We start from the raw sequence: 57,671 nt of genomic DNA, 5'->3' as shown, positions 1-57,671 counted from the left end.
ACATCAGTGCTGAGTGTGGGCTTTGAGGTTAACCTAATTAACGGTTACCGGACTGAGCGCCGCTGTTGTTTTGTGAGCGGTTTGGGTTGGGTTTGCGACGCCTATTGTTAGGTTTGTTTGCCCCGCTCTCCTGAGTACCACTGCGGCGACGTTGTGGCTTCTTGTGCCCAGAAGCATTGTCACCGGAACGTTGGCCGTCGCGATGATCTGTTTGCTGCTTGGGCTTTTTAGGCTTTTTGGGCTTAGCCGGCGGGCGCAGGCGAGATTCTGGCAAAGGGTTCACTGGCTTAAATTCGGCCAATTCTTGGCGATCAATCAGCTTTTGTGTCAGCTGTTCAATATCCGACAATTGCTTGTATTCGTCAGCACTTACCAACGACAGAGCTTTACCCGTTGCCCCCGCGCGGCCTGTTCTACCAATGCGATGAACATAATCTTCAGCAACATTGGGCAAGTCAAAGTTCACCACCTGCGGCAGTTGGTCGATATCCAAGCCTCGGGCTGCAATGTCGGTGGCCACTAAAGCACGCACAGCACCCGATTTAAAATCGGCTAGCGCTTTGGTCCGTGCACCTTGGCTTTTGTTGCCGTGAATTGCTGCGGCTGTGATGCCACGGCCTTCTAAGTGTTTGGTTAAGCGGTTTGCGCCGTGTTTGGTTCGCGTAAATACCAGTACTTGTTGCCAGTCGTGCTTTTTCACAAGGTGAGATAAAACCGCAGACTTCTTACTTTTATCAACGGGATAAACCCACTGTTCGACAGTTTTTGCTGTTGCATTGCGGGGGGTGACCGATATTTCAACTGGATCGTTGACCAGACCTTTGGCAAGGTTGCGAATATCTTCTGAGAAGGTCGCTGAAAACAATAAGTTTTGACGTTTGGCTGGTAATTTGGCCAGCACTTTTTTGATATCATGAATAAAGCCCATATCGAGCATTCGATCGGCTTCATCCAGCACCAGCACCTCAACTTGAGAAAACTTCACTGCACCTTGGTTGAATAAATCGAGCAAGCGGCCAGGGGTCGCAACTAATACATCAACACCGCGTCGCAAACGCATCATTTGCGGATTAATCCCAACACCGCCAAACACAACGGTAGAGCTCAATCGAAGATTTTTGCCATACAGCGCTACGCTTTCGCCGACTTGCGCGGCAAGTTCACGGGTGGGAGTTAGAACTAATGCGCGAATATGGTTGGGTTTTGCGCGTTGACCTTCACTGAGTCGTTGAAGAATCGGTAAGGTAAAACCGGCTGTTTTCCCTGTTCCGGTTTGGGCTGCTGCCATCACGTCTTTGCCTTCGAGTACCGCAGGAATGGCTTGTGCTTGGATGGGCGAAGGTGACTCGTAACCTTGTTCGGTTACAGCGTCTAAAATCGGTTTAGATAATCCGAGTTCGGTAAATAGCATCAACAGCTCTCTATCATGGAGGGATTGACCAGCGAAGCTGGTGGGCGGCGAAGTATAGCAGTATGCCTGCGGCGATAACAGCTAGGGTTATACTGCTCGCCCTGCATTGAGTTTAGCACTGCCTAAGAAGTTGTTAGTGTGAGAGCTGGAGTTGAGTGTATATGGGCGGCCTGTCAGCGCGCCCTGGTGCCCTGTTTCTTTTAAGCGCTGCAAAATAGCGTGCGGCGCAGTCCACTTTTGGCTACACCATTGCGGTGCGATAAGTGTTGGTGGGCGGGCATGAGCAGAAATGCGATGAAAGATCACATCACTTGGCGTCATCTGAATCATGGTGGTTGCGGTGTCTACATATTCATCTAATGAAAGCGTTTTGAGACGATTGGCATGCCATGCTTTGGCCATGATACTGCCGTCGACCACATGCAAAGGGTGAATTTTTAAGCCATCAACACCGCAATCTAAAACGTTCGCCAGTGTGGCCAATGATTCTTCCCGAAGCTCTCCGGGCAGCCCCACAATCAAGTGTGTGCAGACTTTAATACCGTAATGTTGCGCCCTTGTGATTGTTTTGCAGTAGTCAGCAAATGTATGACCCCGATTGATGCGCTTCAAAGTCTGGTCATGCGCCGTTTGAAGGCCCAGCTCCAACCATATTTCTTGCCCCTGGTGCTGATAATCAGCCAGTAGTTTAAGTACCTCGTCAGGCACGCAATCAGGCCGAGTGCCCACGGCAAGGCCTATGATCCCGGGTTGTTTTAGCGCATCGTCATACAGTGCTTTGAGCCGGCTAACTTCTGCATAGGTACTGGTATAGGCCTGAAAGTAAGCCAGGTAGCCATCGGTTTTTCGCGTGAGTTCATGGCGCCGTGTAACAATTTGCTCCGATATAGTTTGCCGCTTAGCCGTTGTGTCTACAAAGGAGCTCACATTGCAAAAGGTACAGCCCCCTTTGCCGATCGAACCATCACGGTTTGGGCAGGTGAAATCGCCGTGCAACGAAAGTTTGCGGATCTTGCGACCCCAATGTTGCTTTAGGTAGTTGCTAAATGTGTTGTAGTAAAGGTTCGATTGCATCCGGTGGATTGTAACTGCGTGTAAAAAGTGAACTTTGAGAGGGATCAAACACCGAGTCGATGATCGATATGAGGCTTGCCTGAATATTTGGTTGATCGCGGCAATAAAAGTATCGCTTTCGGCTGTTCTGCGCGTACCTAAACTTTTTATCTCCGACTGAGCAGAGCTAAAACCGTTCATGTATTTGAAGGGAATAGGTGAATCATGGGCTTGCTTCATGGCGCCAATATCCAACATAAGTAATCACCACAGCGGAATTAGTTCCAACCTCAGTTTGTGCCATATCAAAACTAAAATCGACCTTTGTTCGGACGAAGCATTCTTCTGTTCTGCATACCTTTCTATAGCTTGCTCCTATGAAGTAAAACGAATCGTCTCATTCGAAGGCGTGGCTGCGTTTAGAGCAAGTGAGGGCGAACATGGGGGGATTGAGGCTCACAGCAAGAGGCCCGCACTCTATGTGTCGTAAATTATTTTTAAAATAGATACGAATCCTCAAGGGTTCGGAGAATCAACATGGAACAGCGAAAACGAATTGGACTCTCAATCTTTCGTCCGAAAAAAACATGGTACTTGGCTTCTGCTATCTCTCTGGCTTTTATTCCTTTGTTAACCCATCAAGCTTTAGCTGATCCCGCTGAGTATCCGTCTCGGTTTGATGAGTTATGGGCAGAGATTCATGATGATGCGAATGGATATTTTAGTGCCGATGGTGGCCCCTACCACTCGATTGAAACCTTTGTAGTTGAGGCGCCTGATCATGGTCATGAATCAACGTCTGAAGCATATAGTTACTGGCTGTGGCTGGAAGCGGTGAAAGGCAAGCGTTCGGGGGATTGGTCGCACTTCCGGAATGCATGGCAAAAAATGGAAGAGCAAATTATTCCAACCGATCAGATGCAGCCTACCGGCTGTAGTTATGATCCATCAGCCCCTGCGACCTATGTGCCCGAAGGGCTTCTGCCGAGTGATTATCCTGGGCCTCTCAAGGCGAGCGTATCGGTGGGAGAAGATCCGATTTCAGCTGATCTCAGAGCACAATACGGCACATGTAGTATCTATGCTATGCATTGGTTGCTGGATATGGATAACGTTTATGGCTACGGCAATTTTGGCGATGGCACCAGCACGCCTTCATACATCAATACGTTTCAGCGCGGCCAAGAAGAGTCGGTTTGGGAAACTGTGCCGCATCCATCGTGGGAAGACTTTACATGGGGAGGGGAGTTCGGCTTCTTAGATTTATTTGTTAAAGAAAGTAATGATCCTTCACCCCAATGGCGTTATACCAACGCGCCTGATGCCGATGCGCGTGTATTGCAGGTTATGTACTGGGTTCTTGAATGGCTAGAAGAGCAAGGCAAAGATCCCAATGAAGAAATTCCGGGACTGGTTGAGAAAGCGACCAAAATGGGAGATTACCTTCGCCTCGCCATGTTCGATAAGTACTTTAAAACTATGGGAGCGCAAAGCGAATCAGCGCCAGCAGGGCAAGGGTTTGAAAGTGCTCACTACCTCATGAGTTGGTATTTTGCATGGGGTGGACCGATCGACGAATCTCAAGAGTGGGGCTTTCGGATTGGTTCGAGTCATGTTCATTTTGGTTACCAAAATTTAATGGCCGCACATGCTCTAACTCAGATAGATACATTGAAACCACAAACGCCGAATGCTGTTTCAAACTGGGAAACATCTTTGGAGCGCAAGTTAGAATTCTATCAATGGCTGCAATCTAAAGAAGGTGCCATTGCAGGTGGAGCAACGAATAGTTGGAACGGCAAATATGATGCATTTCCGGCAGATCGAGCCGATCGCACTTTCTACGGCATGGTGTATGACGAAGATCCTGTGTACCACGATCCCGGTTCAGGAACATGGTTTGGATGGCAAGCTTGGTCGATGGAGCGCGTGGCGGAATATTATTACGTCACAGGAAATACCACAGCCGAAGATATTATGGACAAGTGGATAGGCTGGGTGATGGCAAACATTCATTTGCTGCCCAATGGTGAAGTTGAGGTGCCGGTAGGGTTATCGTGGAGCGGTTTACCGGAAGCATGGGATCCGCAGAACCCAAAAAAGAATACCGAACTGTCGGTTGAAATCACCAGTTGGAATCAAGACATTGGTGTGATTGCTAGTATGACCAAAGCTCTGATGTACTACGCAGCGGCAAAACGTGAACATACAGGCTCTGTGGATGTTGCTGTCCGCGATATGTCAGTTGAAATCCTCAATCGCATCTGGGATAGCTTCCGAGATGACAAAGGGTTAGCAGCACCGGAAACGCGAGGAGACTTTGGTCGACTGACTGATCCTGTTTATATTCCGGACAATTGGAATGGCGTCATGCCAAATGGCGATCTTGTCAACAAAGACTCAACATTCAGTAGTATTCGCAGCTTCTATCAGGACGACCCGGGCTATGTGGCCACCATGGAAGCGGTGGAAAATGGAGATGACCCAACCTTCTATTACCATCGTTTCTGGGCGCAGGTGGATGCCGCCGTTGCTTATGGCTTGTTTGACGATTTGTTCCCCAATATTTGCAGTGAAAACTGCGTTCCAATCGCACAGGCAGTGACAGCAGGTGTATTGGTGGGAGAATCTGTTGTTGTGACCTTGAGCGGCAGTGATAGTAATGGCGATATTGTCAGTTATAGCGTGACACCGCCAGCAGCAACCGAAGGTTCGGTTTTACAAAATGGCACGCAGGTAACCTTTACTCCAGCCGCTAACTTTGCCGGTGACAGTCTCTTTAGCTACACAGTGACTGATGACGAGTCACTCACATCTGAGCCTGCAAGTATCACGATTAGCGTGGTAGACCCCGCTCAAAACCAGGCTCCAGTGCCTTGTTTTGTGGTGGATCCAACTTCTGGTATTGAAGGCAAACCCTTAAGTTTTGACGCGTCGTGTTCAACTGATGCTGAAGACGATTCATTGCTATATGAATGGGACTTCGGTGATGGTGTAACCGATGTGGGTAAACAAGCCAGTCATATCTTTGATGCGGTCGGCAATTACGCGGTCACGTTGACCGTTCGCGATTTATACGCTGGCACTGTACTTCATACGGAAACAACAACTGCATCTGTTGCGGTGGCACCGCAACCCGAAGGGACGTCCTGCGCAATTGGTGACGCCAATGTGTGGGGCAATGGCTTTGTGTTGAATGAGCTTTCTGTCGTGAATATTGGCACGCAACCATTAAATGGTTGGACTGCGACGCTTGAACTTGACCGTCCGGTTCAAGTGACGGGGTCATGGAATGTATCCATTGCTCAAGAAGGCAACGTACTCACTTTCACTAATCCTGTGCCAATTACGTTGCAGCCCGGAGATACCGCTCCGTTATTCGGATTGCAGGGCGCTTATACCGGATCGCAAATGACGATACCGGATTGTATGGGTTCCGCGGAAAGTGGCGGCGGTGATATCAATATCGTCCCACAAGGTGAATTCACCGCTATAGTCGGCGGGTTAGAGGTGTCTCTGGATGCGAGTGCTTCAACTGATGCCGATGGTGACTCAATGTCGTTTAGCTGGGATTTAGGTGACGGTCAGAGTGCTTCAGGCGTGTCACTTAATCATACCTATGCTGCGTCGGGTAGTTATGAGGTAGTACTTACCGTGACAGATGGTCAGGGTGGTTCCGATCTAGTGAGTCAAATTGTGAATGTTAGCGGTGGCCTCTCAAGCCCGCCGAATGCCATGTTCTCATCTGATGTAAATAACCTCAGTCTGTCGGTCGATGCGTCGTCCTCAACAGATGCAGACGGAGATATTGCGTCTTACCAATGGGACTTTGGCGATGGTACTACGGCTTCAGGTATGACGGCTTCTCACAGTTACAGCGTGGCTGGCTCTTATTCCGTGACGCTGGTGGTGACCGATGAGGAGGGGTTGTTCGACACCGAAATTGGTGAAGTGGTAGCGCAAGATCCGGTGCAGCCTAAGGGGAACTGCGAGTATTCGATTGATAACCAATGGGGCGGTGGGTTTGTGGCATCTATTCGTATCACCAATACCGGAACAACGGCGGTGAATGGCTGGCAAATCGGTTGGGAGTATTCCGACGGTAGTACGGTTTCGAGTTCGTGGAACACCAATCTCAGCGGCTCCAATCCATATATCATTACGCCTTTGTCGTGGAATTCCACCATTCAGCCGGGCCAAAGCATTGAGTTTGGTGTGCAAGGCAACAAAGGCATTCTAGACAGCTCTGCTCAAATCCCCGTTATTACCGGAGATGTGTGCGATTAATCGGTCAATCAAGACTGATACGGGTGTATTGGATTCACGTCAATAGTGTGGTCGCCCGAACTTTTCCCGACCATTCCGGCTGGTGGCTTATTTGGCCAGTCGGAATTTTTCATCCAAGCTTCAAGCGAAAGAGAAAGACAATGAAATATAAGTCGATTTACTCAATGAGTGGCCTCGCTCTGGCGTTATCTACACCGATGGCGGCAATGGCGGCGACTTCCGATTTTCAATGGCCTTACAACCAACCGACCAATGTGCAATTTAATCTTGCCGATGTTGAGTCCTCTTATCAAGTGTGGAAAGCAGCGCGTATTACTGCAACCAACGCTGGCGGCAATGGTCGCTATCGAGTCATGGGGGGTGTGAACGATTCGAGTTCGGTGTCTGAAGGCATAGCTTACGGCATGATTTTGACCTCTATCTTTGATGACCAAACCGAATTTGATGGTTTGTGGTCATTTGCCAAAGACCATTTTGACGACCAAAACTTGATGCACTGGTACATCGGCGCCCCGCAACAATATTTAGGCACAGGAGCTGCCACTGACGGTGATGTGGATATGGCCATTGCGTTAGTGAATGCCTGTGTGAAGTATCAACAAGGTGCTTGGACTCAAAGTGCTCTGAATATTGATTACTGCGCCGATGCGCAAGACATTATAAATAATATTTACGACTACGAAGTGGATTTGCCGGGGCAGGTACCGTTCTCCGGACTCGATGATAATCTGGGCAACGAGCTAATGCCCGGCGATCAGTGGTTACTTCAGCCTAATTATCCCGATGGAATCGTCAACCTTTCCTATTTCCCTCCTGGATTCTTTACCGTTTTTGGCAAGTTCACCGGCCAGTCGAACAAATGGGAAGCGGTGAATCAGCGTAATTATGACTTGGTGAATTTAGTGCAATCGAAGCCCGATAACTGCTCGGGGTTGGTGCCAAACTGGAATAAGTACAACGGTGATGTGCAGGTGGTGCCCTGGCAAACCCGCAATTCTGGCTGGTGGAGTTATGACGCGGCTCGCTTCGGTTGGCGCATTGCCGTGGATGCAAAATGGTATGGAAGCGACAATGCCATCGAAACGGTGAATGAACTCGGCAGCTTTTTTGCAACCATAGGTGTCGACAGAATTGCAGGCGAATATACCATGAGTGGTGCTCGTGCAGGCGATCCCGCATGGACCTTCTTTATGGCGAATGCCGTCGCTCCAATTGCTGCTGCAACCGCGCTCAGTTCTGTTGATTGCGGCGAGGCATCAGGCTCGGTGAAAAGTGATGCGCAAGATGCCTATAACAAATTGCTGAGTGTTGGCGATGGCTCAGATTATTATGGCTCATATTGGCGCATTGTGAGTTTACTGCTGATGTCGGGCAACTTTCCCAACTTATACGAAATGGCGAACGATGGTAGTCCGTCAGTCGTCATTACGTCACCCGCTGATGGCATGCGACTTGATTCCGGAAACGGCATCGAATTCATCGCATCTGCCGATGATGATCAGGGCATTGCAGCGGTCGAATTCTTTGTGAATGAGGCGTCAGCGGGTGCAGATACCAGTGCTCCGTATGGTGTGATTGTTGATTTAAATGATGGCCTAAGTGTTTTCACTGCGCTGGCAACAGATATCGATGGTAATCAGTCTCAATCGTCTTCGATTACGGTCAAAGTAGGCAATACGGCACCTATTGCAGTGGCCGAATTAGTCTCTGTCAATGGTCTTACCGTGAACGTGAGTGGGGTGAACTCATCCGATGCGGATGGTGACGACCTTGCGTACGCGTGGAACTTTGATGGCAGGCAAGACATCTATGATGCAACCGCGAGTTTCACCTTTGCTGACGCGGGTGAATATAATATTTCGCTACAAGTGAACGACGGTCTTGCCACCTCTGTGGCCGATGTTTTAACGGTGACGGTTGAAGAGCCTTTAAGTCAGAACTGCGAATATGTAGTGATGAATGAATGGGCTTCTGGATTTGTGGCAGAAATTCGCATTACCAATCCGAGCGCAACGACCGTGAACGATTGGCAGGTTGCTTGGTCGTATGCAGACGGGTCTACGGTTAGCTCTAGCTGGAATACAGTGTTAACGGGAAGTGGGCCATATAATGCTTCAGGTTTGTCGTGGAATGCCAATATTCAGCCGGGACAGACTATGAGCTTTGGCGTACAGGGTCAAAAAAGTATGCTGAATAAGCCTGCTGAAATTGTGCTCGTCAGTGGCGCGGTATGCCAATAACGCAGGGTTTTATGAGTCAATAAAGTCTTTTTATAAAGCGCGACCCGCTGTCACCAGTGGGGGTGCTTTTCATGAAGGCCAACGATTCAATATTGAGCCGTGAGTGGGGCAAAACACATCGGTGACTTTTAGAAATCGGTCATGCGTACTAATCTACAACAGGAGCCAAAACCGAACATAGAAGAAAAATCATGCGTTTAGTCATTATAAGCCTCTTACTTTTTTCCTGCTCGCTGAATGCCGAGCAGTATTTGATTCATGCAGGACATTTGATTGATGGAGTCAGCTCAAAAGCCCTCGCAAAGCGCTCCATACGCATTCACAACAATCAAATTGTGAGTGTTGAAAAGGGCTATAGCAGCGCGAAAAGTAATGAGCAGCTGATCGATCTGAAAGACAAAACTGTCATGCCCGGGCTGATGGATATGCATACGCATTTGTCAGGTGTGTTTACCAAAAATTCCTACCATGAAGGTTTTTATATGGACCCACCCGACTATGCTTTTCGTTCTACTATGTACGCCAAAGATACGCTCATGGCGGGCTTTACTACGGTACGAGATTTAGGAGAGTTTTCCCCTGGTTTAACCACGAGTTTGCGTGACTCAATTAACAAAGGTTGGGTGCTTGGCCCGCGGGTTTATACCGCGGGTAAAAGTATTGCTACCACCGGAGGGCATGCCGATCCCACTAACGGAATGAATCATGAACTCACTGGTGATCCGGGCCCCAAAGAAGGTGTCATTAATGGCCCAGAAGATGCCTACAAAGCGATTCGCCAGCACTACAAAGACGGTACAGACGTGATTAAACTTACGGTGACCGGCGGAGTGTTGAGCTTGGCCAAAAGTGGTGACAACCCGCAGTTTACCGATGCAGAGCTCAGCGCCATCATGAGCGCAGCCCGAGACTATAACTTTGTTGTTGCAGTACATGCGCACGGTGCAGAGGGCATGAAACGCGCGATTCGAGCGGGTGTTGATTCTGTGGAACACGGTACTTACATGGATGACGAAGCAATGGCCTTGATGATCAAGCATGACACTTGGTATGTGCCCACGATTACGGCTGGTAAGTGGGTTGCAGAGAAGTCTGCAATCGAAGGATATTACCCTGATGTCGTACGTCCGAAGGCAGCTGCAGTAGGGCCCCAGATTCAAGGAACTTTTGAAAAAGCCATTCAACGAGGCGTTAAAATTGCGTTTGGTACAGACGCGGGTGTGTTTCCTCATGGTTTAAACGGTCGAGAGTTTGGATACATGGTAGACGCGGGTATGTCACCGATTGATGCAATTAAAACTGCCACGATAAACGCAGCACAGTTATTGCGTATTGATGACACGCTAGGCTCCATTGAAAAGAACAAACTGGCCGACATTGTGGCTGTGAATGGCAACCCGCTAGAGGATATTAAGCTGATGGAAAATATTAGCTTTGTCATGAAAGATGGAGTTATTTACAAGCAGTGATGGGCACAATAGACCGTAAGTAACGTCCTTGGGTGGAATATGATCCGGATGTAGCAGGTGGATGTTCATCGCTAGCACTCGCTCTAAGTCGCCATTGAGAAGCAGAATGCATTATATCAATGGCGCTTACTTGAAAGTGCTAAGTCAGGTGAGCGGTGCGATCAAGCGCGGTTGCGAGTAAATCCAAGTTACGGCAGACATAATCTGAAGAGTTCACATATACAGGCAATTTTCCGGGGACATATAAGCAAGCCAGCATGGCAGCGCGATGCGCGGCATACACGTCATACAGATGGTCACCAACGTAAAGTATGTTGTGAGACGCCATTTTCCACTGAGCGGAAATACGAATTAATGAAGTTGGATCGGGCTTTGCCGGAGCGTCTTCACGCGTGATTATTTGCTCAATTGGAATGCGATTACGTTTTATTTTAATGCGTGTTGCTTGACGGCAATTTCGGGTCACGATTGCCATAGGAATGCTTTGTCGCTTAAGTTGCTGCACTAGTGCTTGGGCGCCAGGCATCCAGTTCGATTGCTCGGCATCATCTAATTCATGTTGGGCAACAATAGAGTGAGCGCTTGCTCTCGCTTCTTGTGATGGCAGCTTTTGAATGTAATCAATAATATCTTCGTCAGCAGGGCAACCTATTTGAGCTTTCATTGCTTGAAAGTCGAGAGATGAATCAACCAGAGTTCCGTCTAAATCAAAAATAACGCCTTCAACCCCTTCTAAGGAATGATTAAATTGCGGGGTGTTTTCAAGGTACTCAGGTCTAAAGTTCATTTAAATTTCTCCAGCGTTCAGCTTGTTTAGTATTGCTTGCTAGACAATGACTCCCAGTGTCAATGATCTGACCGCCTAAAAGTAGAATAAAAATGATTATTTTATAAATAGAATTTATACATGAGGATAGTGGTAGGAGGAGTATTTATTCAGGTTGTTAAATTATTGTTTAATTAAGGAAAAATATTGTTTGTTATGGGAGGTTTAATTGTGAACTTGGGTAGCTTTACGTCAAAAAAATAGCGCTCGCCCCAATTTTATCTTTAGGCTCTTTTAGAGGAATTATTCAGCTGTAAATGGGGCAAATGCATCACTAAAGATTTGCTCGGCGAGAGCTCCAGACTCAAGGCTCTGTTTTTTCAGCGCGTGCACCATATGTTTGGAGCCACATAAAAATATGGAAAATCTGGAATAATCTGAATAATGATTTTGGAAGTAGTGAAGAATATCAGATTCAGTGGCAAACGGGGCGCGCCCCTTTTGCGAGACAAAACTCAAAGACAACTGGCTATATTGAGCAGCAAGCATTTGTAATTCGTCGACTAAATAAAATTCATCAGCATTTGTGGTGGCAACAATTAAATCAATCGGGCCGGTATGACGATGTTGGAGTAAGGCGTCACGCACCACACCATATATGGGAGCCAAACCTGTACCCATACCGCACAGCAGCAAAGGTTGTTGAGCTTGCCCCGGAGTGTAGTAACAGTCACCTTTAGGTCCTTCCAATGCGACATGTGTACCAACAGCAAGGTCGTCATAGGCCCAACGGCTGAAAGCTCCGCCTTTAACGCGTTTAATATGAAATTCTAAGTAGCGATCAAGTGAAGGAACACTGGCCAGAGAGTAGGGACGAGACAAGGCTCCATTGCGATAAATTGCAACGAATTGACCTGCTTGGTAGTCCATTTGAGCGTCAAGTCGAACTCGAACAACGGTTGAATTAAGGTGCGTTTTTTCAACCACTGTAGCAATGACTAGCTCAGCAGGTCGAGGAGGCAATTGCACCGTCATACCTTGTGCTGGAAAACATTGGCAACTTAAAAAACAGCCTTGTTGTTTTTGTGCAAATGTTAAGCCTTGCTGAGATTTTGGGGTGGGCGTGCCTTGCGTTGTTTGCAACAGGCATGATTGACAAGCGCCCGCGCGGCAACCATATCGAATAGTATGACCGCGGCGTAATAAACCATCTAAAACAGATTCCTCGGAGTTTAATACGAGGTCTTGACCGGCAAAGCTAACCTTCGTCATTTCTCGATATTTCAACTCGTTAGATTCGATTGGACACGGAGATAGTAACAGAAATCGTATGTGAATCGAACGCTTCAGTGAATGTTGCTAGCAATGACGGTGATAATATCGCATTAGTGAAAATCTATGCAATGGGGTAGATTAGGTCGGGTCGATAACGAGCAAAACTGGAAATCAATATGACCGATCAATTTAGTGGCATTGATGTGATTGAAGTTGTTGAAAACCAACTTGACGATCAGGCGCCTAAAATTGTGAAAGAAACACTCATGCGACTGATGATGACAGGGCATTCTCGAGAAGATGCGCTTGAATTGATTGCCTGTGCATTGACCGAAGAATTGGTGGCCGTAGCAGAACGGCAAGAGGCGTTTAATCTAACGCGATATACCCAAAACCTTTCAGGTCTGCCGGAAATGCCGTGGATTAGCGAGGAATAGCTGATGAATTTACTCATGATCATTGCATTGCTGATGGTTGGTTTATTTGTTGTGATTAAACTCACCGAACGCACGAGCAAAGAGCGGTCAATGGAACAAATGCAATCCATGAGTCGCTGGTTGATTCCACTCGTGGCGATTTCTTTGGTTGCTCAACTGATTTACATGATGGTGAAGTAACGCATTTTTGTGAAATGGGCGGCTTTCCAACAATGGAGAGTCGCTCCGCATTATTTTCTGGCTTTCTCGCGCGGATTGAGTCATAGGGCTTCTATCAAGCGTTCTTTTCAATGCCACCTTCAAAAACTCGTCTAAAAGATTTACTTCCAACGATCTGATTTTATTCAAGATTGAAACGTATTGATCAACGTCTCGGTCCTGACCTCAAAATTAAAGGTTATTTGATTAAATTCATCTGATCTTTTAAATTAGCAATATGGAGCTTTTAGCTCAATATCAGAGAATTTCAGCTAGTCACATATGTCGGCAAGTTGACCCATTCCAAACAGCGTGAATTTCTTCATGATGCTTTGAAAAGCTCATGTCAGCGTAAGCATGTGAGGAATTTACTCGATGTATGTTTTAGGTACGAACAATCATGAATAAGCGATTCGGGTTGCTATCGCTGGTGTTGGTGCTCGCAGCATGCAGCAACACGACAAATCCTTCCCCCTCTACAGCTTTGCCTGAGGCTCATCAGGCCACCCCTAATCAATGGCGTCAGCTCCCTTTGATGAAGCAGAGCGCTGCCCAACAATTATTGGTATTGCCTCAAGAATTGTCTCGCACGATTGAACAAGAGCTAAGTAATAGCCCCGATCTAGAGGCTGATTTGGCGCGCTTCGCTATTGCTCAGGCCAATTACGAGACTGCCCAAGCTCAACGTTGGCCCGAACTCGATTTTAAAATGGATGGCGGAGAAAATCAGTTTCTTGATGAGGGAAACAAAAAAAGCAGACACAGCTATAGCGCTCAATTTAGAGTGAGTTGGGAAGCCGATGTGTGGGGTAAATTGTCGGACCTAGAAAAAGCCTCAGAAGCGGATATGGACGCTGTGCTGATGGATTATCAGTCGGCACAACAAGTGGCTGTGAGCCAGTTGTTGTTGAGTTATTTTGATATGTCGCAGGCAAACCGATTGATAGAACTGACATTGCACAACCAGCGCAGCCAACAACGTCGTGTGGCCATGACCGAGTCGCGCCTTGATGCAGGGTTGCTCTCCAGTCATGATTTGCGCTTGGCCAAAAATAGCCTGTACACGATTGAAGCCACGCTGGTGCAGCATCGTCTCAATTTTCATCGCGCAAAACAGCGCTTCAACGTTCTGTTGGGACGGCATTCAGAGGCCGATCTGAATTTGGCGCTAGAGGCGTTTGAATTACCCCCTTTAGAACTGACCATTTCCCCAAGCACAGTATTACAGCAGCGTCCTGACTTAGTGGCATCTGAATCGCGCGTAATGAGTGCGTTTTATCGTAAATCCAACGCTGACAAAGGTAATTTGCCCGACATTACGGTGAATGCAGGGCTGCGCGCAACATCCCAGAATTTTAGCGATTTGTTTGATTGGCAGTATTGGTTGGGCAGCGTCACTGCTGGTTTGGTGCAGCCGATTCTGGACGGGGGCGCAATTAAAGCCAATAAGTCTCTAAATACAGCGCGCCAATCCTTAGCGCTAGCGCAGTATAAGATGGCGCTGCTCAACAGTTGGCAAGAAATAGAGCGCGGCATCTACAGTGAAGCCGAACTTAGATCTAAGCACCAAGCCTTAGAGCAGGCTTACCAACAGATTTTTGCCGCTGAACAGCGTTTAAGTCGCCAATATGAAGCAGGGTTAGCCAATAGCTTTGAGTTGTTAACATTGCAAGTAAGGCGCATTAATACTGAAACCGAGCTCACACGAGCGTACTACGAAATTTTGGCCAATCGAACGCTGTTAGTTTTGGCTTTAGGTGAGCGTTTTCCTGTGCAACTAAACGCGCCTTGGGAGAAGAAAGTCAATGCGTCTTAATATCCAAGCCTGTTCCAATTTTGTCATTGAACATCAGGGCAGATTTAAAAAATGGGTACTTAGCCCTTTGTTATTGCTGCTGTTAGTTTGGTGTGGATATCACTGGTTAGAAAACAATAAACCCGAGCCAGAACAACGCCCCAGTAAAGCAAAAAACGTCAAAGTTTTTGTGTTGAAATCTACTCAGCAAGACACCCAGATCATTGGCTATAGCCAAGGCACTGTGACTCCGAAAGATCAGCTAGAGCTCAAAAGCGAGGTGGCCGGTAAAATCAGTTATATGTCACCCAACCTGGTGCCCGGTGGAGTGATAAAAAAAGGTGAATTGCTTATTTCTATTGCCGACGAAGATTACCAGTTGGCTGTGATTCAGCGTCGCTCAAGAGTTGCTCAAAGCCAACAGCAATTAGCCAAGGCAGAGGCTGAAGCGCGAGCTGCCCAACAAGAACTGATGGAGCTGAATCGAATCGGCGCTTCTGATTTGGCAAAGGGCTTACCACAACTTCGTTATGCACAAGCGACGTTGGCTTCAGCGGAAGCGGAATTGGCTCAGGCTGAGCTGGCATTGCAGCGCACTCAAATTCACGCTCCTTTTGATGGTCGAGTCGCTAATAAATCAGTCACCATGACGCAGTACGTCAACAAAGCCAGTGTGCTTGCCGAAGTGTTTTCAACGGAAGTGATGGAAATACGATTGTCGATGACTCCCGAACAGTTTGCGCAAGTTGGTTTGCCGCTGGCGTATTACGAGCATTATGACGATTCAACATTTGACGTTCAGCTCGACACTGAGTTTGGCAACCATACCGCCAATTGGTTAGGGCGTGTAGTGCGCACAGAAGCCGTAATGGACCAACGCACGCGTAGTATTTATGCCGTGGTTCAAGTGAAAAATGGTTATTCATCGTCAGACACGCCTCTGCTGTCTGGGCTGTTTGTTCGTGCCAGAATTTTAGGCCGCGTCGCTGAACAAACAACGGTGTTGCCCAAGCAAGTGCTGAGGAATAATCAAACATTATGGCTGGTAGATAAAGCCAATAAATTGCGAGTGATTCCAGCATCCATCGTGCAGCGCACTCCTACTTCTATCGTGGTCGAAAACCTACCTAATGCATCGAAGGTCATTACCTCGGCGTTGGCCATCCCTACGGAGGGGTTACCGGTACAGGCAATTTTTCAAAATGATCCACCTGTCCCCGCCCTTCAAAACGCGGAAGAGGTAGAGCTTACCGAACAAATATCGCCTACGCCGGAGATTTCTCATGCAGGATAAGTCGGTTTTAGCGTGGTGGATTAAAAATCCAATTGCTGCAAACTTAGCGATGATTTCGTTGATCATCGCCGGCATCATGAGCTATTTGTTTTCGGTTGAAAAAGAGCCATTTCCGAAAGTAAATCTATCCATAATGGACATTCAAGTCCGATGGGCCGGAGCTAGTCCGCGTGACATCGAAGATCAAATTATGATTCGCTTCGAAGAAGCGGTGAAGAATGTAGAGGGCGTAAAAAGCATTGTTTCAAATGCTGGAGAAGGTTGGACTCGTATCTCCATTACCGGAGAAGAACGGGTCGACCGACGTAAGTTTGCCGATGATATTCGTGAACGAATTAACTCGGTTAACGGTTTGCCCGCCGATGCTGATCGCCCCATAGTGACTGAACGTACCAATCGAGACCAAATGATTCGTGTGGCACTGTATGGCTATGTGGATGAGCTATTGTTGAATAAGGTTGCACGAGAAGTACGTCGAGAAGTCGCTGCGCTTCCCTTGATCTCAAGTGTGGGGATTACTGGCGATATTGGCGAAGAGATCTCCATTGAAATTTCCGAACAAAAGCTGCGCCAATATCATTTGAGTTTTGATGAAGTGTCTAACGCCATTAAAAACAACTCAGTGAACACTTCGGCTGGCACCGTCCGAAGCGATACCGAATCATATACATTGAGTGTTCGAAGTCGTGCTGAAAGGCAGGCAGATTTTGAAAACTTGGTGATCCGGCATGCCGAAGACGGTGCCACGCTTTACTTGGGAGATGTAGCTCAAGTGGTGGATGGTCTTATGGCCAACAAGCGTTTTTCGTCGTTCGATGGTGAGCCGGCGGTGTTAATTGATGTGCTCAATTCCGACTACATGAATATTCCTGAAATGTCGGCCACCGTTCGTGAATACATTGCCCAGAAGCAAAGCCAATTACCCGATGGTTTAAAACTAACGGTTTGGGAAGATTGGAATGACACGTACCAAAGCCGTATTGATACCATTTTAACCAATGCGGTTAGTGGTTTAATATTGGTATTTTGTTTGTTGATGTTATTCCTACAGCCCAAAGTGGCTTTGTGGGTCACCATAGGTATTGGAACTGCATTTGCCGCCGGGTTTTGGTTGCTACCAAGCTTTGATGTGTCGTTGAACATGATGTCATTGTTCGCATTCATGATGGTGATTGGCATCGTGGTGGACGATGCCATTGTGATTGGCGAGAGTATTCACCGCAAGCACGAAGAAGGTTTTCATGGTGCAGAAGCGGCCTATCAAGGGGTAAAGGAAGTCTCAAAGCCGGTTTTATTTGGTGTGATCACAACGATCGTGGTGTTCGCTCCTATGGCTTTTTTGCCGGGCAGTACTGCTGAATTTACCCGCGCTATATCAATTGTGGTGGTGCTGGCATTGGGCTTCTCGCTGTTCGAAGCGCTGTTTATCTTGCCTTCTCATTTACGGCATCTGCCCGACGATGATCCCCATCGCAAAGAGTCTAAATTGGAAACGCTCCGAAAGCGTTTTTCCAATATCATGTTGTGGCTGGCGAACGCGGTTTATAAACCGACAATGCATTATGTGCTGAACTACCGCTACATTGTGGTGGCAATTTTTATAGTGGCTTTTGGTTTGTCGGTCAAATTACTCAACGATGGCTATGTGCTGGAATCCTTTGAACCTAAAATTGAGGCCGACACCATTCGCTTGAATGTCACTCTGCCTGAAAATGCCGCATTTGAGCGCTTACAGCAAGTGTTGGAACAAATGAATCGAGGCCATGAAAAGCTTGATGCATATATTGCAGAACATCATGAAGATGACGGCAGTGGGCAGCACTATGCGTTTGTAGAGCATCACTACAGTCAAATTCGAGGTAGCCGCATTGCCAGTTATCTCAAGCTGGTACCATACCAAGAACGAGCCATTGATACAGAGACTGCAACGCGACTTCTCACTGAATTTATTGGTGATATTCCCGATGCCGAGGAAATAGAATTTAAGGCCACATTAAACCAAAGAGATCCAAAAGTTGCTTTGATGATTCAAGGTGAAGATGTGGATGCAATGGCGCGTGCAGTGGCTGACTTAAAAGCGCACATGGCAGAATACGAAAATGTGTACCTCATTCGAGACAATCTCGACAAGGGCAGCAAGGAACTCGTGTTTAGCCTAAAGCCAGGCGCTGAATCTCTGGGTATTTCTTTGCGGGATGTGGGAACGCAAGTTCGACAAGCCTTTTTTGGTCAAGAAGTACAGCGTCTTCCCCGTGAAGGAGGGGACTCGCGCGTCCGGGTTCGTTACTCACGGTTGGAGCGTGAATCCATCGACTCTATTTATCAATTTCAGATTCGTACCCGAGACAAACGAGAAGTGCCTTTACTGAGTGTGGTTGATGTTGAAATTAAGCCAGGAGTTAGCCGGATCCAGCGCAGAGATGGTAAAAAAACGGTTTGGATCTGGGCTGAATATGCCGGTAATGACGCATGGAGGGTGGTTAAGAAAATAAAAGAAGACTTTATTCCTGAATGGCGAAAGCGTCACCCACAGGTGAACTTGGGTAAGCGCGATGGCTCTCACAATAAACAACAGTTCATGGAAACTGTGTATCACTACGAAGGGCTTGCGCTGCTCGTGTGTTACATGTTGATGGCCATTGCATTTAAGTCGTATTTAAAACCTTTGCTCATTATGTCGGCTATTCCGTTTGCGTTTAGCGGTGCCATATTTGGTCATTTGGGCCACAACGTTCATTTTGGCGCATTTTCAATGCTTGGTATTTTAGCGGCGGCTGGGGTGGTGGTGAATGACAACTTGGTGCTGGTGGACTGCCTTAATAAACTTAGAGCCAAAGGCTTGGGAGTGTTTGAGGCAGTGCTGGAAGCTGGTACGCTGCGTTTTCGCCCGATCTTATTAACCTCGCTTACCACTTTTGTGGGGTTAGTGCCTATGTTGTCAGGGGATACGGAACAAGCTAAATTCTTGGTTCCCATGGTGGTATCTCTGTCATACGGAGTGGTGTTCGCTACTCTGACAACTTTGATTTTTACCCCTTGTCTGTACTTGGTAGGAACGGATATTGTCAAAGGTTCCATTCGTCTATTTCATTATTGGCGCGATCTCGACAAAGTGAAATCATAACCAGTGTTTACAGCATTGGATTGCCGTTTTAGGATGTGGCGTTTACGAACTTTATAAAGTGAATAGGCGTCGCTGTGATGAATAAAACATTGCTGTTAGAACACATCTTGATGGTACTTACCCAGCGCCAAAAATTAGCCGAAGCCGCAGCAATGAGAGCCTATAACACAGCAACCGATGGCGACAACGTGGCCGAGAATAAATACGATACATTTGCCTTAGAAGCATCTTATCTGGCGCATGGCCAATCTCAGCGAGTGCTTGAATACAAAGCTCAAGTTGCGGAATATAAAGCTCTAGAAGGGGGGATGAATAACATACCTTCAAAAATATCGATGGCTAGTTTGGTTGAGCTTGTGGGTGCTGAAGATGTCACGCATCGCTTTTTTGTGGGGCCCAGCGCAGGCGGCTTGAAAATTGAATTTGAGCGTCAACATATCACCATAGTGACACCTCAATCTCCTCTTGGAAATGCCTTGATGGGGCGGCAATTGGATGATGGTTTTCAGGTGGATATTGCTGGAAAAATCACCGACTACGAAGTTGTTTCTGTTCAATAAATGGTTACATTTGTGCACGCTGAAAGGCTCTAACTATCGCGTATATAGTGCTATGATCGTGCCCGACCTGAGCTGCTATCGATGGATGACAGCTTACAACTCAATTATATAATGAATAAGGATGTTCCATGAGTTCTAAATCTGTTGTCATTGCGTTTGGAGCAGGCGTGGCTATTGCTGCTGGTTTAACGTTTTATACCCATCATAAATACGAAGAGACTCTTCAAGTCGTAACGCAAGATACACAGCAGCAATTACCTGAAACCGCACAATTTAGCTTTGAGAATGTCGAAAATTCATTCTTTTATCGTTCAGACCGTTTTGATTTTTCAGCACAATTTCCAAACGATGACAACGAACCTCAAAGCTTTCAAGTGTCGACTGTGGCTGACTGTTTAGTTCTAGCGCTTTATGTTAGCTGTGATGTCGACAGTGACTTAGCAATAGAAGGCGAGCATAACCTCGCTGATATGTTGCAATCTAAACCAGAAACGGAAGCTGGTGTGGTGATTAACTTTTGGACCAACAGCCAAAAAGGCTGGTTCACGAGCGAACAGTTTACACTGATGGAAGACGGAAATTCAGTGGATATTTTACCTGCGTCAATGACCTATTCAGGCGATGTTCTGTCTGAGCATTTCGTGTTTGAACTGGCCTTTGATGGGATCAAAGCACACATCAACGAGGCTGAAAATCCGGGCACGTTTGAAATGGCTAATGTCAAACTAACAGGGCAATCGTTCAAACAAGATGGCGTTTATTTGTTAGGCGATGGTCGTTATACCATTGACGAATTTCTCATTAATACGGATGACGAAACGTTAGAAGTAGACGGTATAGCGATAGATATGCTGGTGGCCATGGCTAACGATACGCAAGTGACCATGAATTACAAAATGAGTATCGATCAGGTGATTCACAATTCCCCAATGCAGAGCGTAGACGTTAAAGCATTTAACTCAGACTTCACAGTTGAGCAATTGTCTTACGCGGCAATGGCAGCTATGCAAACTTTAGGTCAGGTGAGCGACCCTGATGAAATCGGATCAATTGTCGATTCCTTGGGAGCCAATGGCGTTCAGCTGGTGCTGAATGACTTGAGTGCGAACTACAACGGACTTGTGGTGAGTGCAAAAGGTCAGAGTCAGGTCAGTGCATTTACGGCAGCAGATACGGTTGAACCGATGGGTTTAATTGCTAAAACTACTGCTGAGATTGAGTTGAATGCTGGCCCTGAGATGGCTGAAATGTTTCCTCAGCTTGCGCCGCAGCTGCAACAGTTTGTGAAAATTGGTTTTGTCACGCGAACGGCCGACAATGGCTATACAACCAAGTTAGGCCTTGCTGACGGAGTCGTCACTGCTAACGGACAAGTATTGCAGAAATTTTACTAAATTTGCGGGTGTCGGTCATTCATTCGAGTGGCCGACGAGTCCTATTCTGATGTTGATTTTATTAAACCTTTAGCCATGTAAATGTTGGCATCTTGCATCTGTTTTTAGCGAAATGTTAAGTGCTGTTGCAGAGTCGTGCGAGCTCATCTCAAATTTGATTTTGGTCAGCTTTTATTCAGTTCCAATCGTTACACTCCCCTCACTTTTAACTCTGACTTGAGAGTTGAAACTATCGCAATTGCTTTCTTATTGAGGGCACCGAACGTCATTGCATCAGAGGTATTGAACTTGCAACGTACACTTTTAGCGCTCACAGCGAGCACTTTCATCCTTCCGACCACAGTGTCAGCCATTGAACTCTATAAAGACGATACATCTGAAGTTTCTATGGGGGGCTATTTGCAAGCGCATGCGTTCGCAAAAGATGGTGACTCAGACATGAGTGATGGCGCATCCCGAATTAATTTTAACTTTAACTATGATGCTGGGAATGGATGGACCGCTGTGGGGGGTATTGAATGGGGTTTAAACCTCATTAGCAACAATGATCAACTTGGCATTGCTGATGGCGGAAATTCATTATCAAGTGACCCATATGATGACAGTACATTGACGAACCGTTTAGGCTACATTGGCTTGAAGCATGATGTGTATGGCGAATTTACCGTGGGTAAGCAATGGAGTGCGTACTACGATGTGACGCATGTGACGGATTACCTGATGGTTTGGGGCGGCGAAGGTTCGGGTACGTTCAACTACCACTCTGACGGCGGATTTTCGGGCACAGGCCGAGCAGAAAAATCGTTTATTTATCGGAATTCGGTGAGTGATTTTGATTTTGCAGTGCAATTGCAAGCTAAGAGTGGTGACACCATTCAGCTGTGCAATGTTGACGAAGGCGAGTCGCAAGTTAACTGTACTGAGCGCTTTGAGCAAAATGCCGACGCTGAGTTAGCGTATGACTATGGTTATGGCGTATCTATGGTGTACCACGCGCCGTATGAAATTGATTTAGGTGTGGCATATAATCGCACTGAGCTGGATGTCGACGGAACCGTGAATGTGGCAGGCTTGAATGATGATTACACCGATGCATTGGCATTTAGTGCAAATTACGGCAAATATGCAGATGCCATTTATCTGGCTGCTGTGTACTACAAAGGTACTAATCACGAAATTGACGATAGCGGAGAGATCTTCGACTCGAAAGGTACGGAGATTTATGGCCATTACATGCCGAATGAAGACTGGCGGTTATATGCGGGTTACAACCGGTTAAAAACGGATGACTCTAATTACGACGGCTTGTATGATCTTGAGTACTATGCGGTAGGTGCAAGTTACATTATGTCTAAAAATGTTGAATTGTTCACTGAACATCGTTTCGATTCAACCGTGTATGCCAACGGCGATAAAGCCGATGACATTTACTCGGTTGGTATTCGTTTGTATCTATAAAGGTATAATCATTGTGCATGAGAAAGCCAGGGCCTTGCTCTGGCTTTTTTGTGTGTAGAAAGGAACCTTGAGGTTAATGAGACGCGTAATCGTCAGGCGTCATCTGTAACACTTGGTCCAACTGTTGGTTAAAGGTTTTGAGAGTCTCAGCATAGGCTGGGTTGCGTGCTAGATTGGTAAACTCATGTGGGTCTTCAATCATGTCATATAATTCTTGGTCGCCATTAGCGAAGCGAATGTATCGATACTGGTCGGTGCGCAACGCATGGTTGTCGCGTAGGTGCGTATTCAGTACCGGTGGCTCCCATTGAGCGTCAGGTGAATCCAAAATAGGCGTTAAATCATACCCGTAAATACCCTGAGGGCGAGGTAAGCCAGCCATCGATACGATCGTTGGATATAGGTCCTGTAAACTCACGGTAGCTTGAGTGCGCAGTCCCTTAGTGGTGTTGGCTTTGCGCGGGTCGAGTACAATCAAATTGGTGTGATTTGCGCCTTCCCACAATGTTGTTTTGGCTTCTCGGTTTTTATCTCCAATGTGATATCCGTGATCGGCCCATAACACGACGACTGTGTTGTCTTTCTCTGAATTTCGAGCAATTGCGTCCACTAGTTCACCAATATTCCTGTCGCTATAAGCAACCGTGGCTAGATAGGACTGAAACGCTTCTCGCCACGCGTTGAGCTCGCCTTCATCGCCTTCTAATTGTTTGCCATGGGCGATGATGTCGACAAATTTAGACTGACTGGCAATTTTCAAACCGGTGGGTGACAAGTCTTGAATACTCTCATGGACCCAATTTAACAGTTCGCGATCAATCGCCATTTCATTCGTTGGGAATAAATCATGATATTCCTGTTCAACAACCCAAGGGAGATGAGGGGCAAACAAACCGATGGCCACAAACCAAGGTTGCGTCTTGGGGAGTGTTACGGTTTCCACATCACCGCGAACATTGGTGAGTTTTGCCGTGCCTTGGGTGATGAGTTCTGCACCAAATCGAGCATTTACATAGTCGTTTGAACGAGTGCGAGGTACTGTCGTGACGCCAAAACGGGTGAATTGCTTGTTTGCAGCTTCAGGTGCGGGCCAATACTTGGATACGGTTTCTGAGGCTGGTGTATCGCTTTTGCCATTAATGCCGGTACCTGAATGAACTTCAACCCAATGGTTCCACGAATATATTTGGTCGGGCCAATCGCTGAAGTAGCCGCGATCGAGGTACGAGCGTCCCTTGTGAAAGACCTTTCCTGCACCCGTTGTGAAATATCCTTGAGACTTCAAATATTGAGGCAATGTGGTGGCATTGGTAAGTGATGGATGGCCTCTAAAATGCTTTTCATGCGCGTAGTAATGCGACTGATGAGGCGGTACGCCGGTCATCAGAGCCGTTCGTGACGGGCCGCACAAAGGCGCTGCGCTATATGCTCGATTAAAGGTTAACGATTGCTCTGCAAGCCGGTTCAAGTTGGGGGTTAGCCGTTCTAGCACTGAATCTCGCACTTCAGGATTAGGGTAAACCTTGCGCAAAAAACTATCGGTTTCATTGCCTAATACAGTGTTGTAAACATTTAGGTCATCAACGGCAATGAACACAATGTTGGGCTTGTCGCGCTGCACCATGGGCGCGTTTTCCGGAGCCGGTTTGGCCTCAGTTGGTGTAGCATTTGACGGCTCTGTGCATGATGCCGTGAGCAGTATGGCGGGAATAAGTGCACAGGCTTTCATCGTAGCCTGAAAAATAGATTGGGGCATGGTGCATACTCTTCAACAATAGAGGCGTTATTGTGAAAGAAAAGTGATACCACGATGAATAGAGTTTTTGGCTGGTTTCGCGTGCGATCATACAGTGTTGCCCAAGTTGTGAACGTTATGACATGGGTAACACGTGAAACCACACCGCAAAGAAATGACACATAGCACCAGCCACGACAAAAAGATGCCAAATACTGTGCGCATAACTCAGGCTTTTTCGAAGATAGAAAATTACCCCAACGCTATAACATGCTCCTCCAGCTGCCAGCCATATCAGTCCAGCTTGACCAATCGCGTCGGTTAATGGCTTGATGGCAACAACAATAAGCCAGCCCATGACCAAGTAACTTGCGACGCGGAGAATTTTAAATCGATTACCCCAGCCGATTTTCAAGGTGATGCCCAATGCCGCCATGGACCAGACGATGCCGAATAACCACCAACCCAAGGTGTCGCGCATGCTGATGAGTAGAAATGGTGTGTAGCTACCCGCAATTAAAAGATAAATAGCGCAATGATCAAAGAGTTTTAAGCGCGTTTTTAGTTTTGTCCATGGCACCGCGTGATATGCCACCGATGCTAAAAACAGCAGAATTAAACTGCCGCCATACACGCTGGTGGCCACCACACGCCATGTGTCTTGCAGCTCTACCGACACCACCACCATCATGACCAGTGCAACAACACTAAGAATAAGACCCAACGCGTGGGTCAAGCTGTTGGCCCATTCTTCAGCGGGAGAGTAAGCAGGAATTGAAGGCATGTTCGGTAGCTCTTGGTTGTTTCAGCTAACAAGTGTACGCTGAAAAAATAAAGAATGGAACCACTGGTCTGATAAGAATGTGCTTTGGTCAATTCACCTTAAACAATGGATATTTCGTGAATCGTTACAAAAATGTTGAAAGTCGGTTGCCAACTACCGTTATAATCTCCCCTCAGCCAAGGGGCGACTATTGTGCGGTATCAATAGTCTGAGACATCTTCGAGATGAACCCTTTGAACCTGATCCGGCTAATACCGGCGGAGGAATGGCTCATAACGCATAATAATCCCATCCCCTGTTTGCACATGCTGGATTTCAAAAATTATATTTTGAGTTCCTATGAAACACTTTTCAAAACGTTACAATTTGATCATGACTGCGTTACTTGCATTGCCAGTAACCAGCACTCATGCCCAGGAAATTATAAGCCCAGCGTCTGATACGACGAATGATGTAGAAATTGAACGCATTGTTGTGCACTCCGACTTTCGTGCATCATCAGTAGAAGAAATGCCCGGCAGCGTGAGTGTCATTGACGCTGTGCAGCTTGAAGATGAGGGTGCACAGCACTTTTCAGATGTGCTCAATAGCATTGCCAATTTAAATTGGTCGGGCGGCAGCTCTCGTCCACGCTATTTTCAAATTCGCGGTGTCGGAGAGCAGGCTGAATATCAAGGTGCGCCTAACTCTTCTGTTGGCTTTATCTATGACGACATCGACTTGTCGGGCATTGGTATGACTACAAGCATGTTCGACATTGAGCAAGTTGAAGTGTTACGAGGCCCACAAGGAACTCGTTACGGCGCGAATGCTTTGGCAGGTTTGATTTACGTAAAATCAAATGATCCAACCGATACCTTTGAGCATGGCGTGCAACTCAGCGCGGGCGACGATAATCTCAAAGAATTCAGCGGCTACAGCTCAGGCCCGATCAGCGATCAATTGCAATATCGCGTGGCATTGCAGCAACATTCACAAGACGGTTTTGTGGACAACAAATACCGCAACCAAGACGACACCAATGAGCGTGATGAATTCACCGCACGTGGCAAGTTACGCTTATTGGCCAATGAAGATACCACCATTGATGTGACTTACCTGCATGCCAATTTCGACAATGGCTACGACGTTTGGACATTAGACAACAATGGCTATGACACGCTCACAGATCGACCCGGAGAAGACACACAAAGAACCAATGCAGCATCGGTAAGAATGACATTCAGTCAAGCTCAATCTTTTGATGTAACGAGTTTAACCAGCTACGCCAAAAGTAATCATAGACACGCTTATGATGGTGATTGGGCAAGCCCTGAATATTGGGCGAGCAAAGCCTGCGAATCCTATGATGACGATTGGAACGTGATTGGTTCTGAACCATGTGTGTACGACTATTGGTGGGACAAAGATGGCGATCGAGAAACTTGGTCTCAGGAAGTTCGCTTCACCTCTACCGAGCAAGGACGTATTTTCAACGACACAACCGATTGGTTGGTGGGCGTATATGGTATGAAATTGGATGAGTCTAACGACTTAACCGTTGAGCAACGTTATAGCCTCGAGGATGAATCGCGTGAAACCTTGAACTCCGAATACGATGCCACCAATTTGGCAATATTTGGTCAGCTCGACAGCGACTTAGGCTACGGATATGGTTTGAGTGTAGGAGTTCGAATTGAAAACCGTGAATCAGATTACACGGACTCCGCAGGAGAGTCGTTCGACCCCTCTGAAACCATGTGGGGTGGACACATCTCTCTGGCGAAAGAGTTTACGGCCGAACATCAAGGTTATGTGAAAGTGGCTCGTGGTTATAAAGCAGGTGGCTTTAACATGTCATTGCCAGAAAGCCTTAGCGATAACAAAGAGTTTGATAAAGAAACTTTGTACAACTACGAGCTAGGACTCAAGAGTTTGCTACTGAATAACTCTTTGATCAGTAACCTCGCGGTGTTCTACATGGATCGTCAAGATCAACAGGTTGAAAGCTCAATACAAGAGCAAGGTTCGGGCGACTTTTGGTTGTTCACCACCAACGCAACCAGCTCAAGGAGCTATGGTTTGGAGTGGGATGTGAACTGGCAAGCAACAGAAAATTTAACGGTATACGGAAGCTTAGGTTTGCTTGACGCGCAATACGACGACTACCAGTACGAAGATGATGGTGACATCATTGATCTGACGGATCGTGATTTGGCCCATGCACCGCACTCAACTTACAGCTTAGGTGCAACCTATTTGTTTAATAGTGGTTGGTTTGCCAACTTAAATGGCAGTGGTAAAACTCCCTTTTATTATTCAGATAGCCATGAGTCTCGTAGCGACACTTACACCATCGTTAATGCGCGTGTGGGGTATGAAACCGAACTGTGGTCAGTGTACCTGTGGGGTAAAAACTTATCCGATGAAGAGTATGGTGTTCGTGGTTTTTACTTCGGTAATGAACCTGATCAAGGTTGGACAGACAAACAATATATTCGTTATGGCGACCCACGCCAGATCGGTGTAACGTTTGCGCTGGATCTGGATTAATCGCCCTATCTATTCAACGTTAAATTCGCACTTGTGAAAGTGCGGAGAATCGTTTCAAAAAGGGGCTTTATGCCCCTTTATTATTGACCCAGAACCATTGGAGAAATTTATGCAGCTCACCGTTGATATCTCAATGTATCCCCTCAAAGACGACTTCATTACGCCTATTACATGGTTTATTGAACGCGTTGCTACATACCCCACCATACAGCGTAAAACCAATGCGCTTGCGACCCAAATTGTTGGCCCATATGACGATGTGATGAAAATGTTGTCGAACGAGATGAAAGCTTCCCATGAAAAGTTTGGGCAAGCGGTCTTTGTGTGCAAATTTCTGTGTGGAGCACGCGAGTTAGACTTTGACGACACCTTTGGCCAGACCCAATCGGATGCATGAATAAATGAATGAATGGTTCCAAAGTATTGGTGTTGAAGCCACAGCTATGACAGGGTGGGAAGCGGTGGCTGTTGTGCTCGCTATGGCTTATCTATTGCTGGCGATGAAGCGGAGTTTGTGGTGCTGGCCTGCTGCATTTGTCAGTACCTTGATTTATACCGTGTTATTTTGGAATGTTGCTTTGCTGATGGAATCGGCTCTCAATGTGTTTTACATGGTTATGGCTATTTATGGGTATTGGCAATGGCGGTATGGCGATCCGGATGACTTATCTGGCGAATCACACGGAGCTCAGATCCATACTTGGACTATCAAACGCCATTTTCAAGTCATGATCGCAACGGCTTGTGTCGCTGCTTTGGCGGGCTATTTGATGAGCAAATATACTCATGCCGATATGCCCTATTTAGATGCGGCCACCACATGTTTTGCCGTTGTTGGCACATTTATGTTGGCCTACAAAGTGCTAGAGACTTGGCTGTACTGGGTTGTGATTGACCTAGCTTCAATCGTTTTATACGTGAATAAATCATTCATGCTTACCAGTGCGTTATTTGTAGGATATGTTGTGCTTGCCGCCGTGAGCTATTTTGTATGGCGTCGAGCCATGCACGAGGAATCACATGCTCACGCCTGAGCAATGCCTGAAAAAGTCAGGACTCCAGGGCGATTGGGTGATCCGCTCCATTGATCAAGGGCTGAGCCATAGTCACTACAAAGTCGTTGCTCATGAGGGCCGCGAGGTTCGTGCGGTATACGCAATGAGAATCTATCAAACCCATGATCGACCTTGGCTCGATCATTCACATGAACTCAATGTATTAACTCAGGCGTCTAACTTGGGCCTTGCGCCCCAGTTGATTTATCGCTCAGCCGATGACAATTTTTTTATCAGTGAATTCATTGAACATCGGCCGTTGAAAGTTTGCACCGAAGGCTCGGCCTTGTCGTTTGAACAGGGGAGGTTGTTATTGGCGCAATTACGCCAGATGACGATTGAGCGCAAAATGTCGATGGCGGAGCGATACACACAATACGTGTTGAAAGCTCGGCAGTTGCGCCCTTCGGTGATTCATGATCCCAAGTTTATCCATGTGTGTTCTGTAGCAGATCGCGCACTGTCTGTTCTAAATCTAAGCCAATGGCAATGGCAGCCAGTGTTTCTCGATTGGCATGAACAAAATTTACTGTACACGCCCCAGAATTTGTATCTAATCGATTATGAATACTGCTGTTTGAGTGCCTTGCCGCTGGAAATGGCGAGTTTATATGAGAGCCGATTATTTGATGATCATCAATGGCATCAACTTAAGCAGTGGATGGAAGTCACGTACAACGAAACTGTTTCCGAATTGCAACTCCATGCCGCTCGAATTTTATACCTTGCCATGTGTTATGTGTGGTATATCGCCAGTGATGTCAACGCAGAACAAGACTTCCCTGAGATATTAGCGCGCATCGCACGGCTCACAGAAGATAAATGATTCTCATCTCGCTGTTATGTTACAAACTATGTGTAGGCGCTTTACTCTTAACATACAGCCGCTACATTGGTGGGTAACGAGATAATTTTTCAAGGGAATGATTTTGAACATAAATTCGCGAACCATGATTCGGCTGTGCTCGCTTGTCGCTGTTGTGACTGCACTGATGCCTGTTGGGGCGGTGCAAGCTGCTGACGATAAGCTGTTTAATTCCCTCTCTGTGCAAACCCCATTTGATATTACGCACTCGATTCTAGCGGTTGACGTATTGCCGGATGCGGGCAAAGAATTGCTGGTGTTCGGCGTTGATGGTGATAATAAACGCTGGATGTCCATTTATAAAAAAGACCAACAGAGTTACAAAATTAACGACAAGATAGCACTGCCGGATGACGCCTATGCATTCGATATCGGTGAATACGTTGACGGTCAATTGCAGCAAATCTATGTGCTTACACAAGGGCAGCTCAATCGGTTTGAACCGTCTCAATCAGAACAGTTTGGTGCGTTTATTGCGGTGTCACCGGTCAACGCAATTGCGATTAAATCATCAGTTGATTTCATTTCTAAAAGTGAATTTGTACAAGACGTTAATGGTGATGGGCGGGTAGACATCTTTATCACTGACTTTGCCAAAACGAATCTGTTATTGGGGCAGCAAGATGGCTCTTTTTTGCGGCAGGAATTGCCGATTAAACCCAATGTTTTGTTGTTTGAGGGCGGTGCAACTTATTCGAAACCTACGATTTATGTGGCTGATATGAATCTCGATGGTGCCACCGATTTAGTTACGATTGGGGAAGGTGAGCTTCAATTTTTTGCACAGGCAGAACAAGGCTTGTTTACAGAAAACCCATCAACCATTGCTGTGGAACCATCCATTAGTGGTTTAAATTGGTGGGATAAGCGAGATGCGTTTGGTGAAAACCTCGACCAAAGTCAACTCGTATTCCGTAGTGTTGAAACGCTTGAGGACATCAACAATGATCAGCTTCCAGATTTGATTGTGCGTTACACCCAAAGCTCTGGAGTGCTTGATCGGGTGAATGACTACGAAATCTATTTAGGCCAAAAAACAGTGGATGGACTGAGCTTTTCAAACACACCTCATACCGTCATTCAATCCGAAGGTACGCTCGCAGGATTCAAGGTTCTCGATCTCAATGATGATGGCCGTTCAGAAGTAATGGTGTCAGGCTTTGATATTGGCGTGTCGCAAATTGTAGGCGCTTTACTCTCAGGTAGTATCGACCAAGATATTCATTTATTTCAGCTGGATGCGAATAATAAATTCGCTGAAAAACCGAACTTCAGTGAACAAGTTGAACTGAGTTTTAGCCTAACATCTGGCCAGAGCGGTGCGCCAGTGGTTGAAGCCGCTGACATTAATGGCGATGGCATCAAAGACTTGGTGCTATCCGACGATGAGTCGTTAAAAGTATTTAACGGTATGACTGGCACTCGGATGTTCAACTCTCGTGGGGTATCGCAGGAACTTCAGCTGCCCAATAGCGGGAATATGCTTACCATTGATGACCTCAATGGTGATAATAAAGACGACATCATGATGAAATTTGGCCGTCAAGATAACGCTGAATTGCGTAGTACATTTACGATTTTAATCGCTCGCTAACCTCTTTTTTTATCTCATTAGTTCACGGTGCATGGATGCTGCTGTGAGTTGATGAAATGTTTCTAAATCTCCTCCTTTGTGATGCCATAAAGTTCAATCGTATGGTGCTTAAATGCTGGATATACTCGTGTTTTCGGCTGTTTCCTGAATGTGTTAATTAGCACCTGTACATCAATCTATATTGAATCCATTCTGCGCAAAAAATTTTATAGCTTTTTAAGCGGTGCTGGCCCGAACAGAGCTCGTTGTAGCACTTCTATTACAACAAAAAGTGCAGTGAGGAAATGGAATGAAAATAACGATGTGGAGTGGACTCTGTTCGTTGCTATTTTTAGCAAGTGCTGGAGCAGAGGTTGTGACTTACCCTTGGCCTGAAACAGCGCCAGAATCAGCGCGTTATGAAGTGAATATCTATCAAGATTGTGAGCAATATCAGCCACGTACTTTGTATTCAGAACCACAGCTTGAACAAGGGCCTGATGGTGACGGTGTAACGGGCTTGATTGAAGATCGAAGCTTGTCCTACACCCCATTTTCAGTCACTGGTGAAGTGTTGGTTGAAGCCACCAAATTATATGGTTCGGAAGCTCAGCGAGTTGAAATTTCGCCGTTGTCATATGGCATCTTACCAGAGTATTTTGATGGTCGAACGGTGCGATTCACCCTACCTGATAATCTTGACCCGGCTTATATCAGCGTGAATTTTATCAGTGCTGACAACAAAGATGCGGGCAACCTCAATGCCGTCAACGTCAAGCATGGTTTAGTGATTTTTGCTGATGCTCCTGAATCCAATGTGCCTGACTTAAATCAAGCAGGTGTGGTTGATTTTTCGATAGGAACACGCCAGCAAATTGAAAATGCCGATGTGATCTATTTTCCTGCTGGCGATCATGATTTACGCCAAAAATTTGGTCGCATTGATAATGCAGTGGGCACCGATGCGCGATTATTCTTGCAACGCAACGGCCAGCAAATCTACTTCGCCCCCGGGGCTTATGTTCGAGGGTCTATTGATGCCAATCGATATAATAACATTCGAGTGACAGGGCGCGGTGTGATCAGTGGCGGTGACTTCTATTGGCACTATTTCCAAGATCCCAACACCAGCAAAGGTAAAACAGCATATCTAGACTTTACCGGCAGTAATGACTCCGAATTTGAAGGGTTTATTATTGAAAACCCAACGCATCACACCATGCCATCTGGACTCAATTCAACCATCCGCAATATTAAGATTATTGGCTGGGCATCCAACCATGACGGTGTTCGCCCCGGTGGTGGATCATTAGTTGAGAAGGTATTTATCAAAACCAGCGATGACTTGGACTACGCTCGTGATCCACATGTATTCAAAGACAGTGTGATTTGGCCGATGCGCAACGGCGCTTTTGGCATGTTGGGCTGGAACAACCTCGGCACTGGGTTTACTGAATACGACAACATTCGCTTTATTCACTCTGAATGGGATATTCCTGCTGACGAAAAACGCAATACCGGCATGATTGGCTCGGTATTGAATCAAGGAATTTTCTTAGAGCAAAACACGCTCGAAAATGTTTACGCCGAGTTTGGTGCAGGCATGATCGCCAACATTAGTATTGAATTTGAGCAGCAGTCTGACGCCGCTAAAAATCAGCCCGTAAATGGCAGTTGGGGTGAACTCAAAGACTTCACTTTTAAAAACATTTTAATGGAGCTGCCATTCCAAAATTCAGGTCGCGAACTGGTTAAAAATCAGCTGAAAGGTTTTGAAAAAGATGGCGCGAAAGCCACCATTCATGACTTTGACTTTATCAACATTATCGCTGGCGACACAGTTGTTACCAATGCCAACGCCAGTGATTACTTTGATATCGACCCGAACACGACATACAACATTAACTTCACAACAGAAGGCAACATCTACACTGTTTTCTCATCAGCGAATGCGGGTGGGATTTTAAGCCCAGCGGGCAATCTACCCACACCAGAAGGAATGGACCGTTATATCAATATTGTGCCTGATGCGGGGTATCGCATTGCCGATGTTCAGATCGATGGTCAAAGTGTGGGGGCTAAGCAACTAGTGCTGCTGAAGAATGTTCAACGCGATTATAACGTCACTGTTCACTTTGAGGCGGGTCAATCGTCGGATGGCGAACCTCTCGATTGCTCGGTACCCGACCAAAACTTAAAGCCTTCATTGACTCTCACTTATCCACAGGTAGGCACAGAGTTTGAAACAGGAGCTAGGGTACCCATTGTGGTCGATGGATTGGATGTAGACGGTTACATCACCCAAGTGGAATTTTTAATCAATGGTCAAAGCATTGGTGTTGATTATGCGCGCCCTTACATGGCTCAGCTCCAGTCGCTTGCCAGTGGTGGTGAGACTGTGGTGGCGGTTGCAACGGATGATGATGGTGCGCAGCAGAGCTTGTCCATCGTGATTAACACGCCAAGTGCGCCAGTTGAAGTGATTAATATTAATGATCTGGCTGTTGTTCAGCTCGGTTGTGATGATGCTGAATTGACATGGAGTGATGTGGCTGGTGCTGATAAATATCGAGTGCGTCGGCGCCTCACGGCGGATAGTACTTATAAAAATATTGGTGATGTAACCCCAGGAGTGGGTTATTTCCATGACACCTCCAATCGAGAGGATAATGCCAGCTATGTCTACATGGTGCGGCCCATGCTCGATGGCAAGGCGGTCAAGATTTCAAATACTCCTACGGTTATTAACCAATGCAATTAAGCCGTGATTGACACGTATCTTTAATCAGTGATGAAAGGTTGAATATGAGCATGATTAAAACATCTATAGTGGCAGTCGCATGTGTGCTGTCGGGGATTGCGCAGGCCTCTGTGTTGTATGATTCGGCTGATGTTGCGCCAAACCTATTTGATATCGGGACAAGTGATAATGTTGCGATTGTGCCTCAACAACTTGCCGGCCAATTTAATGTGGCCGAAACCATTGAGATGACTACAGTTTCAGTATTTGGTGCGTACGCCGATTGGAGCCATTTTATTCCGGGGATTGCTGGGAATACTAGCGTCGACAATTTTAATGTTTCAGTGTTATCGGGTGACAACGGGGATGCGGTCGTCAGCTCGAATATTGCCACTTCGGTTACTCGAACGCTTGCCGCTACTGCTGCAGATATTGGTTGGTTTTACGATATTTACCGCTACGAATTCAGTGTTAACTCAACGGTGCTCGAAGGCGGCAAAGATTATTGGTTGGCGGTATCGAATACGACTCCGAGCCTTGATATTGAGTGGGGATGGGCAACTAGCTCTAACCCGACGAGTAGCTCGTTAGTGTCGTTGGACCAAGGCAACTCATGGCGTTATAACGGCGGTAGCCTTGCCTTTAGTATTGAAGGTGATGTGGTGAGTGTAGATGTTCCAGAGCCCAATGTGTTGGTGGTATTCATGTTGGGACTATTGGCACTACTAGCAGTGACGAAGCGTCGTATTCACGATTAGATCATGTGTCTGTTTGAAATGAAAAGGCCTTCAATATCGAAGGCCTTTTTTTCTTTTTAACCGTTATTTTAAGTGTTGCTCGAACAGTTTAAATATACGTTTGTATTCGTCTAGCCAGCTCGACGGCTCTTTAAACCCGTGAGGCTCAACCGGGAATATGGCGGTTTCAAAATTATCTTTTTCAAGCTCGATTAAACGTTGAACAAGGCGAACAACGTCTTGAAAAAACACATTGTCGTCCAGCATTGGAGCATTAATCAGCAAAGGCTTACTCAGTCCTTCCGCATGATAAATAGGCGAGCTGACTCGGTAGGCTTGTGGGTCTAAGTCTGGGGTGTTCAGTATATTCGAGGTGTAGGGAGCATTGTAATGTGCCCAGTCTGTCACGGGGCGAAGCGCCGCTCCCGCAGCAAATAAATCAGGCTCGTTAAACAAAGCCATAAAGGTTAAGAAACCACCGTAAGAGCCGCCATATACCCCCACTTTATCTTGGGCTACATTGGCATTGGTGGCCATCCATTGTACGCCGGCAGCCATGTCTTCCACTTCAGGGTATCCCATGTTGCGGTAGATGGCGGTGCGCCAATCTCGGCCGTACCCAGCAGAAGCTCGGTAGTCAATATCCATCACCACATAGCCATGCTCGGTGAGAAAATTGTGAAACATATATTCGCGGAAATAGCCTGACCATCCGGCATGCACGTTTTGTAAGTAACCCGCCCCATGAACAAACATTACTGCAGGGTATTGTTCAGCGCGGGTTGCATCGTAATCAGTTGGGTAGAACACCTTTGCATACACAGGCAAAGTGCTGTGAGGGGTCTCGATCGCAATCGTCTCAGGCACTTGCCACTCCATACTTTTGAACGTGTCTGACGTGATGTGAGTCAATTGTTGAGGCTCTTGAGTCGGGGCGAGTTGACTGAAGAATAGCTCTGGCGGTTGGTCCATTTTTGAATGAGTTAATGCTAATGAGTCGTCCGCTGGACTGAGGATGAAATCGGTCATGCCGTTGAGATCTGTCATGGCCTCAATGCGACCACTTTCTATTGCCACTCGATATATTTCATAAATGCCGGGTGATTTCTTATTTGCTTTAAAATAGATATGTTCTTGGTTTGACGAGACTTTTGGAAACTGCACTTCAAAGGCACCCGACACTAACGTTGTCTCTGCACCATTGGGTGTTTTTAAATACAGAGCGCTATAGCCCGACTGCTCTGACAGGTAATAAATCGAGTCACCAACCCAACCAAAATTGTTAAAGCTATAATTGACCCACGCATCGTCATGCAATCGGTGTTGAGAGCGAATGTTCGCCTGTGTATCAACCGTTGCGATCCAGCGGTCTTTATTGTCGTTGGCTTCAACCATGATGGCCAGTTGATCGCGCGTAGGGTGCCACTGTAGAGATGGCGAACCATCGCCCCAATTGGCCATTAGCTGCAACGAGCGCGGTTGAGCTTCTGGGGCTTGGTACTGCTTGCCGTATGCTTTTTTATTGGCGTCTCGGACTGACTTAAAGACGTCATCTTTCATGCCCGGCAAAGCATCTAAATCAACAATATGCTGGCTGCCTTGCTGGGTATCAATTAGCAGCATTTTCAATGCTGCGGGTACATCATCGGCTACGCGAACTCGAACATCTCGTGCTTCGATGGTTCCGTTGGCTGTGATGTAGTTGGGCATAATATTGTCGTCTGACTTTGGTATTTGTTTGTTTTGGTATGCGACCACCAGCCAGCGCCCCGACGGTGACAGTGCCGAGTCGACCAACTCGTGATCTTCTCCCAAATATACCGGTGCTTTGGTGGCTGATGGATCGCTGCGTTTCCAGTTTTCATCGGCTTTGTATGCGCGAATGGCTTTGGTTTGATTGCTGGCGATCCATTGAATGAGTTCGGCTTGCTCCTGCTCTAAGTAACCTTGTGGTGAGGCTGGCGCCTGTGGTGTTTTCTCAAATCTAAAGTCAACAAGTTGATGTGATAAGCCTTTTACAGGGTCGATAGCAAAATATTGATTGCCTTGTCGGTAAGCAATACGTCCATCGGTTAAAAATCTTGGTTTTTTAACATGTTCACTGTTTTGGGTGAGTTGCGTAACGCTGCCGCTGGGCAACGATGCCACAAATAAATTACCACGGTGTACATAGGCCTTCAGTGTATTCTGAGGGTTGATAACGCCATTTTCATGGTCGGTTAAATGACGTTCCGCAATTGGAATAATGCGCTGCTGACCATCGAGCGTCACTTCAACACGCTGGGGATAGGTTTGCCCGTTGACCTTTTGATCGTAGTAAACCGCTTGCCCATCCAAACGCCAGTGCGATGCGTTTGGCGCAAATCCAATCCACTTGGGATTTGCCATGATTTGCTCAAGTGTTAACTGCTGCGATGTAGCTGGACGATGACTTTCAACCACAGGGAGTGGAAGTGAGTTAGACGATTGCTGAGGCGCACTCACGTGCTGGGCACAACCGGATAATACAAATGCAGCACCGATCAACAGAGCTGAAATGGAACGATTTGGCATACGAAAACCTATGTGACTTCGCGACTGACGGAGGTCGGAGTGGGAATAATTTTTCAGATATTATACAACACGCGATAAATCCGCAGGGGGCAGGATCAAAAGATCGTGGTTGAGTTATGGAAGGGGAAATGAACAGTTGCTGATTCATCCCTGAATCAGCTTTGCGCTTTAGAATTTGCCCTGCAATGCTGAAGGGGTTACATCAACCGTTGTGTCTTCATTTGAAATCATAAATTGGTTGTCTTGACGATTGACCGACAAATGCATGGTACGTTGTACAAGTTGCTCCAATGCATCGCAATCTTCATCACTGATTTGAATCACTGTGAGGTTGTCAAAAGCTGAAAATAAACGCTCATTTTGTTTCCACCAAACCGACACGGCATTGTCTCCGTAACAGAGCAATATTGCTTGTCGCGCTCGGCTACAGGCTTTTTTTATGCGCTTGGTATCGGGCGTTCCTAGCTCGATCCATATGTCGATGGTGTTGTCGGGTTGAACGTGCCAAAGTTCTGGTTCATCATCCGCGCACAAGCCCTTAGTAAAGCTTAAATCGTCGTGAGCATAAATGGCGTAAGCGAGCACGCGCACCATCATTCGGCGCAAGGTCTCGCTTGGGTGTTGAGCAAGCGTAAACGAGTGATCCTGATAGTGGTGGCGGTCCATGTCTGCTATTTGTAAACTGGCTTTGTAAATCGTCGATTTAAGCGTCATATCAGGCTCCTTTCATAAAGAAGGCGCTACTATACCTGAATGTTCGGCAGAGCGAACAAGTCATTTATACAGATTGGTTTGCGCTTAGGTTTGTAGCGCTCCTTGTTTGGCTTATTTCCCTGCAACCTTCACTTTATGGCGCTGCATCAATGCCAAAAATCCTTCAGCAGCAAACCCATGCATATGACGGCCAATATGCCGCTGAGTGATTTCCAGAACAAAACAGGGTCGCGCTTCATCAATGGCGCGGCCTCATGCTGGTCGAGCAATTCGGGATTGGGGTGATTTAAATCTTGTAGGAATTCTGAATAAGAATCCGGACGTATGTCAGCCACAGGAGAGCAAGCACGTTCGAGCGACAGGTCAATCCATTTTGGCAAGTCGGGACGCAATTGACGCAAGGGGCGGTAGTTCCATGCACCAATATCATTGGGGATTTGATAGCGGCTCGCGCCCGTTTTAAATGGCAAAGCACCAGCCAACATTTCGTACATGACCACGGCCAATGAGAACATGTCAGATTTAAATGTGGCGCTCTGATTGAGCAAGTATTCTGGCGCAATATAGTCGGCAGAGCCTTGCGGGGCCGCATGTTTTTCATGGCCCTCATGCTCTTCAAGACCCGATGCTTGCACAGTGCCAAAGTCGATGATTTTAACGTGGCCGTTGGTGTTGATGATGATATTTTCTGGCTTGAGATCGCGGTGCAACATATCGTTGCGCTGAAAAGCCCGAACCGCTTTGGTGGTTTCACGAATAATATCGCGCACTTGATTCAGGCTTGGTTTAGGGTTATCGACCATCCATTGGCGTAAATTCTGCCCCGGCAAGTATTCGCAAAGATGATAAATAAATGGACTTTTTTGCGGACGATCGAAAATTCGCATGATGTTGGGGTAGTTCAACATCTTGCCAATCCATTCTTCTTTGACGAAGCCTTCTAAGTAACTCATGTCCCCTGCAAAATGAGCCGAAGGGGCTTTTAGTACAAATTGCTCTTCATCCTTATTTTCAACCACGTACACATGGCTGCGAGTGCCTGAGAATAAAATATGTTTTACCGTAAGGCCGTCAATCTTTTGCCCCGGCTTCATCACCGGCGGGATGACACCCTCTTGTGCAGCTTGGCGGGCTTCGGTCATACCGGCTTCGGGGACTTCGTCCACGCGCAATATTAAACAGCTAATATTGTCATCAGAGCCATTTTTTTGAGCACGTTCACAGAGTGTTTGAGCAAATTCTTCAAGGTTATTGCCTTGTTCTAATAGCAGCTCAGATAGGTAATCTTGCGTGTCTAAATAGCGGTAAAACCCGTCAGTAACGAGCAAGTAGAAATCGCCCTCTTCAAGGCTGAATTGCTGCGTATCGAGTTCTAAGTGCGAATCAATACCTAACGCTCTTGAAAGCGCCTCATGGCCACCAAACGGTTGTATGTGATCACGCGTGAGGCATTGAGCTTTGCCTGCTCGAATGCGATAAAGACGGCTGTCGCCTGCGTGAAAAAACCAACCGTTTCTGCCTTTGGCAATAAATGAGGTGAATGTGGTGACATAGGCTTGGCTGCGTTCATGGCGCTGGTTGTGGCTAAAGAACCATTGATTGAGCGGAGACAATACGGCTGCTGCTGATTTTCCAACACTCCACGATGCTTTGGTATTCAAATAGTCTTGAATGAATTGAGTGACGGCAGTTTGAGACGCAACTTGAGACTGATCGCTGACGCTGACACCATCAGCTACCGCCGCGACAATGCCTTTACGCGACGAAATATGTTGTGCAGGAACCTTGGCTGCAAATGCGTCTTGGTTGATGGCTTTAACGCCTGCGGTGGAAAAACCACCGACGGTCATGCTCAGTTGTTTCATAAGTCTCTCAACTGTTTCTCAACTAAAAAGCGGACCGAGGTCCGCTTTATTTATTCTTATTGTTGTAGGGTATTCAAGCAATGGCCTATTTCAAGGCCACTGTATTAGTTCACTTGAATCAGTTCTACTGTGCCGTCTTCACGGATTTCAGTCATATGTCCTTCAGGCTCTTCCATCAGTAGCAGTGTAATGAAACCAAGCACTGCAGTTGCGGCAATTACCAAGAAGAAAGTAGACGCAGGTACGAGGCTGAAGATGGTTAAATAGACAACCGCCCCCACATTACCATAGGCACCTGTCATTCCCGCAATTTGTCCGGTTAAACGACGTTTAATCAGTGGCACTACAGCAAATACCGCACCTTCACCTGCTTGCACGAAGAATGAACATGCCATGGCGCATACAATGGCAATCCAAAGAGGCCATGTCGCATCAATCAAGCTCATTGCAAAGTAACCTGCTGCCAAACCAGCCGTCAAAATAAGTAGGGTCTTTTTACGGCCAAACTTATCTGAAATTAAACCGCCTCCTGGGCGAGACATTAAGTTCATGAATGCGTAAGCCGAAGCGACTAAACCTGCTACAACTGGGTCTAAACCAAAGGTGTCGGCGAAGAATAATGGCAACATTGAGACCACAGCAAGCTCAGAACCGAATGTTGCGAAGTACAAGACGTTCAATACTGCCACTTGCTTGAACTTGTATTGATGCATAGGCTCTACAGGCTTCACGAACAATTCTTTGTTCACGCTATACGCTTTGTAAGAATCGTAAATGAATAGCAATGCTAAGCCGACATAAATGCCAAGCGCTGCATTCTCGCCAATCAGTGAAACACCGTTGGGTGATAACTTCCAAGTTAACAGCGCAAGAGCTAAGTACATTGGCAGCTTCATGATGATAAGGAACAATAAGTCGCCTTTGCTCGTCACTTCCATTCCGCCAATTTGTTTTGGACGGAAGTAAGTTGAACCTTTTGGCGTATCTGATACGTTGAAGTAGTACACCACCCCCCAGATGATACTTAATACACCTGTAGTTGCGATGGCATAACGCCAGCCGTCATCCCCGCCGTACCAAAGCGCAATGAGTGGCAATAACATTGAACCCGCAGCTGAACCAAAGTTACCCCAACCACCATAAATACCTTCGGCAGTACCGAGTTCATTGTGTGGGAACCATTCACTGACCATGCGAATACCAATCACGAAACCTGCGCCAATAAAGCCCATGAGCAAACGTGAAATAGCCGCCATTTCAAATGTTTCGGCAAACGCGAACATGAAACAAGGAATTGAGCACAGCACTAATAATGCAGAGTAGGTTTTGCGCGGACCAAAGGCATCGGTGAGCATGCCAATAATGATCCGAGCAGGAATCGTCAACGCAACGTTTAAGATCAATAGAGTTTTGACTTGGCTCCCTGTTAAGCCTAGGGAGTCTCCAATTGCTTTGAGTAGTGGCGCGTGGTTAAACCAAACGAAGAATGTGATGAAGAACGCAATCCAACTCATATGCAAGATTTTCATCTTGCCTGTGACTGAGAAGATATTGAGTTTTGTTGAATTATCCATGTCTAAGGGCCTCAAAAATAACTACAAATTTACTTATTTTTATGATGGGCTGACGCTTATGCGCCAACCTCAATTTTTCCGTTTTCAACGCGAACAGGGTAAGTTGCTAGCGTGACAGATTCGTCGTCTAAACAAATCCCGTCTTTCAGTCGAAAGCGTTGTTTTAATAGTGGAGAAGCAACGTAAATTTCGCCGTTGGCATCTCCCAGCAGTCCTCGCGACAACACGCTCGCGTTGCCAAATGGACAAACATTAGAAACGGCATAGACTTCGCCATCTGCTGCGGCTTTAAAAACCGCAACGTGTTGGTCGCCAACTTTTGCACAGATGCCTGTATCAGGCACCAATACAGCTTCTTCGCAAACAGGGGTCCATTGTTGTGTCATTTGAATCACTCCTCTTAATCGACCAGTTCAACACTGGAGATAGACTCTCCGCCATGACGTTTTGATTGTTTTTCAACTTGACTCGCAGGACGACGTTGACCACGTTCTTCAACGAAAGCGAGGTTGTCATCGGTTGCGTCAGTGTTGATGAAGTGCGCAAAACGCTTAAGGCGCTCAGGGCTTTCGATGGTCTTTTTCCACTCACACTCGTATGTGTCAACAATGCGCTGCATGTCTTGCTCTAGGCTTTCGTTTAAGCCGAGTTTGTTGTTGATGACAACATCTTGAAGGTAACCTAAACCACCTTCCATATTCTCCATCCATACCGATGTGCGTTGTAAACGGTCGGCCGTGTGACAGTAGAACATCATGATGCGGTCAATGTACTTCAGTAATGTTTCGTCATCTAAGTCGGTTGCAAATAAGTCGCCATGACGTGGGCGCATACCGCCGTTACCACAGACGTATAGGTTCCAACCTTTGTCGGTTGCAATGACTCCAATATCTTTGCTTTGTGCTTCGGCACATTCGCGGGTACAGCCTGAAACAGCCATTTTCACTTTATGCGGTGAGCGCATGCCGCGGTAGCGCATTTCTAACAGTACTGCCATCGATACAGAATCGAGCATGCCGTAACGACACCACGAGCTACCCACGCATGATTTCACGGTACGTAGTGATTTCCCGTAGGCGTGACCTGTTTCGAAGCCCGCATCAACCAAGCGTTTCCAAATGTCTGGCAATTCGTGTAGCTGAGCTCCGAACATATCGATACGTTGACCGCCGGTGACTTTGGTATAGAGGTTATAGTCGCGCGCCACTTCACCAATGGTAATCAGACCTTCGGGTGTGACTTCACCGCCTAACATACGAGGTACAACGGAGTAAGTGCCGTCTTTTTGCATGTTGGCCAAGAATACATCGTTGGTGTCTTGAAGCGGTAAATGGTCGTCTTTTAAGACATACTCGTTCCACTGGGTGGCCAGCATAGAGCCAATGGCTGGTTTACAAATTTCACAACCATGACCTTGGCCGTGGTCGGCTAATAGATCTTGGAAGCTGGTGTATTTCTTCGCGCGGATAATGTCGAACAATTCTTGGCGGCTGTAGTCAAAGTGCGCACACAGGTTGTTATTGACCTCGACCCCCATTTTTTCCAATTCACAGTTCAATACTTGGCCGACCATGGCCACACAACCGCCACAACCTGTGCCTGCGCCCGTACAAGTTTTGAGGTCGCCAACGGTTTGGTTGCCGTCTTGAATGGCGGTGATCAAGTCGCCTTTGGTGACGTCTAAACACGAACAAATTTGTGCTGCGTCAGGCAGTGCTTCAACGCCCATGCCTCCGCCGGCTTCGCCGTCGATTGCAGGTAGAATTAGGGTTTCCGGATTTTCAGGCAAATCCATACCGGTGAGCATGATTGGCAGCAACGTACCGTAGTTGCTGGTGTCGCCCACCATCACTGCGCCGAGTAGTTTCTTGTTGTCAGAAGATACGATCAAGCGCTTGTACACTTGCTCAGCACCGTTGCTATACACGTAGCTTAAGCTGTCTGGTGTGTTGCCGTGAGCATCACCAATACTACCTACTTCAACACCTAGTAGTTTGAGCTTGGTGCTCATGTCAGCACCCTCAAAGGATTCGTCGCCACCGGTAATATGTGACACAGCTACTTTAGCCATGCTATAACCGGGAGCGACCAGACCAAAGATCCTACTTTTCCAGAGAGCACACTCGCCGATGGCGTAGATGTCAGGATCTGAGGTCTGGCACTCATTGTTGATGACGATGCCGCCGCGCTCACCTATTTCAAGGTCGAACTGACGTGCAAGCTCATCCTGTGGACGAATGCCGGCTGAGAACAGAATCATATCCGTTTCTAAGTGGCTTCCGTCCGCAAACTCCATGCGATAACGATGATCATCACCGTCCGAAATATTCTGTGTTGCTTTACCTGTGTGTACTTGTACACCCAGATCTTCGATTTTAGAGCGAAGTAATTGCCCACCCGCTTCGTCGAGTTGCACCGCCATTAAGCGTGGCGCAAATTCAACAACGTGAACTTCTAGCCCTAGATTTTTCAATGCATTGGCTGCTTCAAGGCCGAGCAAACCGCCCCCCACAACAACACCTCGACGACTTTGCTTTGCAGAGGCTGTCATTGCTTCTAAATCTTCAATGGTGCGATACACTAGACAATGAGGCTGATCGTTACCTGGAATCGGCGGCACGAACGGATAGGAGCCAGTGGCTAAAATGAGTTTGTCGTAAGACTCGACTTCACCATTTTCTGTGGTGATTGTTTTGTCGGTTTTGTTAATGCCTACGACTTTGTCGTTTAACAGATAACGTACACCGCGCTCGTCATAATACTCAGGTGTTGTCATCGCCAAATCATCAGCAGTGCTGCCTGAGAAATATGCGCTCAGTTGAACTCGGTCATAGGCTAAACGCGGTTCTTCTGAAAAAGTGACGATATCAAATTGGTCGCTAGCATCATCGCTTACTAAAGTATCGATGAATTTATGGCCGACCATGCCGTTTCCGACGACGATGATTTTTTGTTTGCTCATTTCTGGCCTCTAAAATTTGGTGTCTGAGGTATTAATTGTGTGCTGGCTCACTTAAGAATTTTGAATTTCACGTGCCGAAGCGAGGTGAGGGGTAAGCGGGTTGCATCATTGGAACCTGGGGGAGATAGAGGAGTAATCCCCATATCAATCGCACACTATTATTATGGTTAAAGCAAAAAGGAGGCCAAACTTATTTGGTGAGTCTGAATTAATATAAATGACATTAAAATTAGTCGTTTATATTGATTTCAAATGACTGGCAGCAAGCTGTCTGAGCGGACTTGCCTGCACAGTAAATTGTGATTTGTATTGTTTTGGTGCATGCGCTTTGCGTTGCGGTTGCACCAATGTGGGGATATTCCTTATCGGTGCAACCCTTGTTTATGGGGGAGTAGTATTGATTGAAGCTGTAAATAGCGCGAACTTCCCCTCACACAGAAGGTTATATTGAGTCGGCAGTGCAACCACAGCCTACAACGTCTTCGAGGCTTCCATTCACGTAATGTCCTTTTTGTGCACTATCAGCGCCATTGACCGAAAGCTTTCCTCCACCTGCATGCTGTGCTGACAGATTCAAATAAAATGGCGAGCTAGGTTCAATATTGAGTGTGACTTTTGAATCGGACTTGGAACGAATATAAACCCAAGGAATGGATAGGTTTTTACCTTGATGCGTGATCTTTGTGTCTGGCGTGTAGTCAGCTGCAAGGCCACTGATGAATATGGTTGGAGCCACTTTGCCGCGGGTATTGCTGAACAGTGCTAAATTGAAACCGCCCCGGTGCTTCTCGGTACCACGTTTTACCAATACGTTCTTGAGCGTAAATTTGGCAGGCTTTTTATTTGACCACCCTAATTGGAAAGGCGCGCCATTGCCGTTGTGTATGATGGTGACGTTTTCTACCTGCATGCCATCACGGTAGAGTTTGATGCTGTCGTCCCAAGTATTGATATAGCTATTGCTGATCCGACTATTGATACCGCCGCCAAAACCGTCGGAGTTACTGCGCAGATCCCGATCGCCACGCGTATGGATAATTTTAACGCGGTCTACATCTAAGGTGTGATTAATGGCTGTAATTGCGTAGGTTCGGGCATTTAAAATTTTCAGATTTTTAACTGTGTATATGGATTTCTTTGATGCTCTTGGCTGCACAGATATCGCCCCGTATTGCCATTTTTCGCAATCATGAACACGGTCGTCACCAGCCGGTCCTGATTTACAGCTAGTGGCTTTTTCGGGTTTTGCATTGGGGCCATGTGCCCAGCCAATCGTGCTGGTACCTTCAATAATGCTAGTATTCCAATCTTCACCTGCGATTACGCCTTCAGCGGTGAAGCGTAAGTGGCCATTCAGCGTGACGTTTTTCTTAATGAGTACTGTTTTTACCTGTGAGGGAATGTTCCAATAAAAATCGTCAATGATTGAATCGTCGCCGAATGAAACACTTTTGGTGATACTCAATGTTCCGGTGGCCTTATCCCAATGAGAATTACTGGCATTCAGTGCAGGGTGAACCCAACTGGGCGAAGCGAATGCCGATATCGAGACCAAGCTCATGATGACCAATAGGACTAATTTGTTCACAACTAAACTCCAAACAATACAAAGATGACAGTGAACGATCATCGGCGATCAGCGCGATGCTTGGCAGGGAACAATTGGGTGAATTAATGCTCTGAGAGCTTAGTTCTTTATAAATATAAGGTTCGGCCTACTTTTCCATCGCAGAATCGTAGCCCGAATGAAAGAAGCGGATATTAATGGCTACATATTTTGTCGGAATGAGTGGTAAAGCCGCCCTCTGTTTCGACAAACTTACCTTTGTGCGTCAAAAACTCAATGAGTGCATCGGCATCCATATTTTTCATTTTGCAGGTATGAAATACCGCATTGGCGCCAAAGCGTTCAACCATGGCTGATTTAAGGCTGTGTTGCGTATAGGTTGTGCTTGATTCCAACATCATTTGCATCACTTGATGGCCATGAATCGATTCGCTCATGTGCAGCTCCTAGTATTGTTCATAAATAACAGTCACCAGTGTGATGGACAATTACTAGCCGCGATATGATCTATCGCAACTCAAGTGTCGGTGCTGAGAGGGAATTGCACCCACAAAAAAGCCCCTGCGAGCAGAGGCTTTTGAATTCAGGTCACACCATGCGAAGTTTAGGCACCGATGTAATCCAAGATGCCTTCAGCAGCGTTACGACCTTCAGCAATTGCTGTGACTACAAGATCAGAGCCACGCACCATATCGCCGCCAGCAAACACTTTCTCGTTGCTGGTTTGATATGGGAAGGTTTGCTGTTCCGCAGCGACCACACGGTCCCATTTGTCGAGGTTAATACCAAAGTTGGCAAACCAAGGCGCAGGACTGGGTTGGAAACCGAATGCAATCAGAACCGCGTCAGCATCCAGAACGTGCTCAGATCCTTCAATTGGCTCTGGGCGACGACGACCGTTGGCATCTGGCTCACCTAATTGGGTTTTCACCATTTTAACGCCGATCACTTGGCCTGCGTCATTGCTGACGATCTCTAATGGCTGCAAGTTGAACATGAACTCCACACCTTCTTCGCGAGCGTTTTGTACTTCGCGGCGAGAGCCTGGCATGTTTTCTTCATCTCGGCGGTATGCACAAATGACTTGTTCTGCGTCTTGACGAACGGATGTACGAACACAATCCATTGCCGTATCACCCCCACCTAACACCACCACCTTTTTGTTGGTCATGTTGATGTAATCGCTCTCATCCTGTGGGTAGTCCATGACTTTGTTGGTGTTGGCAATGAGAAATGGCAGAGCGTCGTAAACGCCTTGCGAATCTTCACCAGGGAAACCACCTTTCATCGAGGTGTAAGTTCCCATGCCTAAGAACACTGCATCGTAGCCGTCGACCAAGTCTTGGAACTGAACGTCTTTGCCCACTTCTGTGTTCAAGCGAAATTCAATGCCCATGCCTTCAAAAATCTCGCGACGTAACTCCATCACAGATTTTTCCAGCTTGAATGACGGAATACCAAAAGTGAGGAGTCCACCAATTTCTGGGTACTTATCGAATACCACAGCTTGGACACCGTTACGCGCGAGAATATCCGCTGCTGCAAGACCCGCAGGCCCGGCACCAACAATGGCGACTTTCTTGTCTGTCTTGACGACCTTAGACATGTCCGGACGCCAGCCCATTTCGAATGCTTTATCGGTGATGTATTTTTCAACATTACCAATGGTCACCGCACCGAACTGTTCGTTTAGCGTACATGCACCTTCACACAAACGATCTTGTGGACATACTCGTCCACAGACTTCAGGCAAGCTATTGGTCTGGTGACATAACTCCGCCGCTTCCATGATGCGACCTTGCTTCGCCAGCTCTAGCCAGTTCGGAATATAGTTGTGAACTGGGCACTTCCACTCACAATACGGGTTACCACAATCCAAGCAGCGATCAGATTGATCGTTCACCTGCTCTTGGGAAAAGGGTTCGTAGATCTCCACGAACTCTACTTTGCGGGTATCGATGTCTTTCTTAGTCGGGTCAACTCGATTGACGTCGAGGAATTGAAAGTTATTACTCATTTCAATCTTCCTTCTTATTGAGCGACGACGCGCAGTTCAGGCTCTTGACGGCTGGATGTTCCCAGCAGATCTTCAAGCTTAGCTGCGATAGGTTTGACCAAGTAAACTTGGCTGACCACATTGTCAAAGTCAGCGAGTAATGTCGCTGCGCGCTCAGAACCTGTGAGTGCTAAATGCTGCTCTAAGGTTTCTTTCAAGTGTTCTTTATGAATTGCCAGTTCGCTGACACTCAGCGCTTCTACCAATTCAGGATTCAAACGTTCGTTAAAGCGACCGTCTTCGTCATACACGTACGCAAAACCGCCGGTCATACCTGCGCCAAAGTTGACGCCGGTTTTGCCGAGTACAGTGACAATACCGCCTGTCATGTATTCCAAACCGTTATCACCTACGCCTTCAACGACAGCAATAGAGCCTGAGTTACGAACACCAAAGCGTTCACCGCCGCGGCCAGCTGCATATAAACGCCCGCCGGTTGCACCGTATAAACAGGTGTTGCCCACGATGGTTGATTTGGCGCTAACAAACTCGCTGCCTTTGGGCGCTGCAATCACCAACTTACCACCGGTCATGCCTTTGCCTACGTAATCGTTGGCGTCGCCGGTTAAGAACATTTCGATGCCGCCAGCATTCCAAACACCGAAGCTTTGCCCTGCAGTACCGGTTAAGTTAATGCGGATGGGATCCGATGCCATGCCTTGGTTGCCCCAAAGCTTAGCAACTTCACCGCTAATGCGAGCGCCAACAGAACGGTCAGTATTGCGAACAGAGTAAGAGAAGGTTCCCCCTGACTTGTTTGCAATCGCTTCTTTCGCATCGGTGACGATTTGTTCGTTCAATTCCGCCTTATCGTAAGGGGTATTGACGTGCTGCCAGAAAACTTCTTTGCCTTCTGGAGACACTGGGGCTTCAAGCACATCGCTCAAATCAAGCTTAGCTTGTTTGGCGGTGGTACCTTCGAGCGCTTCGAGTAGATCGGTACGGCCAATCAAGTCGGTGAGTTTTGCCACGCCCAATGAAGCCATAATTTCACGCACTTCCTGAGCCACAAACTTAAAGTAGTTCATGACCATTTCAGGCAAGCCGATAAAGTGCTCGTCACGTAGTTTTTCGTTTTGAGTTGCAACACCTGTCGCGCAGTTATTGAGGTGACAAATACGCAGGTATTTACAACCTAATGCAACCATTGGACCTGTACCAAAGCCGAAGCTTTCAGCACCTAAAATGGCGCCTTTGATGACATCTAAACCTGTTTTCAAACCGCCGTCGACTTGTAATCGGATCTTGTCGCGAAGTCCATTTTCAACCAAGGCTTGCTGAGTCTCCACAAGACCCAATTCCCAAGGCGAACCTGCATATTTGACAGATGTGAGAGGACTTGCGCCAGTACCACCGTCATAACCTGAAACGGTTACTAAGTCGGCGTATGCTTTTGCAACACCCGTGGCAATAGTGCCAACACCGGGTTCAGACACAAGTTTCACAGAAACTAAAGCGTCTGGGTTTACTTGTTTCAAATCGAAAATAAGCTGAGCTAAATCTTCGATTGAATAGATGTCGTGGTGCGGTGGTGGGGAAATAAGTGTCACACCTGGAACAGAGAAGCGGAGCTTAGCAATACTTTGGCTCACTTTCTTGCCCGGTAATTGACCGCCTTCACCTGGTTTTGCACCTTGGGCCACTTTAATCTGAAGAACTTTGGCATTCACTAAATAGTGTGGTGTGACACCAAAGCGCCCTGATGCAATTTGTTTGATGTTAGAAACGCGCTCAGAATTGAAGCGAGCAGGATCTTCTCCGCCTTCACCTGAATTTGAGTTTCCGCCTAAGCGATTCATGGCAATGGCCAACGCTTCGTGCGCTTCAGGGCTCAATGCTCCAATGGACATCGCAGCGGTGTCAAATCGAGGATAAAGGGCTTCGACCGGCTCAACCTGATCAATGCTGATGGGCTCGATGTCTGATTTCAGCGCCAGTAAATCTCGGAGTGAGGAGATAGGTCGATTATTGACCAAATCAGCATACGCATCGTAATGCACACGGTCACCAGAGGTGACGGCTTTCTGGAGCGTATTCACCACATCGGGGTTGTAGGCATGGTATTCGCCGTTATGAACATACTTTAGCAAGCCGCCTTGTTCCAAGCTCTTACGTGGAATCCACGCTAAGCGTGCAAGATTCACTGTATCTTGCTGGAAGTCTTCAAAGTTGGCGCCTTGAATGCGAGCAGTCACGCCTTTAAAGCACATTTCTATCACGTCATCGTGAATACCAACGGCTTCGAATAATTGCGAGCAACGATAGCTGGCAATAGTGCTGATGCCCATTTTTGACATGATCTTGTAAAGGCCTTTATTGATACCTTTACGGAAGTTCATCAATGCTGTGTGCTTGTCGACAGACAATGTACCTGCTTCAGCGAGTGCTGCGAGTGTTTCGTAAGCCAAGTACGGATAAACCGCAGTGGCACCAAAACCAAGCAATACAGCAAACTGATGAGGGTCTCGTGCTGAACCTGTTTCAACCACAATGTTGGTATCGCAACGGAGGCTTTCGTCAACTAAACGTTTTTGTACTGCGCCGGTTGCCATTGCTGCTGGCACAGGCAGTTTGCCTTGTTCAAGGCCGCGGTCAGATAATATGACTAATACGGCATTGCTGCGAGCATGAGCTTCTGCTTCATCACATATGCGAACCACGGCTTGCTCTAATGACTCTTGTGCAGGGTCGTAGTTCAAGTCGATCACTTGATGATAATAATGCTCTTCGCCTAGCTGAGTGAGTTGAAGTAAATCGCTGTACAACAGAATAGGCGATTCGAACAATACACGGCGAGCGTGGCCGAGCGTTTCATTAAAAATATTTTGCTCAGAACCAATACAGGTGGCTAACGACATCACGTGGTTTTCACGCAATGGATCGATAGGAGGGTTGGTCACCTGTGCAAATTTCTGGCGGAAGTAGTCATAAATGCTTCGGTTCTTGGAACTGAGCACCGCCATAGGGGTGTCGTCACCCATAGAGCCTGTGGCTTCTTGGCCTTGTTCACCCAATACGCTAATGACCTGATCAACTTCTTCATTGCTGTAGCCGAACATTTTCTGATGCACTTTGAGGCCATCATCGTCCAAGCTACGGCGATCGGTTTCTTCAGCGTCAAATTGGTCTGCTGGAAGCAAGCGTTTTACGTGCTTCGACAGCCAATCTTTGTATGGCATACGGCTCTTAAGATCTTCGTCGATCTCGTAGCTGCGCCACAATTTACCGGTTTGGGTATCTATCACCAGAAGTTCGCCAGGGCCAACTCGGCCTTTTTCACGAACTTCATCAGGTTCATAGTCCCAAATACCTACTTCCGAAGCCAAGGTGATGAATCCATCACGGGTGATCACGTATCGAGCAGGGCGAAGACCGTTCCGATCGAGGTTACACGCTGCATGACGACCATTACTCATAACGATGCCCGCTGGACCATCCCATGGTTCCATGTGCATAGAGTTGAAGTCGTAGAATGCTTTGAGGTCATCATCCATGTTCGGATGCGCTTGCCACGCAGGTGGCACAAGTAAGCGCATGGCACGGAATAAGTCCATGCCGCCTGACAAGAACAGCTCGAGCATGTTGTCGAGGCTAGAAGAGTCAGAGCCAGATTCGTTCACAAATGGCGCAGCATCTTGCAAGTCAGGAATCAATGGCGATGTAAACTTGTAGCTACGTGCACGGGCCCACTGGCGGTTGCCTTCAATGGTGTTAATTTCACCATTGTGCGCAAGGTAGCGGAACGGCTGAGCTAATGGCCATTGAGGAGACGTATTTGTTGAGAAACGCTGATGGAACAAACAAATCGATGTTTGCATGCGTAAATCAGCTAAATCCAAATAAAAGTTCGGCAAGTCCACCGGCATCATCAAACCTTTGTAAATTGTTACAAGGTTAGAGAGGCTACAAATGTAGAACTGCTTATCTTCAGCGAGGCGCTTTTCGATACGACGACGTGCCATATACAAGCGGCGCTCAACGTCTTCTTTACGCCAACCTGGATTAGCGTTGACGAACACGTGCTCAATGGCAGGCATGGTCGATAATGCAATTTCGCCCAATATGTCGGTATTGGTTGGTACTTCGCGCCAACCTGCGACTTCAAAGGTTTCTTTTTGCAATTCTTCGGCAACGACTTCGCGAGAATATGCTGCTTTAATTGGATCGGTGCTCAGGAACATCATACCGACGCCAAAACGACGGCTTAAATTCCAGCCATTTTCTTCGGCAACGGCTTTGAAAAATGTTTCGGGTTTGGACATTAACAGTCCGCAACCGTCTCCTGTTTTACCATCTGCTGCAATCGCGCCGCGATGCTGCATACGATCCAGCGCAGAGATGGCCGTTCGGACCAAGCGGTGGCTTGGTTTACCTTCCATCTGCGCAATCAAACCAAAGCCGCAATTGTCTTTGGTAAGTGTTGGGTCGTATAGACTCATGTAACTACTCCTCGCTGGCTAAGCAAGCTTACTGATAAATCTCTGTTGAAAGTCTTTGAGGCTGTCAAATTTCAGACGCGCGGAAAGACCCATCAAGGAACCCGCTAAATTAATCCTAAAGTTATCTCAGGTCAATAAAAATGTGATCAATAACCACATTTTGTATTGACTAAAATTTCATTACTTATAACTAAATATGCACATTTGTAACTTTGGGGTGCATAAAAATACGGTTCAGAGGGGTGGGAAGTTAGCGTAATGTAGGATTTGGCATACGACGAATCGCCAGACAACAAATGCTTTGCTGTTGCGGTTCACCAATGTTTGACGTTTTTTAAGAAGAAATAAGAAAGAAGGATGAGGAGATCCTCATCCTAAAAATTAGGCTTGGTAACCGTTCTCAAGCCCCTTCACTGTGACGGCGCTCGCGTCATGCGCATGGAGGCTTTCTAAGTGATCCACGCGAAGCCAAAAATCGCTGACGAAGGAAATTTGGTTCATGGCAAATTTGAGTCTGCGGGCAGCATCTTCACAGAACATAAGGTTTTGGCCGTTCAGGCGAGCAAACTCTTGCTCATCTTCTCGTTTCACGGCGGCTTGAACAGGAGTTTTAAGCGCGTCCTCTACACTATCGATGATGGCGCAGACTGGAATTTGTTCGGACTCAGAGTAGAGCTTGACCTTTATAGTGGCAAGGCTACGCTGACTATGAGGCGTAGCAATGATACCTTGCGTTGTACCAAGCCACTGATGCACTTCAGTACTGTCTAGTGCATCGGTTGTACCAAATTTGTCAGAAAACGCTTGTTGAATTAACTGTCGGGCAAGCGCCGCTGAACAAGGGCACGTTGAGGAATACGGCACTGTGATCTGTAATTCAGTGGAGAATTGACCTTTGTTAATGCGGCCTTCAAGTACTACGGGGTATGCTTTCCACCCTTTTTTACCACTAATAAGGCTGGCACGCTGAAGATGATAATCAAAAGAAAAACGAACTTTTGCTGCATCACTGAGGTCATCATGACTAGTAATGAAGTCAGCCAACAACTGATTCAACGTTTTTAACGTGAGCGTAGATTCGTTCGATAATTGCTCGAGAAGCAAGTAGAGCCGAGACATATGAATGCCTTTTGCTTTGGGTTGGATCAAGTTGACCATGGCTTCTACTTTTGCGGACACCTGTCGAGGTGCGGCCTCATCGGCTTGTACCATCATAGGTACTTCGATCTGGCTCATGCCAACCCAGTCCAGCGTCCCTTCTTGACTGGCGCTTGTTTGATGGGCTACATCCGGCATTACTTTTGGCATTGATTGCTCCGATTGTGTTTCGGTCTTCAAACGGGTTGGATAAAAAGGACGCACTTTATAACACAAATGTGTGAGCAACTTCATGTGTTTTGGCGCATGTCTGAAGATTTACAGGTTTTTATACGGTCATTAGTAGTGCTACGTATACTGATGGCCATCAACAGAAGTCAGGTGATTATTTATGCCAGTATTGGCGAATCGAGTATTTGAGTTAACCACACGGCTAGGTGTTGTGCGTTTTGCGCTGCTCATTGCTGCATTTGAGATTTTGCTTTCAATGGTGGTGACCGTGGTGCTACGGGGCATTGTGGTGGGCGAACTCCATTGGGTGGATTATCTAAGGCCCGTTTTATTTGGTTTAATCATTGCGCCATGGCTTGCGATGTTTTTCACATACCTGATTAAGCAATTGGGTGAGTCGCGTGCAAAACTTGAAAGCGCCCACCGTAAACAGCAAATGCTTAACACCGAGCTGAAGCGAAAAGTTGATGAACTTAACCGCGAGATTGAAGAGCGCGAGCAAGCTGAAGAACAAAAGCATCAAGCCATTCGTTATCTGCAACGTGAGGTCGCGGATCGTCGCGAAACTCAGTTACGTTTTAAAAATCAAGCGGTGCAGCTGAGAAGCCTTATCGATAGCTCTCCAGACCTCATCTATTACCGTAACAAAGACAGCGTGTTTTCCGGCTGCAATGCTGCATACGAGCGTTTGGTCAACCGTACCGAAGCTGAAGTCATAGGACTGACCCCTAAAGATCTTTATGCCGAAGATATTGCGATAAAAACGATGGAAACTGACCGATACGTGTTGGACCGACAAGAACCGATCAATTATGAGCAATGGATGACATTTTCGGACGGCTCGAAAGCCTTATTTGAATTCAGCAAAGTGCCCTTCTTTGATGCTAGAGGCGCTCTATTGGGGTTAATCGGGTTTGGCCGTGATGTGACGGAGCGTAAGCAAGCTGCAGATGCCATCGAAAAAGCTGCACGCGACAAAACTACATTTATCTCCACTATTTCTCATGAGCTGAGAACCCCATTGAATGGCATTGTCGGATTAAGCCGAATGCTGCGTGATATGGAGCTTCCGGAAGAGCCTCATCGTTACATCAACACTATATTCTTAAGTGCGGTGACGTTAGGAAATATTTTCAATGACATTATTGATTTGGATAAGTTAGAACGTCGTCGACTCGAAGTGGCTCCCTCTGGGCTTAAGATGCCTGAATTGATTGCCGATATTAAGGCACTTTCAAGCCTTATGTGTAACGAAAAAAACTTGAGCTTTCGATATCAGCAAGAAGGCGAGCTGCCTTCTGTGGTTGAAGCTGATGGAACTCGCTTACGCCAGGTACTTTGGAACCTACTAGGCAATGCAGTTAAATTTACCAAAGATGGCTTTGTTGGGCTCGCAGTTAACATACAACCGATTCAAGATGATTGTGTCACCATCAGCTTTTGCATTCAAGATACAGGGCTAGGGATTGCTGACAGTGAACTGAATAGAATTTTCGAGATGTATTTCCAAGGTTCAGAGCAGGGTAAATCAAAAGGAGTTGGTACAGGAATTGGATTGTCGGTATCGCAGCAATTGGTTGAAGCAATGGGTGGTGATATTCAAGTGCAAAGTACTGTTGGCGAAGGTAGCGAGTTTAAGGTTCATTTGAGTTTTCCTGTCCTTGAAAGCGTCGAACAGTTGGATCTCGATAATATTGAGTTACCAGCGCTTTACGTACTGTTGGTGGAAGATATTGAGCTCAATGTTGTGGTTGCTAAGGCGGTTTTGGAAAAGCTCGGGTTCACGATTGATGTGGCTATGACCGGACAAGAAGCGTTGACCATGGCTCAGCAAGAAGAATACGATCTGTTTTTTTTAGATATTCAATTGCCTGATATGACCGGTTTTGACATAGCGGCTGAACTTGCAGTGGATCCCCAGTTAAGTGGCATCCCTCGAATTGCATTAACAGCTAACGTGGTTAGTGATCGTCAAGAGTACATCGATAAAGGCATGACTGATGTGGTGAGCAAGCCAATTGATACCAATATATTAATCCAAAGTTTAAGTGAGCTGTTTGATGTACAAACCGTCTACAAAGACGATGATGCTCCTGCTGAAATTGAGCCTGCACTCGTTCAAACAGAGTACTTAGACGATGATTTTGTACAGCAGATGATTGAAACTTTGGGCACGGAGTTGTTTGCCAAAAGCATTGCGCTGTTTGAAGCCACGATGCCGGAATATCTCGACGATCTTCACGCCAGTATGACGCGCAACGATGATAAGGAAACGGGTGAAATTGCGCATAAGATCAAAGGTGCCGCGGGCTCCATTGGACTTCAGCGAATCCAAGGTATTGCAGGAAAAGCACAGTATTCAGAGAACAAAGGTTGGAAAGAGAATATCGAAGCTTGGGTTGACGAGATTGAGAACTGCTACTCATCTGATATTGATCTCATTAAAGAGCAGTTGAAGGGCTGAGGCTGCGCAGCAACCTCAGCTAAAGTCCTAAGCGACCTCGAGTTCACCTGTGAAGCGGTATCCTTCACCATGAATGGTCGAAATAATTTCTGCCGTTGAAGGCACTGATTCAAAGTGCTTGCGAATGCGACGGATGGTGACGTCTACAGTACGGTCGTTTGGACGCAAGTCGCGGCCTGTCATTCGTCGCAGTAAATCTCCGCGAGTTAAGATCTTACCAGGGTTTTGAATGAACATTTCAAGCGCGCGATATTCGCTGCGTGGAAGCTTAAAGGATTCGCCACTCGGTGAATTAAGTGAGCGACTGTTCACATCGAGCTGCCAACCGTTGAATTTGTACTCTGCGACTTCTTCATCCAATTGATGACTATGACTAGTCATGGTGCGTGTGAGCAAGTTGCGTGCTCGAATCGTTAATTCGCGCGGGTTGAATGGCTTAGTGATGTAGTCATCTGCCCCAATTTCCAATCCAAGAATTTTATCCACTTCGTTGTCGCGTCCTGTTAAGAACATTAAGGCGACGTCTTTTTGCTCACGCAATTCGCGAGCCAGCAACAAACCATTTTTACCGGGTAGGTTGATGTCCATAATGACCAAGTGAATGTCTTTATTTTTTAGCAACTGCTGGTGCATCTCTTCGCCATCGGTTGCTTCAAGCACGCTGTAGCCTTCGGCTTCAAATAAATGTTGAAGGGTAGTGCGTGTAACTGTTTCGTCTTCAACAATAAGAATGTGTGGCGTATCCATAACTAATCCTATTCAAATAAAATTCAATTCAATTGACCAATTCAAAGTGGTCCTATTGTTACTTTTGAGTCACATCAATGCGCAAAGGTTCCATCTACTGCCGCTCGATGTGAAATAACGTCGATAATTGAGGGGGGCTTTAGATTCATTTCACTTCAAGATTAGACAACAAATGTTGATTTGCATTGGTGAAAGTTAAAAAAATGTTTTTAAGTGGTAAATTAGTCGTTCTTTTTGGTCGAAAAGCCACCAAAAGTGTTTATTTTTCTTTGCACTTACAACGTCCCATTAATGACTCTTTTTTTTCATGAAAAATTGAAACATGTTGTTTATGCTTCAGTATCTTAGTGTTAAAAGTTCATTTCAGGTGATGTTGAGCCTCGCTCATTTCGCGGATAACCAAGCTCAAATACCGACTTAAATATTGTGTTTTTTGTAAGTTTAGAGCATAAAAAAGGAGCGCTTGTACGCTCCTTTTTTATTCAGCAATATGATTGGCTCAATGCGAGTGAGTTAAAACATCGTTATACATGTCGATGTATTCCGCAGAGCTTTTCTCCCATAAAAATCGGGTTGCCATCGCGCGCTGTTGAATTTGAAGGTAGATCTCAGGGGATTC

38 protein-coding genes and 1 riboswitch (1 of these 39 cut by a window edge) are annotated in these 57,671 nt (G+C 46.7%); of the genes, 19 read left to right on the top strand and 19 right to left on the bottom strand.

Annotated features, from left to right (window positions below):
• Positions 1–37: 37 nt before the first annotated feature.
• Both NAF29_RS17270 and mnmL read right to left on the bottom strand, forming a co-directional pair.
• A complete protein-coding gene (locus NAF29_RS17270) occupies positions 38–1,411 on the bottom strand; it encodes a DEAD/DEAH box helicase (RefSeq protein ID WP_251262881.1) in 1,374 nt (457 codons plus the stop codon).
• 87 nt (positions 1,412–1,498) lie between these two features.
• Entirely contained in the window at positions 1,499–2,722 is a 1,224-nt protein-coding gene (gene mnmL, locus NAF29_RS17265) for a tRNA modification radical SAM protein MnmL/YtqA (RefSeq protein ID WP_349665596.1), read from the bottom strand.
• A gap of 279 nt (positions 2,723–3,001) precedes the next feature.
• Between mnmL and NAF29_RS17260 the strand changes: the two genes are divergently transcribed.
• From NAF29_RS17260 to NAF29_RS17250, 3 genes are all read left to right on the top strand, one after another.
• Positions 3,002–6,751 carry a glycoside hydrolase family 48 protein gene (locus NAF29_RS17260; RefSeq protein ID WP_251262880.1) on the top strand — a complete coding sequence of 1,250 codons (3,750 nt, stop codon included), beginning with the start codon at positions 3,002–3,004 and terminating at the stop codon, positions 6,749–6,751.
• A gap of 140 nt (positions 6,752–6,891) precedes the next feature.
• A complete protein-coding gene (locus tag NAF29_RS17255; RefSeq protein ID WP_251262879.1) occupies positions 6,892–8,991 on the top strand; it encodes a glycosyl hydrolase family 8 in 2,100 nt (699 codons plus the stop codon).
• Positions 8,992–9,182: 191 nt separating this feature from the next.
• Positions 9,183–10,460 (top strand): metal-dependent hydrolase family protein, encoded by a 1,278-nt coding sequence (locus NAF29_RS17250; RefSeq protein WP_251262878.1) that lies wholly within the window; start codon positions 9,183–9,185, stop codon positions 10,458–10,460.
• 139 nt (positions 10,461–10,599) lie between these two features.
• Here NAF29_RS17250 and NAF29_RS17245 read toward each other — a convergent pair whose 3' ends face one another.
• Together NAF29_RS17245 and NAF29_RS17240 are read right to left on the bottom strand one after the other, a co-directional pair.
• Positions 10,600–11,247: an HAD family hydrolase gene (locus NAF29_RS17245; protein WP_251262877.1), complete on the bottom strand. Its 648-nt coding sequence runs from the start codon at positions 11,245–11,247 to the stop codon at positions 10,600–10,602.
• Positions 11,248–11,529: 282 nt separating this feature from the next.
• Complete coding sequence (locus NAF29_RS17240; RefSeq protein WP_251262876.1) at positions 11,530–12,498, bottom strand: FAD-binding oxidoreductase; 969 nt, start codon at positions 12,496–12,498, stop codon at positions 11,530–11,532.
• Between the two features lie 179 nt (positions 12,499–12,677).
• On the opposite strand from NAF29_RS17240, the gene NAF29_RS17235 reads away from it, so the two are divergent.
• The 8 genes from NAF29_RS17235 (at position 12,678) to NAF29_RS17200 (ending at position 22,761) form a co-directional block, all read left to right on the top strand.
• Complete coding sequence (locus tag NAF29_RS17235; protein ID WP_251262875.1) at positions 12,678–12,938, top strand: hypothetical protein; 261 nt, start codon at positions 12,678–12,680, stop codon at positions 12,936–12,938.
• Between the two features lie 3 nt (positions 12,939–12,941).
• Positions 12,942–13,118 carry a hypothetical protein gene (locus NAF29_RS17230; protein ID WP_251262874.1) on the top strand — a complete coding sequence of 59 codons (177 nt, stop codon included), beginning with the start codon at positions 12,942–12,944 and terminating at the stop codon, positions 13,116–13,118.
• A gap of 418 nt (positions 13,119–13,536) precedes the next feature.
• The gene (locus NAF29_RS17225) at positions 13,537–14,952 is read left to right on the top strand and encodes a TolC family protein (protein ID WP_251262873.1); all 1,416 of its coding nucleotides are present in this window, start codon (positions 13,537–13,539) and stop codon (positions 14,950–14,952) included.
• On the top strand, positions 14,942–16,225 hold the full coding sequence (locus NAF29_RS17220) for an efflux RND transporter periplasmic adaptor subunit (RefSeq protein WP_251262872.1): 1,284 nt from the start codon (positions 14,942–14,944) through the stop codon (positions 16,223–16,225). The genes NAF29_RS17225 and NAF29_RS17220 overlap by 11 nt, the downstream gene beginning before the upstream one ends.
• Positions 16,215–19,349, top strand: coding sequence for an efflux RND transporter permease subunit (locus tag NAF29_RS17215; RefSeq protein ID WP_251262871.1), 3,135 nt, complete (start codon positions 16,215–16,217; stop codon positions 19,347–19,349). Before NAF29_RS17220 ends, NAF29_RS17215 begins: the two co-directional genes overlap by 11 nt.
• Before the next feature lie 77 nt (positions 19,350–19,426).
• Positions 19,427–19,909 (top strand): GreA/GreB family elongation factor, encoded by a 483-nt coding sequence (locus NAF29_RS17210; protein WP_251262870.1) that lies wholly within the window; start codon positions 19,427–19,429, stop codon positions 19,907–19,909.
• 128 nt (positions 19,910–20,037) lie between these two features.
• On the top strand, positions 20,038–21,303 hold the full coding sequence (locus NAF29_RS17205) for a DUF945 family protein (protein ID WP_251262869.1): 1,266 nt from the start codon (positions 20,038–20,040) through the stop codon (positions 21,301–21,303).
• Between the two features lie 288 nt (positions 21,304–21,591).
• Entirely contained in the window at positions 21,592–22,761 is a 1,170-nt protein-coding gene (locus NAF29_RS17200) for a porin (RefSeq protein ID WP_251262868.1), read from the top strand.
• 73 nt (positions 22,762–22,834) lie between these two features.
• Here NAF29_RS17200 and NAF29_RS17195 read toward each other — a convergent pair whose 3' ends face one another.
• Entirely contained in the window at positions 22,835–24,517 is a 1,683-nt protein-coding gene (locus tag NAF29_RS17195) for a sulfatase (protein WP_251262867.1), read from the bottom strand.
• Between the two features lie 115 nt (positions 24,518–24,632).
• Positions 24,633–25,280 (bottom strand): PAQR family membrane homeostasis protein TrhA, encoded by a 648-nt coding sequence (gene trhA, locus NAF29_RS17190; RefSeq protein ID WP_251262866.1) that lies wholly within the window; start codon positions 25,278–25,280, stop codon positions 24,633–24,635.
• Between the two features lie 169 nt (positions 25,281–25,449).
• Positions 25,450–25,563, top strand: a riboswitch (TPP riboswitch).
• 56 nt (positions 25,564–25,619) lie between these two features.
• Between trhA and NAF29_RS17185 the strand changes: the two genes are divergently transcribed.
• The 7 genes from NAF29_RS17185 (at position 25,620) to NAF29_RS17155 (ending at position 34,803) form a co-directional block, all read left to right on the top strand.
• On the top strand, positions 25,620–27,812 hold the full coding sequence (locus NAF29_RS17185) for a TonB-dependent receptor (protein WP_251262865.1): 2,193 nt from the start codon (positions 25,620–25,622) through the stop codon (positions 27,810–27,812).
• 109 nt (positions 27,813–27,921) lie between these two features.
• Positions 27,922–28,209, top strand: a complete 288-nt coding sequence (locus NAF29_RS17180) for a YkoF family thiamine/hydroxymethylpyrimidine-binding protein (protein ID WP_251262864.1) — start codon at positions 27,922–27,924, stop codon at positions 28,207–28,209.
• A 4-nt stretch (positions 28,210–28,213) separates the two neighbouring features.
• Entirely contained in the window at positions 28,214–28,846 is a 633-nt protein-coding gene (pnuC, locus tag NAF29_RS17175) for a nicotinamide riboside transporter PnuC (RefSeq protein WP_251262863.1), read from the top strand.
• Entirely contained in the window at positions 28,833–29,693 is an 861-nt protein-coding gene (locus NAF29_RS17170) for a protein kinase family protein (protein WP_251262862.1), read from the top strand. Before pnuC ends, NAF29_RS17170 begins: the two co-directional genes overlap by 14 nt.
• A 103-nt stretch (positions 29,694–29,796) precedes the next feature.
• The gene (locus tag NAF29_RS17165) at positions 29,797–31,326 is read left to right on the top strand and encodes an FG-GAP repeat domain-containing protein (protein WP_251262861.1); all 1,530 of its coding nucleotides are present in this window, start codon (positions 29,797–29,799) and stop codon (positions 31,324–31,326) included.
• A 289-nt stretch (positions 31,327–31,615) separates the two neighbouring features.
• Positions 31,616–34,066, top strand: a complete 2,451-nt coding sequence (locus tag NAF29_RS17160; protein WP_251262860.1) for an Ig-like domain-containing protein — start codon at positions 31,616–31,618, stop codon at positions 34,064–34,066.
• Between the two features lie 50 nt (positions 34,067–34,116).
• The gene (locus NAF29_RS17155; RefSeq protein ID WP_251262859.1) at positions 34,117–34,803 is read left to right on the top strand and encodes a PEP-CTERM sorting domain-containing protein; all 687 of its coding nucleotides are present in this window, start codon (positions 34,117–34,119) and stop codon (positions 34,801–34,803) included.
• A gap of 63 nt (positions 34,804–34,866) precedes the next feature.
• On the opposite strand, the gene NAF29_RS17150 is transcribed toward NAF29_RS17155, so the two are convergent.
• From NAF29_RS17150 to folE2, 11 genes are all read right to left on the bottom strand, one after another.
• Positions 34,867–37,335 carry a S9 family peptidase gene (locus NAF29_RS17150; protein ID WP_251262858.1) on the bottom strand — a complete coding sequence of 823 codons (2,469 nt, stop codon included), beginning with the start codon at positions 37,333–37,335 and terminating at the stop codon, positions 34,867–34,869.
• A 168-nt stretch (positions 37,336–37,503) separates the two neighbouring features.
• Entirely contained in the window at positions 37,504–38,049 is a 546-nt protein-coding gene (locus tag NAF29_RS17145; RefSeq protein ID WP_251262857.1) for a YaeQ family protein, read from the bottom strand.
• A 146-nt stretch (positions 38,050–38,195) separates the two neighbouring features.
• Positions 38,196–39,914, bottom strand: coding sequence for a bifunctional protein-serine/threonine kinase/phosphatase (locus tag NAF29_RS17140; RefSeq protein WP_251262856.1), 1,719 nt, complete (start codon positions 39,912–39,914; stop codon positions 38,196–38,198).
• 104 nt (positions 39,915–40,018) lie between these two features.
• A complete protein-coding gene (locus tag NAF29_RS17135; RefSeq protein WP_251262855.1) occupies positions 40,019–41,488 on the bottom strand; it encodes a NarK family nitrate/nitrite MFS transporter in 1,470 nt (489 codons plus the stop codon).
• Between the two features lie 56 nt (positions 41,489–41,544).
• Positions 41,545–41,874 (bottom strand): nitrite reductase small subunit NirD, encoded by a 330-nt coding sequence (gene nirD, locus NAF29_RS17130; RefSeq protein WP_251262854.1) that lies wholly within the window; start codon positions 41,872–41,874, stop codon positions 41,545–41,547.
• A 14-nt stretch (positions 41,875–41,888) separates the two neighbouring features.
• On the bottom strand, positions 41,889–44,450 hold the full coding sequence (gene nirB, locus NAF29_RS17125; protein ID WP_251262853.1) for a nitrite reductase large subunit NirB: 2,562 nt from the start codon (positions 44,448–44,450) through the stop codon (positions 41,889–41,891).
• A 442-nt stretch (positions 44,451–44,892) separates the two neighbouring features.
• Complete coding sequence (locus NAF29_RS17120; protein ID WP_251262852.1) at positions 44,893–46,038, bottom strand: glycoside hydrolase family protein; 1,146 nt, start codon at positions 46,036–46,038, stop codon at positions 44,893–44,895.
• 173 nt (positions 46,039–46,211) lie between these two features.
• Positions 46,212–46,454 (bottom strand): YecH family metal-binding protein, encoded by a 243-nt coding sequence (locus NAF29_RS17115; RefSeq protein WP_251262851.1) that lies wholly within the window; start codon positions 46,452–46,454, stop codon positions 46,212–46,214.
• Positions 46,455–46,621: 167 nt separating this feature from the next.
• Entirely contained in the window at positions 46,622–48,034 is a 1,413-nt protein-coding gene (locus tag NAF29_RS17110) for an FAD-dependent oxidoreductase (RefSeq protein WP_251262850.1), read from the bottom strand.
• A 14-nt stretch (positions 48,035–48,048) separates the two neighbouring features.
• On the bottom strand, positions 48,049–52,512 hold the full coding sequence (gene gltB / locus NAF29_RS17105; RefSeq protein ID WP_251262849.1) for a glutamate synthase large subunit: 4,464 nt from the start codon (positions 52,510–52,512) through the stop codon (positions 48,049–48,051).
• A gap of 381 nt (positions 52,513–52,893) precedes the next feature.
• Complete coding sequence (gene folE2, locus NAF29_RS17100; RefSeq protein ID WP_251262848.1) at positions 52,894–53,820, bottom strand: GTP cyclohydrolase FolE2; 927 nt, start codon at positions 53,818–53,820, stop codon at positions 52,894–52,896.
• A 181-nt stretch (positions 53,821–54,001) separates the two neighbouring features.
• Here folE2 and arcB point away from each other — a divergent pair, with 181 nt between their 5' ends.
• Positions 54,002–56,305, top strand: a complete 2,304-nt coding sequence (gene arcB, locus NAF29_RS17095) for an aerobic respiration two-component sensor histidine kinase ArcB (protein ID WP_251262847.1) — start codon at positions 54,002–54,004, stop codon at positions 56,303–56,305.
• A 27-nt stretch (positions 56,306–56,332) separates the two neighbouring features.
• Here the strand turns inward: arcB and arcA are convergent, their stop codons facing one another.
• Together arcA and NAF29_RS17085 are read right to left on the bottom strand one after the other, a co-directional pair.
• Positions 56,333–57,052: a two-component system response regulator ArcA gene (gene arcA, locus NAF29_RS17090; protein ID WP_251262846.1), complete on the bottom strand. Its 720-nt coding sequence runs from the start codon at positions 57,050–57,052 to the stop codon at positions 56,333–56,335.
• A gap of 499 nt (positions 57,053–57,551) precedes the next feature.
• Positions 57,552–57,671: the final stretch of a glycogen synthase gene (locus NAF29_RS17085; RefSeq protein WP_251262845.1), read on the bottom strand. The gene runs 1,338 nt beyond the window's last position; 120 of the gene's 1,458 nt are visible here — the last part of the coding sequence; its start codon lies beyond the right edge, outside the window; its stop codon occupies positions 57,552–57,554.

The sequence above is a fragment of the Echinimonas agarilytica genome, from assembly GCF_023703465.1.
Lineage (GTDB): Bacteria > Pseudomonadota > Gammaproteobacteria > Enterobacterales > Neiellaceae > Echinimonas > Echinimonas agarilytica.
This window is presented reverse-complemented; position numbering and strand designations above follow the sequence as displayed.

Bases quoted from the DNA above. Each gene is read 5' to 3' on its own strand.
- NAF29_RS17210 (WP_251262870.1), top strand. From the start codon at position 19,427: ATGAATAAAACATTGCTGTTAGAACACATCTTGATGGTACTTACCCAG.
- NAF29_RS17140 (WP_251262856.1), bottom strand. From the start codon at position 39,914: ATGAAACAACTGAGCATGACCGTCGGTGGTTTTTCCACCGCAGGCGTT.
- NAF29_RS17145 (WP_251262857.1), bottom strand. From the start codon at position 38,049: ATGACGCTTAAATCGACGATTTACAAAGCCAGTTTACAAATAGCAGAC.
- NAF29_RS17260 (WP_251262880.1), top strand. From the start codon at position 3,002: ATGGAACAGCGAAAACGAATTGGACTCTCAATCTTTCGTCCGAAAAAA.
- NAF29_RS17115 (WP_251262851.1), bottom strand. From the start codon at position 46,454: ATGAGCGAATCGATTCATGGCCATCAAGTGATGCAAATGATGTTGGAA.
- NAF29_RS17270 (WP_251262881.1), bottom strand. From the start codon at position 1,411: ATGCTATTTACCGAACTCGGATTATCTAAACCGATTTTAGACGCTGTA.
- nirD (WP_251262854.1), bottom strand. From the start codon at position 41,874: ATGACACAACAATGGACCCCTGTTTGCGAAGAAGCTGTATTGGTGCCT.
- NAF29_RS17215 (WP_251262871.1), top strand. From the start codon at position 16,215: ATGCAGGATAAGTCGGTTTTAGCGTGGTGGATTAAAAATCCAATTGCT.
- NAF29_RS17225 (WP_251262873.1), top strand. From the start codon at position 13,537: ATGAATAAGCGATTCGGGTTGCTATCGCTGGTGTTGGTGCTCGCAGCA.
- nirB (WP_251262853.1), bottom strand. From the start codon at position 44,450: ATGAGCAAACAAAAAATCATCGTCGTCGGAAACGGCATGGTCGGCCAT.
- NAF29_RS17240 (WP_251262876.1), bottom strand. From the start codon at position 12,498: ATGACGAAGGTTAGCTTTGCCGGTCAAGACCTCGTATTAAACTCCGAG.
- folE2 (WP_251262848.1), bottom strand. From the start codon at position 53,820: ATGCCAAAAGTAATGCCGGATGTAGCCCATCAAACAAGCGCCAGTCAA.
- NAF29_RS17205 (WP_251262869.1), top strand. From the start codon at position 20,038: ATGAGTTCTAAATCTGTTGTCATTGCGTTTGGAGCAGGCGTGGCTATT.
- arcB (WP_251262847.1), top strand. From the start codon at position 54,002: ATGCCAGTATTGGCGAATCGAGTATTTGAGTTAACCACACGGCTAGGT.
- NAF29_RS17155 (WP_251262859.1), top strand. From the start codon at position 34,117: ATGATTAAAACATCTATAGTGGCAGTCGCATGTGTGCTGTCGGGGATT.
- NAF29_RS17220 (WP_251262872.1), top strand. From the start codon at position 14,942: ATGCGTCTTAATATCCAAGCCTGTTCCAATTTTGTCATTGAACATCAG.
- NAF29_RS17230 (WP_251262874.1), top strand. From the start codon at position 12,942: ATGAATTTACTCATGATCATTGCATTGCTGATGGTTGGTTTATTTGTT.
- pnuC (WP_251262863.1), top strand. From the start codon at position 28,214: ATGAATGAATGGTTCCAAAGTATTGGTGTTGAAGCCACAGCTATGACA.
- mnmL (WP_349665596.1), bottom strand. From the start codon at position 2,722: ATGTTGGATATTGGCGCCATGAAGCAAGCCCATGATTCACCTATTCCC.
- trhA (WP_251262866.1), bottom strand. From the start codon at position 25,280: ATGCCTTCAATTCCTGCTTACTCTCCCGCTGAAGAATGGGCCAACAGC.
- NAF29_RS17245 (WP_251262877.1), bottom strand. From the start codon at position 11,247: ATGAACTTTAGACCTGAGTACCTTGAAAACACCCCGCAATTTAATCAT.
- NAF29_RS17235 (WP_251262875.1), top strand. From the start codon at position 12,678: ATGACCGATCAATTTAGTGGCATTGATGTGATTGAAGTTGTTGAAAAC.
- NAF29_RS17170 (WP_251262862.1), top strand. From the start codon at position 28,833: ATGCTCACGCCTGAGCAATGCCTGAAAAAGTCAGGACTCCAGGGCGAT.
- NAF29_RS17150 (WP_251262858.1), bottom strand. From the start codon at position 37,335: ATGCCAAATCGTTCCATTTCAGCTCTGTTGATCGGTGCTGCATTTGTA.
- NAF29_RS17110 (WP_251262850.1), bottom strand. From the start codon at position 48,034: ATGAGTAATAACTTTCAATTCCTCGACGTCAATCGAGTTGACCCGACT.
- NAF29_RS17255 (WP_251262879.1), top strand. From the start codon at position 6,892: ATGAAATATAAGTCGATTTACTCAATGAGTGGCCTCGCTCTGGCGTTA.
- NAF29_RS17185 (WP_251262865.1), top strand. From the start codon at position 25,620: ATGAAACACTTTTCAAAACGTTACAATTTGATCATGACTGCGTTACTT.
- NAF29_RS17195 (WP_251262867.1), bottom strand. From the start codon at position 24,517: ATGCCCCAATCTATTTTTCAGGCTACGATGAAAGCCTGTGCACTTATT.
- gltB (WP_251262849.1), bottom strand. From the start codon at position 52,512: ATGAGTCTATACGACCCAACACTTACCAAAGACAATTGCGGCTTTGGT.
- NAF29_RS17135 (WP_251262855.1), bottom strand. From the start codon at position 41,488: ATGGATAATTCAACAAAACTCAATATCTTCTCAGTCACAGGCAAGATG.
- NAF29_RS17160 (WP_251262860.1), top strand. From the start codon at position 31,616: ATGAAAATAACGATGTGGAGTGGACTCTGTTCGTTGCTATTTTTAGCA.
- NAF29_RS17180 (WP_251262864.1), top strand. From the start codon at position 27,922: ATGCAGCTCACCGTTGATATCTCAATGTATCCCCTCAAAGACGACTTC.
- NAF29_RS17250 (WP_251262878.1), top strand. From the start codon at position 9,183: ATGCGTTTAGTCATTATAAGCCTCTTACTTTTTTCCTGCTCGCTGAAT.
- arcA (WP_251262846.1), bottom strand. From the start codon at position 57,052: ATGGATACGCCACACATTCTTATTGTTGAAGACGAAACAGTTACACGC.